Raw genomic sequence first — 47,070 nt, forward strand, 5'->3', positions numbered from 1 at the left:
GTCCCCGGCGGTGGCGTGGCCCTGCTGCAGGCCGGCGCCAAGGCGTTCGACAAGCTGGAGCTCTCCGGCGACGAGGCCACCGGTGCCGCGATCGTCAAGAAGGCCCTTGAGGAGCCGCTGAAGCAGATCGCCGTCAACGCCGGCCTCGAGGGCGGCGTCGTGGTGGAGAAGGTGCGCAACCTTCCCCCGGGTGAGGGCCTCAACGCCGCCACCGGCGAGTACGTCAACCTGTTCGAGACGGGCATCATCGACCCGGCCAAGGTGACGCGTTCCGCTCTGCAGAACGCGGCGTCCATCGCGGCGCTGTTCCTCACCACCGAGGCCGTCATCGCCGAGAAGCCCGAGAAGGCCGGAGCCGCCCCCGCCATGCCCGGCGGCGGCGACATGGACTTCTAAGTCCAACCGCTTTCAGGTAAAAGAGGCGACCCCGAGATGTCGGGGGCGCCTCTTTTACGTGTTCCCCGAGGCATCGTCTGTCACCTGTCGTCGTGCGTCCTCGAATGGGCCGCCCCGATGGGCGCCGCCGGAGAGGCCACGAGCCGCGAAGTTCGATCCGGCGCCGGCCGGTACGGAGTCGCGGGCGAGAAGAGGGATCTCGAAAAGCCGGGGTCGCTCTGGACCGGCCGAGCAGGGCCGAGGAGGCGCGGTCACATCCAAGCTGGTCGGCTGACTTCGGTGCTATCAAGCAATAAATGGACAAGGCGGACGGAACAAGAGTTCAAGCCGGTGTGTCGTTTCCGGGGCGCGCTGCCGTGCGGCCATAGAACAAAGTCCTTGCTGTAGTGACGGGGTTCTTGGTGGTACAGCGGTAGGTGAGGGGAACGATGGATCATAACCACTGGAAACCACCTGGTCGGTTACCGGGGGGTGGGTGGCGGTCACGTGTCCTTCCAGCCATGGCGGTGCTGGTCATCGTGGCCGGACTGGCGGCGCCGACAGCCACGGCTGTGGCGACCACGCCGCCGGAGAATGTCGTTTACGTGGCCAACTCACAGTCGAACACCGTGTCGGTGATCGACACGACGACCAACACGGTCACCGCCACCATCACCGTCGGTGAGAACCCCATCGGGGTGGCGGTCGCTCCCGACAACGCACATGTCTACGTGACCAACGCGCAGTCGGACAACGTGTCGGTGATCGACACAAGGAGCAACAAGGTCACTGCCACCATCCCCATCGACGGCCACCCCGTCGGGGTCGACGTCTCCTACGGCGGCACCCGCGTCTACGTGACCGATGTGCAGGCGAACGTCGTGTCGGTGATCGACACGAGGAGCAACAGGGTCATCGCCATCATCCCGGTCGGCCACAGCCCCTTCAGACTCGCCGCCGCTCCCTATCGCCGTGTCTATGTGGCCAATCAGGACTCCGACACCGTGTCGGTGATCGACATGGTGACCAACAGGGTCATCGCCACCATCCCGGTCGGCCACAGTCCGTTCGGGATCAGGTTCTCTCCCACTCGTCCCCGTGTCTATGTGGCCAATCAGGACTCCGACACCGTGTCGGTGATCAACGTGAGGACCAACAAGGTCATCGCCGAGATTCCCGCGGGTAACCATCCTTTCAGGATCGCGGTCTCCGATGACGGCGCCTACGTCTACGTGACCAACCTGATTCCGAACGTCGTGACGGTGATCGACGCCAAGACCAACAAGGTCACCGCCACCATCCCGGTCGAGGGCTCTCCCTTCGGAATCACGATCTCCCCTGACGGTGCCCAGATCTATGTGGCCAACCTGGACACGGACAGCGTGACTGTGATCAACCCCAAGACCAACGGGGTCATCAGGGTCATCCCGGTCGGTATAAATCCTTTCGGGATCAGAGCGGCGCATCACATTCGCCGGAGTACCGCCCCGGTCAGAGCGCGCGAGCCGGGGAGCGGGCCGTAGCCCGATCAGGCGGTCACCCGGCGAGCTGGGCGGGAAGCTCCCGGGCGTGCAGGACGGCCAGTGAGGTGACGGCCCGGGTCAGGACCACATACAGGCGGGCCAGGCCGCGAGGTTCGGCGTCGACGATGTCCGCGGGTTCGGCCACGATCACGTGGTCGTACTCCAGGCCCTTGGCCAGGGTCGCCGGGATGACCAGGAGGCGGTGGTCCTCGACGGTGTCGGGGCTCAGCACCCGGTGATCCAGGTCGGACAGGGCCTCGGACGCGGCGCCCACCAGGGCGTCGGGGACGATGACGCCGATCGAGCCCTCGCGGGCGAGTGCCTCCCGCGCGGCACGGGCCAGCGCCGCGGCCAGGTCGGGGGCCGGCCGCACCGACAGGGAGCCCGCGCCGGGGCGCAGTGACCGGGGGGCGGCCAGGTCCGGGGCGACGGAGGGCAGCAGCCTGGCCGCGTAGTCGAGGACCTCGCGGGGCACGCGGAAGCCGAGGGTCAGCTCGGTGACGGCGCCGTCCTCGAAGCCCAGATGACCCAGGACCTCGGTCCAGGACCGGGCGGACCAGGGCGTGGTGCCCTGGGCGAGGTCGCCCAGGACGGTGGCGGAGCCGGTGCGGCAGCGCCGGCCGAGGGCGCGCAACTGCATCGCCGACAGGTCCTGGGCCTCGTCCACGACCAGGTGGCCCAGCGGGACGGTCCGCTCGATCATGTCGCCCAGCTCGTCCATCAGCGCGCCGTCGGCCGCCGACCACTTCGCCGAGCGGAAGGACTTGGGAGGCTTGGGCCAGAGCAGCAGCGACTGCTCGGCGGCGGTGAGATCGTCCTTGGCGGCGGCGGCGAGGAAGGCGGGGTCGCTGAACAGCCGATGGAGCACCTGCTGCGGGGTCAGCTTGGGCCAGACCGCGTCCACGAGCTGCCTGACCGGCTTGGACCTGGCGACCGCGTCCTGCACCCGGTCGTCGGGAGACTCACCGCGCTGCTCCATCCGGACGAGCACCAGGTGGGCGAGCCGCTGGGCGAGTGTCGCGCGCCCCGGGCCGTAGCGGGTGGTGCCGCGGAGCGAGGCGACGATCTCGCGGACCTCGTGGTCCGCCACCCGGTAGCGGTTGATCCCCTTGGTGAACAGCACGCCCTCGGTGGGCTTGACCACGTGCGCCCACAGGGCGCGTCGCAGCACACCGACGATCCTCGCGTCGCCCTTGAGCGCGCCGACCGCGGGGTCCTCGGGCGTGGAGTGGTCGCCGAGGATCCCGGCGATCGTGGTCTGGTCGACCTTGACCTCGCCCAGCGCGGGCAGGACCGAGGAGATGTAGGAGAGGAACGCCCGGTTCGGGCCGACGATCATCACGCCCGACCTGGCGAGCCGCTCACGGTGGGTGAAGAGCAGGTAGGCGGCCCGGTGCAGGCCGACGGCGGTCTTCCCGGTGCCGGGGGCACCCTGGACGCACACCGTCCGGCCGAGTTCGGAGCGGACGATCTCGTCCTGGTCGGGCTGGATCGTCGCGACGATGTCGCGCATCGGCCCCGAGCGGGGACGCTCGATCTCCTCGGTGAGGATCCTGCTCTGGGCGAGGGCGGCGCCGCCCTGGTCGAGGCGCTCGTCCTCGTAGGCGGTCAGGTCGCCGCCCTGGTAGCCGAACCGGCGGCGCAACACGACGCGCATCGGGTCGGACGGGCTGGCCTGGTAGAAGGCCCGCGAGACCGGGGCGCGCCAGTCGATCACCAGGGGGCGGCTGCGCTCGTCGTGGACGTGCCTGCGCCCGACGTAGACCGTGCCGGGAAGGTCGTCGTCCGCCTGGCGGTCGAGGCGGCCGAAGAACAGGGGCGTGCCCGAGTGGTCGGCGAGCGCCGCCACCCGCTGGTCCAGCAGCGCCTGCAGGATCTGCTGGGAGACCCAGTCTCCGGCGGCGTCGGAGGAGAGGGACTGGGCGTGCTCGCGCATCGCGCGCAGCGCCGTTCTGGAGGTGGCCAGGTGCTCGCGTTCGGCGGCGAGGGTCCGGGCGGGATCGTCGGTTATGTCAGGGGCCAATTGATGTGCGGGCACGCTGAAGCGCCTCCCATTCGATAAACGGAGGTGGTGGTCATCGGGTAGCGAATGGGCCAGCTTAGCGGTGGCGCCGGTGTGTCTCAAAAGGATTAACGTCGGACTGGGGTGCGCTGGGCGCGGGTATCCCGATGGGCGTGCGGATCTCCCCTGTCATACCGACGGTCGCCAATCTTCTCCTGGCCGCGCTCTGGGGGCTTTCGGTGTTCGCGGGCTGGGGGCCGGAGGCGTTCTGCTCCGACCCGGGCTGCGTGGCTCGGCTGGACGGGGTGGCCGGGGCATCGGCCCTGTTCGCGGTCATCGCGGCCGGTTGCACGGCGGGTGCCTGGCTGGTGCCCCGGATTCGCGGTGACGAAAATCGTTTTATCACTCTGATGATCGCTGCGGTGATCATGTGGATGATCGCGGAAAGCGTTTTCTTTGTCGGCGGACTGATCGTTCGGTAATCATCCTGGCACCCTCCGTCATTCTCCTGTGAAATGGCGAAAAAGCCAGGCGAACATGGTGACTCCCGCAGATCATGGGGGTATGTCGCCAGTGGCCGCGAGGCCTAGCGAGGGGGTGGTTTGTTTGTCGAAAGCCCGCGGGATTTCGTGGACCTGACACAAATTGACGACGTGTTCGCCATGTGGGGCTATTCTCCGGCGAGCACGTCGTCCGCGTCGATGATCTGATATGCGTACCCCTGCTCGGCCAGGAACCGCTGCCGGTGGGCGGCGAAATCCTGATCGACCGTGTCGCGGCTGACCACCGAGTAGAACCGGGCCCCGCCTCCGTTCGCCTTCGGCCGGAGCACCCGGCCGAGCCGCTGCGCCTCCTCCTGCCGCGACCCGAAGGTGCCCGAGACCTGGATGGCCACCGCCGCCTCCGGCAGGTCGATCGAGAAGTTGGCGACCTTGGAGACGACCAGGACCTGGATCTCCCTGTCGCGGAACGCCTGGAAGAGCCGCTCCCGCTCCTTGACCTTCGTCTCCCCCTTGATCACCGGCGCGTTCAGGTGCTCGCCCAGCTCGTCGAGCTGGTCGATGTACTGCCCGATGACCAGCACCTGCTCGCCCGGGTGCTGCCGGACCAGCGCCTCGGTCACCCGGGTCTTGGACGGTGTGGTCGCGCAGAACCGGTAGCGCTCCTCGGACTCGGCCATCGCGTAGGCCAGCCGCTCGGCGTCGGTCAGCGTCACCCGCACCTCGACGCAGTCGGCCGGGGCGATCCAGCCCTGGTTCTCCATCTCCCGCCACGGCGCGTCGTACCGCTTGGGGCCGATCAGGGAGAACACATCGCCCTCGCGGCCGTCCTCGCGTACGAGTGTCGCGGTCAGGCCCACCCGCCGCCTGGCCTGCAGGTCGGCGGTCATCCGGAAGATCGGCGCGGGCAGCAGGTGCACCTCGTCGTAGACGACCAGGCCCCAGTCGCGGGCGTCGAACAGCTCCAGGTGCCGGTAGACGCCCTGCCTGCGGGTCGTCATCACCTGGTACGTGGCGATGGTGACGGGCCGGATCTCCTTCTTCGTACCGGTGTACTCGCCGATCTCGTCCTCGGTCAGCGAGGTCCGCTTGAGCAGCTCCTGCTTCCACTGGTGCGCCGAGACCGTGTTGGTCACCAGGATCAGCGTCGTCGCCTTGGCCTGCGCCATCGCCGCCGCGCCCACGATCGTCTTGCCCGCGCCGCAGGGGAGCACGACGACGCCGGAGCCGCCGTGCCAGAACGCCTCGGCGGCCTCCCGCTGGTAGGTGCGCAGCTCCCAGCCGTCCTCGGTGAGCGCGATCGGGTGGTGCTCGCCGTCGACGTACCCGGCCATGTCCTCGGCGGGCCAGCCCAGCTTGAGCAGATGCTGCTTGATGTTGCCGCGCTCGCTCGGGTGCACGGCCACGCCGTCGTCGCCCAGCCGCTCGCCCAGCAGCGGCTGGATCTTCTTGGAGCGCAGCACCTCCTCCAGCACCGCCCTGTCGGTGCTGGTCAGGACGAGCCCGTGGGCGGGGTGCTTCTCCAGGCGAAGCCTGCCGTACCGCGACATCGTCTCGGCGACGTCGACCAGTAGCGCGTGCGGCACGGGGTAGCGGCTGTGGGCGATCAGCGCGTCGATCACCTGCTCGGCGTCGTGCCCGGCGGCCCGCGCGTTCCACAGTGCCAGGGGGGTGACGCGGTAGGTGTGCACGTGCTCGGGCGCGCGCTCCAGCTCCGCGAACGGGGCGATCGCCTTGCGGCACTCCCCGGCCTTCTCGTGATCGACCTCAAGGAGCAGGGTCTTGTCCGATTGGACGATCAGTGGTCCGTCAGTCACAGACTTCTCCCTATGGTCGCTGCGGGCTACGGCGGATCAGCTCATGGTCGCACTCGCGGGTGCGCCCCGCTCCATGTCTCCTGTGTGCAACGGGCGGGAACGCCCGGGCAGTCCCGCCTCCCGTCCGGCGTGATGGAACTCACCACCCGGCGATTCCTCGCCTGCCCGGTCTACGGCACCCGTGCGCGACCGCAGGCCGCGGATGGCGGTCCCCGGGGATGTTCAGTCGAAGGCGCCGTTGATGCCGGCGATGATGAAGGCGGCCGCACCCAGGATGATCAGCCCGATGTTGATGCCGATGCTGATCCAGGTCCACTTGAGCAGGTTCCTGGCGCCCGGGGGGTCGGTGTCCACCCTCCCCAGGGCGACACTCGACAGGATGACGCCGGCCAGGCCGCCGAGGGTCACGTAGCAGCTCAGCGTGAGCACGATGCTGATGACCATGGCGACGATCGCGTGGGTCCTGACACCCTCGGTGTTGCGGTACGGGGGTGCGCCGTAGCCCTTTCCGTAGCCGGGCTGTCCGTAGCCGGGCTCGCCGTAACCCTGCCCGTAGGGCTGCTCGCCGTAGCCGACCTGCCCGTAACCCTGACCGTAGCCGGGTTCGCCGTAGCCGGGCTGTCCGTAGCCGGGGGCCTGGCCGTAGCCGGACGGCTGGAAGTGCTCGGAGTGGTGACCCTGCTGGGGTTGACCGTAGCCGGAGGTCTGGCCGGGCCCCGTGTTATAGGGGCTCTTCCAGTCGTCCGGGTTGGTGCTCGGGCCTTCGGAGTGACCGCTGCTCACTGTGGATCTCTCGCTTCTGTGGAGCTCGGAACATCAACAGATATCACGATATGGGTCGTGAGCCGTGCGCCTTTGGCGAATGGACTCGGTCGCATTCCGGCAGCTAGGCCCTACCCTCCTGGAACTTTTGCCCATCGCGGTCGCTCAGGCGACGTCCCGCCGCGTCGTCGGCCACCGCGGCTCCCTCCCTCCGCCTCGCGAGGCAGCACCCGACCGATCCTCGCGGTGGCAAGATCCGCGGGACAGAGCCCAAGGCCGGGATGAGACTGAAAAGGGGCCCTCGCGTCCCGGCGAGTGACGCGGTCCCGCAGGACCGGTGACCGAGCTCGCGGCGGCCCCATCCCGAGATCGAGACTACCCCGTGGCCTTTCCCCGGCACGCCGGGGCCGTCCCCGATCCCGGCCGGACCCGCCGAGGATATCTCAGGCGATGTCGGCGATGCCGGTGATGCGGTGCAGGGCGAAGCGGTGCACCGCCGCCCGCGTCTCGTCGTAGGCGGTGAGATAGCCGCCCTCCATCCGGGCCGGTTCGAGGATCCGGCTGGTGGCGTTGCCCTGGGAGTCGAGGTAACCGATCCAGACCTGCGACCCCTGCCGGATGGCCTCGCGCAGGGCGACGATCGTGGCGGTGGCGGGGGAGCGCGGCACCTGGCCGCCGGGGGCGGCCACCGGGGCCCTGCGGGCCTGGTGGGCGGCGTCACCCGCGCGCACGGCGCGGACGGCGGCCGCCACCACGTCGGCCTCGGGGCCGCCGAACGTGACCGGGGCGCGGACCGCCAGGGTGCTCTCGGTCCTGCGGACGTCGAGCTGGGTGATGATCACGTCGCCGTCGAGGGACTCCGCGGCCGGGGCGTAACCCATCGCGCGCAGCGAGTCGACCAGCGTCGGCCGGGAGGACTGGGCAGCGATCACCGTGGGGGCGAGCCGCCGCAGCCGTAACGGGATCGCCCGCTTGTCGGCCATCACCTCGTCCAGCAGCGAGGAGTCGTCGCACCGCACGTACGCGCTCGCCGTGCCGACGCGCATCCGGCCGTGGCGCCGGGCCACGTCGGTGACCAGGTAGCTGAGCGGTTGCGGCACCGGCGTGGTCGAGTGGCGCTCCAGCATGGCCAGCATCTCCTCGGCGCCCTGCCCGGAGTCCAGCGCCCGCCGGATCGACCGTTCGTCGAAGCGGTAGACCGTCGCACCGCCGGTCGACTCCACCTCGGCCGCCAGTGCCAGCCACCGTCTCAGGTCGCCGGTGAGCGGCCCGGGGGCGACGGCGGTCAGGTCGGCCTGGAGGAGCACGTGGTCGAGCGGCTCGGGCAGCAACGGGAGCAGCAGGCGGGCGGCGGAGGCGGCACGGCCACCGCCGGGGAGGCCGGGGTCACCGGAGACGCCGGGGCCGTCGAGGGCCTCGGGAAGCAGGGCGCGGCCGTGGCCGGAGAGCAGTCCGAGGCCGGTGACACCGATCTGCTCGGCCTCGCGCAGCGTGAACTCCACCAGCTGGTCGCGCTGGCCGCCGCGACGGCGGGGCTGCTCCCAGGCCAGACGCATCCGCACCGCGTCGAGAGTGGGGGCCACCCCCGGCGTCGCGGCGAGCATGGCCAGGGTGGTGGCGCGCACCTCGGCGGCGGCGGCGCGGCGCAGGTCGGGATGGAGGGCGTTGAGCAGCCGGTCACGCTCGTCGCGCTCGCCGATGACCCCCGGCACCCGGTCCATGGTGAGCCAGGCGCCTGCCAGCAGGGCCCAGCGGTCCTCGGTGGCCTTCACCCGCCAGCCGTCGTAGCCGGGGGTGGGCATCCACTCCCCGTCGACCGCGCCGCTCGCCGCGACCAGCCCCGCCGCGTAGCACACCTCGATGATCATCCCCGCCACCCACTCGGGCAGGTCGAGCAGGGTCGCGACCCGTCTGAGATCGCGCACGGCCAGGCCGCCGCTGCGGAGCACGCCGGGCGGGTCGACGCTCCAGCGTTCGCACAGCTCCTCCGCCGCGCGGGTGAAGGTGAACGCCTGTCCGGCCGCCGTACGGTCGGCGAGCCTCTGGTCGCGCTCGGTGCCCCCGGACGCGGGAGGGAGGGGGGACAGGTCCCGGTGGATCCGGCCGTCGCGCAGGAACAGCGCGACCTCGCGGGGCAGCACCACGGTCTCCTCACCGGTGGCGGCCAGCAGCGCGCGGGAGAGGAGCTGCTCGATCGGCGACTGTGCGGTGGCGGCCCGAACCTCGCGGCGGGCGTTGGGCACCCGGCCGCTGGCCGGACCCCAGGCCAGCTCGTTGAGCGCCGACCGGGCCTGCGGCGAGACCTCCTCGACCAGCCGTCCGACGATCTCCGGATCGCCGAGCAGCGCGGCGAGGGCCTCCCTGGTGTCGCCGCCCTCGCCTCCGGCGTCCTGGATCAGCTCGGCCAGCCGCTCGGCGGAATGGTGCCGGAACGCCTCCTCGGCGGGCGGGCCGAGCCCGGCGGGAGCGTCCAGCACCCCCCGCACACCGGGGGCCGGGGTCAGGGCCCGGTCGGGCCCGTAGACCAGCGCCATGGTGCGCAGCCGCTCGACCGCCTCTTTGAGGGCGCTCTGGAACGCCGGGCCTGCCGCCCCCGGCAGGGCGCGGGCCAGCTGGGCGCGTAGTGACCTGTAGGGGACAGGGGCGGGGAGCACGACCAGCGTCTCCATGACCGCGAGGGTGAACCGGTCGAGCCGGTCGAGTGCCCTGCCCACCGCCGACGGGCTGCCGGCTCGCCCGGCCAGCCCCTCCAGATGCGCGGGCACGGGGGTGATGAGCTCGGGGCGTACGGAGACGAGTGCTCGCAACCGGTCGTCGCTCTGACTGCGCAGCCACTCGGTGAACTCCGTGCTCATTCCGTCAATGGTAAGAGGCTTGACCGACATCATGCGGCCTGAGCGAATTCCGTGATCACACGAAGGGGGTGAATCGATCACGTGATGGGTGGTGAATGGGGGAAGAAGCTCACGAGCGAGACGATGTCGAGAGAGGATGGCCAGCGTGATCGAGCGTGCCGACCAGCTCGTCCTGGACTACGTCAGCAAGGCGGCCGACGCCGCCCAGAGCGTGCTGCAGCCGAGGCAGCGGATCGACTTCGTCGCGGTGCTGCGCAGGCGGATCGACGCCGAGCGGGCGGGAACGGACGATCCGGCCGCGGTGGAGAGGGTGCTGGCCCGGTTCGGTGACCCCGCCGCGCTGGTCCGCCGCGAGCTGCGCCGCCTGGGCGCCCAGCCGCGCTCCCGGGCCGCGGGTGTCGTCGCTCCGGCCATGCCCCTTGCCGCGCCCACACCGGACGATTCCGCCCCCGGTTCCGATCCGGCGGACTCCGGTGCGGCCGGCCGCGAGGCGCGGGACCCCGGCGAGAGCGCACCGGGCGATCTCGGTGTCCCCGCTCCCCGCCGGCCCGTGCGGGGGCATCCGTACGCCTCGACGGGAGTCCCCCCGGATGCCGCCGAGCCCGCACCGGGCGATCCCGGCCCCTCGGCCGCTCGCGGATCAGGGCGAAAGGACCGGGGGGCGTCACCGGTCACCCCCGACGACGGCCCGGGTGGCGGATCGGGTGGTGGAGAGGACTCCGTGGACGAGTGGGAGGACATCGTGGAGGGCGATTCGCCGACCGAGGAGATACCACTCATACGGGATCCCTCGCCGCAGGAAGCGCAGGGAGCCCCGCCTGAGGCGCGGGAGGCCTCACCGGCGGCACCCGCGGCATCGGGAACGGCTCGGCCGGAGGCGGTGGAAGGGGCGTCGCCGGAAGCGCCGGGTGGGAGGCCGGAGGACACGGGGCCACGGGGCCAGCTGCCGCCCGGTGTGGTCAGGGGCATGCGGGAGGCGGAGGAGCTACTGGCCAGGCGGCGGGTACGCGGTCAGCGGGGGTGGCCGCGCCGGTGGAGCCCGGCTCGGTCGCGGGAGGACGTCGCCCCTGCCGCGCGTGACACCCGGGCGATCCTGCTGAGCCACCGGCGTGAGACGGCCGGCATGGGCCTGCTGGCCCTGGCCGGGCTGCTGATCCCCATCCCCCTCGCCCCGATCGCGATCTTCCGGATCCCGGTGCTGGTCTGGGCCGTCGCGGTGCTCGTCGTGATCGCCTGCCAGAGCTGGCACACCTCTGACAAGGTGCTCGGGTTGGCCGCTCCGATCGTGAGCTACACCCTCGGTGGCGGCCTGGTCGCCCTCGTCCGGGCCAGGAACGACCTCGGCACCGTGGTGGATGAGTTCTTCGGCATCAGCGGGCTCATGTTCCTGCTGGGCGCGGTATGGGGGGTCTTCTGGCTGGCCTGCCGCCTGCTCGATCCCGAGGTCACCGCGGGACGGGGAGGCAGGTGACGCTCCGCGGGCCGTGCCGGGGGCTCTCAGCCGATGGCCTGGACCGCCGCCCGGGGCAGCAGGCCGAGCGCGAGGCACACCCAGGCGGCGACGAAACGGTCGCGCTCCGCGCGGCCCGGGGGTTCGCCCACGGTCTCCTCGAACAGCCGGTAATGGACCACCGCCCCGCCGAGCACGGCACCGATGGCGGGCCAGTCGGCATCGGCCCCGGCGTACTCGGGCTGGGCGCGAAACCAGGTGGTGATCGCGTCGAACATGGGCTGCAGGAGGCCGTCGCGTACGGTCGCGACCAGCTCGGGGAACTGGCTCAGGTCGCGGAAGAACACGCGCGTGAGGTCTCTCTCCTCGCGGACCTTGGCCAGCCCGGACCTGCACAGCTGGGCCAGCCGCTCCTCGATCTCGGTCGAGGTGTCGACGACGCTGAGTTCGGCCAGGGTCTCGGCGATCTGCGCCCGTGTTCTGGCCGCGTGCTCGTTCACCGCCGCGGCCAGCACCTCGTACTTGGACTTGAAGTGCCGGTAGAGACCCCCGGCGCCCGGTGACAGTCCGGAGGCGGCCTCGATCTCGGCCACCGAGGTTGCCGAGTAGCCCCGCTCGGCGAACAGTCGCAGGGCCTCGTCGATGATCCGCTCGCGCGTTGATCTGGTCATTTCTCTGCCGATACCTCCACCATGACCCTATCCAGTGCCGACCATGCCGGGTCGCACCGCGCCGGTCCAAGCCCGTTGCGAGGGCACGCCGGCCGACTCGCCGAGAGGGCGTGCCGACCGTCGGGCGCTCAGGGGGAACCGTCCGGGGAGGGACCGTTTGCCCGCGGATAAGTAAATCCTTCCGGTGCAGGGTTCCACAGTGGGCGGCGTCATGTACAACACTTGGGATTGGCCATATTTAGGGGGATTTGGCATTCTTTGAGGGCTTCTCGAAGAAACCCCTTCGAGTAGCCGACAAGGAGCGGTGAGTGACCCGATGAACTCGGTGGGATTCGACCTCGATCTGACGCTTGCCGACACCCGCGCGGGCATCGCCGCCGTTTACGACGAGGTGGCGTTGCGCACCGGCTTCTTCATCGACAGCGGCGCCGTGCTGGCCAGGCTGGGGCCGCCGCTGGAGTGGGAACTGGCCAACTGGATGCCCGCCGCCGAGGTCCCCGCGGCGGCCGACGTCTACCGGCGGCTTTACCCGTCGATCGCGGTCCCGGTCACCACCCTCATGCCCGGTGCGCGCGAGGCGGTCGACGCGGTACGGCGGGCCGGGGGCAGGGTCACCGTGGTGACGGGGAAGAACGCCCGCGACGCGGCGCACACCGTCGAGTTCCTCGGCCTGGAAGTGGACGAGCTCGTCGGATCGGTCTTCGGGGCGGCCAAGGGGCCCGCGCTCGCGACTTTCGGCGCCGCCGCCTATGTTGGAGATCATGTCGCGGACATCGAGGCGGCGCGAGCGGGAGGAGCCGTCAGCGTGGCGGTGGCAACGGGCGTCTATCCGGCGGTGGAACTGCGTGATCACGGAGCAGATGTGATCCTGAGCGATCTGACCGAGTTCACCGAATGGTTCGACAGCTGGCGAACTCCCACGGCTCTTGTGTAATTCGGGCCCCAATACACGGTCGCTCTCGGCGTCCGCTGGGCATAACCTACATCCATTCCTTTTCACGACAGTCTGAACGAGGTCACCCCTGTGCCGAGTGGCAAGGTCAAGTGGTACGACGCCGACAAGGGTTTCGGTTTCCTCACCCGCGACGACGGCGGTGAGGTCTTCGTGCATTCTTCCGCGCTGCCCTCCGGCGTGGACTCCCTCAAGCCGGGCCAGAAGGTCGAGTTCGGTGTGGCCGAGGGGCGCCGCGGCCAGCAGGCGCTCTCGGTTCGAGTGATCGACCAGCCCCCCACGCTCGCCAAGACCGTCAAGCCCAAGGGCAAGCGCAAGAAGCCCGACGAGATGGTCGTCATCGTGGAAGACCTGATCAAGCTCCTGGACACGGTCTCCACGTCGTACCAGAAGGGCAAACACCCCGAGGCCACGCACGCGAAGAAGATCGCTGCCGTGCTCCGGGCGGTGGCCGACGACCTGGACGACTGACAGCCCGCCGACCGCCCCCCCGTGTGCCCCGGCTCAGCCGTGGGGGGTGGTCAGCGGTCTGGTCCGCTTCTCCGTGGGGGCGTTCTCAGGCCGCACGACCACTGTGGCCGTCCCCGCGGCCCGCGGCCTGACCCACTCGGCGGACACCCCGTCCCGCGCGAACCGCTCTGTACCTTCGGCGGGACGAGGCGTGCCCGGACCCCGGGCGGCCTCGACCCTGGCGTCCACCTCCCGGACCCGCCTGCGGCGACGGACCAGCAGCCAGCCGAGCGAGCCCGCCAGTACCACGGTCATCAGGGCCAGCCCGGCCGATCCGCCGGCGAACAGCGAGAGCAGCAGCCCGATCAGGCCGCCCAGCACCCAGGAGATCTGCAGAAAGGCCTCCACCACGCCGAATGTGGACGAGCGAACCTCCTCGCCGATCTCCCGTTGCACGATCGCGTCCAGCGCGAGCTTGCCCAGGCCCTGGGCGAAGGCGGCCACCAGCGCGACCGCCACCGCGCTCCACAGCTGGAAGACGACCGCGGCCAGTACCGTGATCGTGGTCGTCACCGCGAGCGTGGCCAGCACGATGACCTGCGGGGAGTGGTTGCGCACCCAGGAGGCCACGGCCGTGCCCGCCAGCCCGCCGGCACCGGCGGCCACGGCCAGCACACCGATGGCGACCGTCGGCGGAAGGCCGGGCAGGTTCCTGTCCTGCACGAGGAAGAGCAGGTAGAAGAGGAGGAACCCGGAGTAGAGGCGGATGGCCACGTTGGCCCACATCGCCTCGGCCACCACCGGGCCCACGTTCAGCATCGTGCGCCAGCGGTGCGGCCGCTCCTCGCCGCTCTCGTCCAGCTCCTCCAGGTCGGGGGAGTCGACGTGGCGCGGGAGCCGTACGGCCAGCACGCCCTGGAGCAGGAAGAGCACCGTCGCCCCGCGCAGCACCCACTCGGCGCCGAGCCAGGCGCTGACGCCCGCGCCGATCGGCACCGCGACGCCGGCCGTGACCAGCGCGAACAGGGCGACCCTCGCGTTGGCCGTGACCAGCGCGATGTCGGCGGGCAGCACGCTCGGCATGATCGCCGCGCGGGAGACGTTGTACGCCTTCGACAGCACCAGCACGGCCAGCGCCGCCGGGAAGATCGTGAACACGTCGCCGGGGACGATCGCCGCCGCCATCGCGAAGCAGAGCAGCCCGCGGCCGAAGAGGGTGCCGGCCATCACGAAGCGCCGCCCCGAGCGAAACCGGTCGAGGACCGGGCCGACGAAGGGCGCGACCACCACGAACGGAATCATCGTGATCAGCAGGTAGAGGGCGACCTGGCCGCGGGCCTCGTTCACCGGGAGCTTGAAGAGCGTCCCGGCCAGGGCCGCGGTGACCAGGGCGTCACCCGCGCTGTGCGCGGCGGTCAGCTCGATCAGCTGGCCCAGCCCGGTGCGGCCCGCGCCCTGGGCGTGGGTCAGCCGTCGCGCGGCCCTGCCCACTCGCTGGGTGCCGTTGACCGCGCCCAGGGCCGCCCGCGTCGTCGCCCGGCCCGTGCCCCGGCCGGCGCGCGCGCCCGCTCGGCCCGCGGCCGCGGCCGACCTGCCGACCTGCCGAGAGGCGTCACTCACCGTCTTGCGAACCCGCTCCCACCCAGCTGCCACGTATCCAGTCATACCCGAAGGGTGGGGGAGTTGTCCGGTGCGCCTGGTCACTGCCCGGGCTAACGGGAGTCCGCGGTGCCGTTCGCTCCGGTCATGGGTGAGAATGAACTGTGAGCGCAGTGAGCGAGCGAGCCAGTAGGGACAGCAGCCGTCGTGCTGCGGGGCTGACGGGAGACGACTCGTGAGCCGGACTCGATCCCGCGCCGTGGTCCTTGACCAGGCGTGTGTCGCGGCCGTCGACCTGGCCCGTGCCGCGGTCGAGGAGAACGTCAGGCCGGGCGATGTGGGCGAGCACCTCGGGGTCGAGGGCGAGGGCGACCGTGTCGTCACCCACTACTTCGCATGTCTCGACCGCGCCTACCGCGGCTGGCGCTGGGCCGTCACCGTCGCCCGCGCCTCGCGGGCGCGCAACGTGACGGTCAGCGAGGTCGTGCTCCTGCCGGGGGCGGGCGCGCTGATGCCGCCGCAGTGGGTGCCCTGGAGCGATCGGCTCCGCCCGGGCGACCTCGGCGTGGGCGACCTGCTGCCCACCTCGGAGGACGACGACCGGCTCGCGCCCGGCTTCACCGAGACCGGTGACGACTCCGATCAGCAGATGATCTTCGAGTACGGCCTCGGCCGGGCCCGGGTGCTCTCCCCGATCGGCCGCGATCGAGCCGTGCGGCGCTGGCACTCCGGCGAGTCGGGACCGCACACCCCGCTCGCGCACGCCGCCCCCGCCCAGTGCTCCACCTGCGGTTTCTACTGGCCGCTCGCGGGTGCGCTGCGTACCGGCTTCGGCGTCTGCGCGAACGAGTACGCCCCCGACGACGGGCGGGTGGTCGCCGCCGACCACGGCTGCGGCGCGCACTCCGAGGCCGCGGTGCTGCCGCACCAGGTCGAGCCGACCGCGCCGATCCTCGACGATCTCTCGCTCTCGTACGACACCGCCGAGGACGTCCCGGAACCCGACTTGACCGGGTCGGTGGACGATACGGCCTCCGAGCCGCTCGGTCACTCCTGACCCGGCGCCGCCGGGTCTGTTCCGCCCCGCAGCCGCCCCCGCCGCCCATCCCAGCGGTCCGCCCGGCCGTCGCCGTTCGGGCGCCGCTCCCGTGGTGTCCCGGCCGGGGCGCCTGGCCGCGCGGGCCCCGACCTTTGGAAGATCGCCTTGACTGACATCTTCGGCACCGAACGACTGCGCTCCACCGTCCTGGCCGCCTGGAAGGCGTCGCCCGCGCGTTTCCGCGAGGACGCCAACGCGGAGGAGGACTTCGCGCTCGGCGGCTACCGTGACCGGCTGATCGTCGAGCTCGCCCAGAACGCCGCGGACGCCGCGCTCCGCGCCGGGGTGCCGGGAAGGCTACGTCTCTCGCTGCGCGAGGGGGTGCTGTCGGCGGCCAACATCGGCGCTCCCATCGACGCCCACGGGATCGAGGCGCTGTCCACGCTGCGCGTCTCCGCCAAGCGCGGCGACGCCCATGCGGCCGGCCGGTTCGGCGTCGGGTTCGCGGCCGTGGTGTCGGTCTGCGACGAACCGGTGATCGGCTCGCTCGGCTCAGGGGTCGTCCGCTGGTCCCGCGACCAGACCGCCGCCCTGGTGGCCGCCGAGCCCGAGCTGGCCAAGGAGCTCGCCGAGCGCGGAGGGCACGTCCCACTGCTGCGCCTGCCCTTCCCCGCCGGCCCGGTCGAGATCCCCGCCGGGTTCGACACGCTCGTGCGGCTGCCGCTCCGGGACGGGGCGGCCGAGGACGCGGTCAGAGCGATGTTGCGGGAGACCAGCCCGGCTCTGCTGCTGGGCCTGCCCGCTCTGGAGGTGATCGAGGTCGACCTGGACGGGGAGACGAGGATCGTCACCGCGGAGGGCTGGAAGGTCGTCTCGGCCTCCGGGCGGTTCACCCCCGAGCAGACGGCCGAGCTCTTCGCCGACCGCCCGACGGAGGAGCGCTCCCGGCCGCACTGGCTGGTCCGCTGGGCCGTACCCGTGGGCGAGGCGACCGGGGAGCCCCGGCCGCTGCCCGCGCCGGTGCCGCCCGTGGTGCACGCGCCCACGCCGAGCGACGAGCCGCTTGACCTGCCCGCGCTGTTGATCGCCTCGTTCCCGATGGCCACCGACCGGCGGCACGTCGCACCGGGCCCGCTGGCCGACTTCCTGGTCGAGCGCGCCGCGGACACCTACCTGGAACTGCTCACCGGCCTGCCGCGGACGCCCCGGCTCCTCGACCTCGTCCCCGGCCTGATGGGCAAGGGCGAGCTTGACGCGAGCATCCGCCGGGCGATCCTGCGCAGGCTCCCAGACGCCCCGCTGCTCCCCGCGCTCTCCCTGCCGGCCGACCAGGGTTCCGAGGCCGGAGCCTCGCCCCTGCTTCCCGACGACCTCGCGGAGAGCGCCGGTGCGGCCTGGGCTCCGCCCGCGGTCGGCGCGGACCTGGTCATCTCGGGGCGGCAGGCGTCCGTGGTCACGGCCACGGCCGAGCTGCTGGAGAAGGTCGCTCCGATGATCGGTGGGCTGCTGCCCGCGGGGTGGCCGTCACGGCATCCGGCGATCAACGCGCTCGGCGTCAGGCGGGTGCAGCTCTCCGACATCGTGGACATGCTCTCCGGCGACGCCGTCAAGGACAGGGATCCGGCCTGGTGGCGGTCGCTGTACGAGGTGCTGCCCGCCGACGACCCGGAGGCACTCGGCGCGCTGCCGGTGCCGCTCGCCGACGGCCGCCTGGTCAGGGGGCCGCGCGGCACGCTGCTGCTGACCGACGGCTCCGCGCTGGATCCGGCGGTCCTCGCCCCGCTCGGGCTGCGCGTGGTGCACCCGGACGCGGCCCACCCCCTCCTGCTCAGGCTCGGCGCGGGTGAGGCGACGCCCCGCACGGTCCTGGAGGATCCGCTGACCCGCTCCGCCGTCTCGGAGTCGCTGGAAAGCCCCGACCCGGAACCGGTGGCCCAGGCGGTGCTCGCGCTGGTCGACGCCGCGGGGCTGACCGCGGGCGACGCGCCCTGGCTGGCCGAGCTGGCGTTGCGCGGCGCCGACGGTGAGCTGTACCCGGCGGGCGAGCTGCTCCTCGCCGACGGGGCGCTGGCCGGGCTGCTCGACGCGGAGACGCACTTCGGCACCGCCGCGCCCGAGCTGGTCGAGCGGTACGGCCGGAGGGTACTCGCCGCGGTCGGGGTGCTCGACGGTTTCGCCGTGGTCAACGATCACGACGTCATGATCGACCCGGACGAGTGCGACCACGACCTCGACCGCGAGGACGAGTGGCTGGAGACGGTCCTCGACCTGCTGCCCGAGATGAACGTGCCGCCGGTCGCCCGGGAGTTCTCCGCGGTCCGGGACCTGGAGTACGTCGCCGACTGGCCCGCCGCCCTCGCCCTGCTGTCCCGCCCGCCGCTCCGCTCGGTACTGCACCCGCTGCGGGTCCTGGTGTCGGGGGAGGTCGTGGAGGTTCCGTCCTACACCGCGTGGTGGCTCTCCACGCACCCGGTGCTCGGCGGCAGGCGCCCCACGCAGCTGCGGCTCCCGGCGGGTGACCCGCTGCTGTTCGGCCTGTACGGGGACGCCCCGGCGGATGTCGACGAGGCCGCGCTGGCGATGATCGGCGTCCGGAGCACGCTGGCCGACCTGCTCGCCTCCCACGGAGGTCCGGACGAGCTGCTCGATCTGCTGGGCGACCCCTCCGTGGAGGTCGACCGGGCGCAGCTCCGCTCCCTGTGGGTGGCCCTCGCCGCCGTCGACCCCGCCCGCGTCGCGCCTCCGCGCGCCGTTCGCGCGGTCCTGGGTGACGAGATCGTCGTCGTCGACGCCGCTGACGGCCGGCCGGTGTCCGCCGACGCCGGTTCGGGGAACGAGGGCGCGGGTGAGCCGGTCGTGGTCGAGGCGCCCGACCTGCTGCCGCTCGTCGCGGGACGGCCGTTGATCCTGGCCCCGTTCGACCTGGCGGAGGCGCTCTCCGAGCTGCTCGACCTGCCGCTGGCCGGTGAGGAGGCGGCCGGGGAGGTGACGTCCTCGGGCGAGGTCCGCGACGTCCCGCCCGCTGTACGGTCGCTGCTGCCGACCGCGCCCGCGAGCTACGTGGCGCACGAGCGGCTGCTGGTGGACGGTGTCCCCGCGGCCTGGCGGTTCTTCGAGGGCACGGTGCACGCCTCGGATGTGGAGGGGCTGGCGCGCGGGCTCGCCTGGGCGTCCGGCCAGTGGGGCGACCGGCTCGCGGTGGCGGCGCTGCTGCGCGATCCCGCGGCGGTGCCGCTGCTGCTCGCCGAGGCCGACCTGGACAGCTGGACCGCCTCGACCTAGGGGCTCGACCTGGGCGATTGTCTCGGGCGCGCGCCGGGTGACACGTCCGCCGACCTTCGTCAGGTCACGCTCGCGCCGGTTCCGGGCACGCTGCCGGAATCGGCGCGGGCGTGGCCGGCACGGGGACCGGCCGAGCGGCTCAGAAGATCGCCGTGGTGGGCTCGATCGGACCCTCGGACGGGGGCGGGGGGCGGCGGTCGCGGCGGCGTACGAACCAGAGGCCGAAAAGGCCGCCGCAGATGCCCGACACGCACATCCAGATCCACCAGCGGTGCTCGGGGTCCGGCTGCACGACCAGGAGGACGACCAGGGCGACGGCCCACAGACCCGTACCCGTGAGGATCGTGAGCGTGTCGTTGGTCTTCAACGGCTGCAGATCCGGACGTCGTGGCTGGTTCACGTGCTCCAGACTAGGCGACGGTGTCTCACTGTTCGCAAAACGGATTACGTGAAGGCGCGAATCCATCTCGAAACCATCACCATCGGCAACCGGGTCTTCCCGAAAGAGGCACTCGCTGTCACTCTGCGTGAGTGAAAGATAGTAAAACCTCCCAAATAAGTGGACTTGACCGTTTCTTCCACATCTCCGACCGGGGCTCCTCCGTGAGTCGGGAGGTGCGTGGTGGGTTCGCCACGTTCTTCACGATGGCCTACATCGTCGTGCTCAACCCTCTGATCATCGCTACCGTCCCGGATGTCGAGGGCCAGTTCATCGGCGACGGAAGCGCGCCCAACATCCCGCTCGTCGCGGCCGGTACCGCCTTTGTGGCGGGAGTGCTCAGCATCCTGATGGGGGTCATCGGCAAGGTCCCCTTCGCGATGGCCGCGGGCCTCGGCCTGAACGCCTTCGTCACCTTCGGCATCGCCTCGCAGATGTCCTGGGAGTCGGCGATGGGCCTGGTGTTCCTGGAGGGCGTGATCATCGCGCTCCTGGTGCTGACCGGGTTCCGCACCGCCGTGTTCAACGCCATCCCACCCCAGCTCAAGACCGCGATCAGCGTCGGCATCGGCCTGTTCATCGCCCTGATCGGCTTCGTGGACGCGGGCTTCGTCCGCCGGGTGGCCGCGGGGCCGCCCCTGGAACTCGGCATCGCGGGTTCGCTGGCCAGCTGGCCGATCTTCGTCTTCGTGGTCGGCCTGCTGCTGATGGTGGTGCTGGTGGCGCGTAAGACGAAGGGCGCCATTCTGATCGGCATCGTCGCCACGACGGTCATCGCGATCATCGTCCAGGCCGTCACCAAGGTCGGCGCCGCGACGGTGCCGGGCCAGGACCCCAACCCGGGGGGCTTTCAGCTCGTCGTCCCGGAACTGCCCGAGAAGATCTTCGGGTTCGAGAACCCGCTGGTGCTGTTCACGGAGTTCGACCCGATCGGTGCCTTCGGCTCCGTCTCGGTCCTCGTGGCCCTGCTGCTCATCTTCACCCTGCTGATCACCGACTTCTTCGACACCATGGGCACGATCGTGGGCGTCGGCGGCCAGGCCGGGCTGCTCAAGGAGGACGGCACCCTGCCCAGGACCAAGGAGATCCTCCTTGTCGACTCGATCGGCGCGGCGGCCGGAGGGGCGGCCTCCGTCTCCTCCAACACGACCTACATCGAGTCGGCCGCGGGTGTCGGCGAGGGCGCGCGCACCGGCCTCGCCAGCGTCGTCACCGGTGTCCTGTTCCTGCTGGCGATCTTCTTCTCACCGCTCGTCGCCGTCGTCCCCTACGAGGCCGCCGCCCCCGCCCTGGTCGTGGTCGGCTTCCTGATGATGACCTCGATCCGGGAGATCGACTTCACCGACTACGAGATCGCCATCCCGGCGTTCCTCACGATCGTCCTGATGCCGTTCACCTACTCGATCGCCACCGGTATCGGAGCGGGTTTCGTCACCTTCGTGCTGATCAAGTTGTTCAAGGGCAAGGCCCGCGAACTGCACGCGCTGATGTGGATCGTCGCGGCGCTGTTCGCCGTCTACTTCGCCCTCGGCCCGATCAAGGCCCTGCTCAACCTGGGCTGAGCAGTGGTGCGGAAGCCGTCATGGTGCTCGATTTCGCCGGCCACCATGGCGGCTTTCGCGTGTCAAGGGCGACTGCTTCACGCCAAGATTGGCGAGCCCTGGCCGTCCGGCGCGCCGTCCGGCCCGCGTCGAGAAGTAAACCCCCTGGAGGGAATCACGTGCAGTCGTATATAGTTAGCAAAGGTAATGACTTATGCTAACGAATCACCCCAAGAAGGACCACGTCGCGATCCTGCGAAGCGACGCCGGTCTGGCTTCGGCCCTGCGCGTGTCTCTGGCACGACTGAACAGGCGCCTGCGCAGGCAGGCCGCGGTGCACTCGCTGACGCCCACCCAGCTCGCGACCCTCGCCGCCGTGGAACGGCATTCCGGGATAACCCCCGGAGAATTGGCCGATCTAGAGAAGGTGCAACCGCCCTCGATGACCCGCGTGATCGCCGTGCTGGTCGAGCGGGGGCTGGTGTCGCGTACACCGCACCCGACCGACCGGCGCCAGGTGACCGTGAGCGTGACCGACCAGGGTTCGGCACTGCTGAAGGAGGAGCGCCGTCTCAAGGAGGCGTGGCTGACGCGGCAGCTGAAGGAGCTGACACCCGAGGAGAGGGCGACGCTCAGGCAGGCGGCCCCGATACTGGAGAAGCTCAGCCGGATCTAGCCGACCCCGAGGAACCCGGGGCCCCGGCGGTCCCGCGTGACGCCGGGGCGTCCGCCATGCCAGGCGGAAAGTCCAGGAGAAGGCTCGGACTGCGGGCGCGGATGCGGCGGCGGGCCGCGAGGGCCGCCACCGTGAACGAGCTCCAGGCCACCGAGAGCGGATCGGCCCAGACCGTGCCCGAGACGCGGGACGGGATGTTCCGGTCGCTCCGCGTCTACAACTACCGGCTGTTCGCGGCCGGAGGCGTGGTCTCCAACGTCGGCACCTGGATGCAGCGCACCGCGCAGGACTGGCTGGTGCTCGACCTGACGAAGGGCAGCGCCGCCGCGCTGGGCCTGACCGTCGCGCTGCAGTTCCTGCCGCTGCTGCTGTTCGGCCTCTGGGGCGGCATGCTCGCCGACCGCTATCCCAAGCGGTCGCTGCTGATCGTCTGTCAGTCGCTGATGGGCCTGCTCGCGCTCACCATGGGTGTGCTCACCGTGACCGGCTCGGCCCAGGTCTGGCAGGTCTACGTGATGGCCTTCACGCTCGGCCTCATCGCCTGTGTCGAGGTACCGACCCGGCAGGCGTTCGTCGTCGAGATGGTCGGCCGCAAGGACCTGTCCAACGCGATCGCGCTGAACTCGTCGAGCTTCAACCTGGCCCGGGTGGTCGGCCCGGCCGTCGCCGGTGTCCTGATCCACGCACTGGGCGGTACCGGTCCGATCTTCCTGATCAACGCGGTGTCGTTCGCCGCGGTGCTCAGCGGCCTGTTCCTGATGCGCACCTCCCAGCTGACCACCCCGGAACCGGTGCCCAGGGGGAAGGGCCAGCTCCGCGAGGGCCTGCGCTACGTGATGGCGCGGCCTGAGCTGCTCATGCCGATCCTGCTGATCGCCTTCGTCTCGATGTTCACGCAGTCGTTCTCGATGTCGATAGCGCTGATGGCGCGTGAGATCTTCGGGGCCGGTGCCTCCTCGTTCGGGGTCGCCTCCAGCATGTTCGCGATCGGAGCGCTGGCGGGTGCCCTCGTGGCGGCGCGGCGGGTCAAGCCGAGCAGGCGCCTGCTGGTCGCCGGCGCCGTCGCGTTCGGCCTGTTCCAGATCGCCAGCGGCCTGGCGCCCTGGTATCCGCTCTACCTGATCCTGCTCGTGCCCGCCGGCATCGCGCTGATCTCGGTGAACACCGCGGCCAACGCCAGCGTGCAGCTGGCCACCTCGCCGGAGATGCGCGGCCGGGTGATGGGGATCTACGTGCTCGTGTTCACCGGGGGAGCCCCCCTCGGCGCGCCGCTGCTCGGCTGGATCTCCGAGCTGGGCGGGGTGCGTACCGGAGTCGTGATCGGCGGGGTGCTCACCCTGATCGGCGCCGCTGCGGCGACAATGCTGACAAGGCTGATCAGCAGGAGGTCGCATGCGGCTGTTCGTGGGATTACCGCCGCCGGCGCCGGCGCGTGATGAGCTCGTCCGCGCCCTCGAACCTCACCTGGCGCGATGGCCGGGGCTGCGTTGGCTGGACGCGGAGAACTGGCACGTGACGCTGTCGTTCCTGGGGGAGGTGCCCGACCGGGTGCTGCCCGAGCTGCGGACGCGCCTCGCCAGGGCGGCCGCGCGGCACGCTCCGATGACGCTGTCCTTCGCCGGCGCCGGCGCGTTTCCCTCGGCGGGCAGGGCTCGGGTCTTCTGGACCGGGCTGTGCGGTGACCTCCTCCGGCTGGGCCGCCTGGCCGATTCCGTGGCGGCCGGGGCGCGCCGCGCCGGAGCCGGACAGGCGGAGCACCGGAGGTTCACACCGCATCTGAGCCTGGCCAGATGCCGCCCCGAGACGGACATCGGTCCCCTGGTCGAGGCGTTCGGGCCGTTCTCCGGCACCGAGTGGGAACTGGAGACGGTGCACCTGATACGGAGCAACCTCGGAGCCAGGGTCCGCTACGAAACGGTTGAGGAATGGGACCTGGCGGCACGGGCACCTCGTGGGCAGGGCTAGGCTCCAGGGCGTGGATCGTCCCCGTCGCTGGCTGCTGCCCACGGTGCTCGTGCTTCTCGTGCTCCTCGTGGTGATCGGCGCACTCGTGTCCTAGGCCCCGTGCCCCTTGGATCTGCTGCCCACTGCGGTCAGGCGGGGCCTCGTCGCGTCGTCGGTCATCGCGGCCCCCTCCTGCGCCTCACGAGAGGCCCGCTGACCGAGCCTGGCCACGGCGAGATACGCGGGACAGGGGCTCTGGCCGCCCACCGGGGCTTGCCCGGCGACCTCGCGGGGGTCACCGTTCGGGCACCGCCTACCAGGCGTACTCCTCCGGCGCCGTCTTGAAGCCGGGGAAGATCTCGTCCAGGCGGGTCAGGGCCTTCTCGTCCAGCGCGATCTCCAGCGCCTTGGTGGTGCCGTCGAGCTGGTCGAGCGTGCGCGGCCCGATGATCGGCGCGGTGACGACCTGCTGGTGGAGCAGCCAGGCCAGCGCGAGGTTGGCCGGGTCCACACCGAGCTCGTCCGCGAACGCCTCGTAGCGCTCGATCTTGTCGCGGTGCTTCTCCAACTGGGCGGTGATCTGCTCCGAGGCCGACCGGCCCTTGTCGATCTTCTTGAGGATGCCGCCGAGCAGGCCGCCCGCGAGCGGGCTCCACGGGATCAGACCCAGGCCATAGTCCTCGGCCGCCGGGATGACCTCAAGCTCGGGGGCGCGGACGATCAGGTTGTAGTGGGACTGCTCGGAGACCAGGCCGAGAGTGTTGCGCCGCCGCGCGCTCTCCTGGGCCTTGGCGATGTGCCAGCCCGCGAAGTTGGACGACCCCACGTACAGGATCTTGCCCTGCTGCTTGAGGATGTCCATGGCCTCCCAGAACTCCTCGAACGGGGTGTTCCGGTCGATGTGGTGTGCCTGGTAGAGATCGATGTAGTCGGTCTGCATCCGCTTCAGCGACGCGTCGGCGGCGCGCCGGATGTTGAGCGCGGACAGGCGACCCTCATTGGGCCAGTCGCCCATGTCACCGTAGAGCTTCGTGGCGATCACCGTCTTCTCGCGGCGCTCGCCTCCCTTGGCGAACCATCGGCCGATGATCTTCTCGGTGATGCCCTCGCCCTTCTTCCAGCCGTACACGTTGGCTGTGTCGAAGAAGTTGATCCCCAGCTCATGGGCGTGGTCCATGATCGCGAAGGAGTCTTCCTCCGAGGTCAAGGGGCCGAAGTTCATCGTGCCCAGGCAGAGGCGGCTGACCTTCAGGCCGGTACGGCCAAGCTGCGTGTATTCCATGCGCCCCACACTAAATACCTGGAGTGCACTCCAGGCGAGAGGATCAGCGGGGAAATCCGTGTCGGCCGGCCCCGTCGCGTCTGTGCTGCCCGCCGGTCCCGCCGGGGCATGATGGCTGGATGCTGAGTAAGCCGGGGGAAGTCTTGGTTCGCGCGTTCGCGGTGGTCGGCCTGACCGCGGCCATGGCCTTCACGGGGCAGAGCGCATCGGTGGGCGACGGGCGGGCGGCATGGGCCGACGCGGGTCAGCGCACGGGGCAGGGGGTGCGGGCGGACGGTGAGGAGCGGCTCCTCTTTCGCTTCAAGGACAGCCGGATCAGCGAGTCGAGCGGGCTGGCGGTCTCGCCGACCCACGAGGACGTCTACTACACGCACAACGACAGCGGCGCCGGGCCGGTCTTCTACGCGGTCGGTCCCAACGGTCAGACCCGCGCGACCTTCACCCTGCGGGGGGCGGAGGCCCGCGACTGGGAGGGCATGGCCGCCTCCATCGACCAGAAGACCGGCCGGGGGGTGCTCTGGTTCGCGGACATCGGCGATAACTTCGACGGGGCCTGGCCTGATGTCTCGGTATACAAGGTCGCGGAGCCCACGGTGCTGAGCGACGCCGTCGTCCCCGCCGTGCGCTACCGCTTCCGCTACGAGGACGGCGGGCACAACGCGGAGGGCATCATGGTGAACCCCCGGACCGGGCGCCTCTACATCGTGACCAAGCAGTTCGCCGGCGCCGTCTACGAGGCACCGAAACGGCTGCGCACCGACAGGGTCAACGTGCTCCGCAAGGTCGGCCCGGCGCCCATCATGGCCACCGACGCCGCCTACGCCCCCGACGGGTCGAGCTTCGTGATCCGGACCTACTTCTCCGCCACGGTCTACCGTGCTCCCGGCGAACAGATCACCCGGGTGACGATGCCGCAGCTGGAGCAGGCCGAGTCGATCACCTACACGCGTGACGGCAGGTACCTGCTGACCGGTAGCGAGGGGAAGCGCAGCCCGGTCTACCAGGTGCCGCTGCCCGAGGAGGTTCTCCGTGAGGCGGCTCCGGAACCCACGACCGCCCTGCGGCGGGCGGCCCCCACACCGGCTCCCACGCCGGATCCTAAACTGGCCCCCACGCCGGGCGCCGGGGCGAAGGCCGAACAGGACGACACCGGCGAGGACGCGGGGGTGCCGACCTCGGCGGTGCTTCTCTGGCTGGCCATCGCCGCGGGCGCCACGGGCACCATCACCCTGATCGCCCGTAACACCCGCTGAGAGGTGATCGGGGCGTCTCGGCTGGTTCAGTCGGGAAGTTGCGGGTGGTGGGGGGAGGTGTGGGACAGGGCGGCCGCCACGTCGGCGTCGATGGGAAACCAGGCGTACAGCCCGGTTATCTGCAGAAGACGTTCCAGGACGTCCGACACCTCCGCCAGCCGCAACCAGCCGCCCGCCTCCGAGGTCATGCGCACGCCGCTGAGAAGCACCCGCAGCCCGGTGGAGTCGCAGAAAGTGATCTTCTGGGCGTCGATGACGATCCGGGGGCGATATTCGGAGACCAGTCGCTCGATGGTCTCCCTGAGTAGTTCGCTGGAGTTGCGGTCGATATCGCCCGCGACGCTGATCACGGTGCAGCCGGCACGCTCGTGGTGGTCGACGCCGATGGAGAGTTCTCTGCTCATCGCCTCGCATTTCCACCCGGTGAAGCTGTCGGTTTCGGCTGTCGTCCGACCTGATCAAGGTATACCCCGCCGGAGCGCCGGGGTGGGCGACGGGCGGGAGACATGTGCGTAACGGCTACGAGGACCAGCGCTCGTCTCCCGTGCCGCCGACCGGTCCGGAACGTGACCCCATGCCGAAGATGAATGACCGCATCCAGATTTATTGCCCCGACATATTCGGGTATTCCTCAACCGTCCCGGATGGATTTCCGGCAATAGGCAATGATGGTTAAGAACCAGAGGGGTTATCCCTTCTCTTCCAGTGAGGATTGCCGCTAACTTTCGAAGATGCGCGTTCTGGTAACCGGGGCATCAGGTTTCGTCGGCTCGCATGCGGTCGCCGCGCTTCTCGCCGACGGACACGAGCCGCTTCTTCTCATACGCAATCCAGAGAAAACGCGCGAAGTGCTGGCCGGTGTCGGGGTGACGGATCCGGTTCCCCTGCACAGGGCCGATATCCGCGACACGGCGGCCGTGCGGGACGGGCTCGAACAGTGCGACGCGGTCATTCACGCCGCCGCGGAAATCGGGGTCATCGGCCGTGTCGGCGACCTGGCCGGTACGAATGTGACCGGAGCGAAGAACGTCCTCGGGCAGGCCGTCGAACTCGGTCTCGACCCGGTCGTGCACATCTCGAGCATCGGCGTCTTCGTGCCCCCGACCGGCCCGGTGATCACGACCGAGAGTCCGCTTTCCACGCCGAGGAACGAGTACGGCAGGAGCAAGATCTCCGCCGAGCACTACGCCAGGCGGCTCCAGGAACAGGGGATGCCGGTCACGATCGTCTACCCGGCGGCGGTCGCCGGACCGTGCCAGCCCGCGCTGGACGCGCTGATGGACGGGCTGCGCGCGGGGCTGGAACAGGGATGGCCGATCACCGCCGGCGGCGTCGGCGTCGTCGACGTACGGGATCTGGCTCTCATACTCGCCCGCTGCCTCGAACCGGGGCGGGGACCTCGCCGGTTCATGCTGGGCGGGCACTACCTCACCTGGGCGCAGCTCGCCGACGTCTGCGACGAGGTGACCGGGAACCGCTGCCGGAGGTTCCGGGTCCACCGCTCGGTGCTGCGCGGCGCGGCGGCCGTGGTCGACGCGATGAAACTGATCAAGGAGATCGACTACCCGCTGACCAGGGACGCCGTCGAGATGATGGTCACGATGGTCCGCGCGTACGACACCCCGACCCTTGAGGCGCTCGGCGTGGGGCTGCGGCCGGTCCAGGAGACCGTCACCGACTCGCTGCGCTGGCTGGCGCAGGAAGGGCACCTCGGTCTGGACAAGGTCGGCAGGCTGGCGGGTAGTGTCACGCGGTAACGCGATCCCTCCAGCGCGACAGGGGTGGCGGCGGTGACCACCTCACAGTCAGGAGTCGACGATGGACGTCGGGTTGGCCGTGGCCGGTTTGCGGGTGGGCGGGGAGCGGCGATGAACGTCGGGGTCGTGGGTGCGGGGATCGTCGGGTTGGCCGTGGCCGATTTGCGGGTGGGCGTCGGCGATGGGTGCCGGGGTCGAGGTGTGGGTGGGGGGTGGCGATGAACGTCGGGGTCGTCGGTGCGGGGATCGTCGGGTTGGCCGTGGCCAGGGAGGCGGCGCTGACCCGCGGGGCCAGGGTGACGGTGCTGGACAAGGAGGACCGCGTCGGAGCCCACCAGACCGGGCACAACAGCGGCGTCGTCCACGCCGGGATCTACTACCGGCCCGGCTCGCTCAAGGCCACGCTCTGCCGTGAGGGTGTGGCACTGCTGCGGCAGTACTGCGCCGAGCACCGCATCCCCTACGACGAGGTCGGCAAGCTCGTCGTCGCCTCGACCTCGGCCGAGCGGCCCGAGCTGCGGCGGATCGCCGAGCGGGCCCGTGCGAACGGGGTTCCCGGCATCGCTGAGCTGGACGCGCTGGCCCTGCGGGAGGTCGAGCCGCACACCGTCGGCACGGGTGCCGTGCACTCCCCGCGCACCGCGATCGCCGACTTCCCCGCCGTCGCCAGGCGTCTGGCCGCGGATGTGGAGGAGAACGGCGGATCGGTGCTGCTCTCACATCCGGTGCGCGCGATACGGGAGACCGCGAGCGGGGTGAAGGTCCTGGCGGGGGAGCGGACGCTGAGCTTCGACCGGCTGATCGTCTGTGCCGGGCTCGGTACCGACACCGTCGCACGGATGGTCAAGGCCGCCGGGGACGTGCGGATCGTCCCTTTCCGCGGTGAGTACTACGCGCTGGCCGGCGCGGCGAAGGACCTGGTCCGAGGGCTCGTCTACCCGGTTCCCGACCCCCGCTACCCGTTCCTCGGCGTGCACCTGACCCGCAGGATCGACGGTGAGGTGCTGGTCGGCCCCAACGCGGTCATGGCGTTGGCGCTGGAGGGCTACTCCTGGCGGGACGTCGACCTGGCGGAGCTGGGCCGGATTCTGGCCTGGCGTGGCACCCGGCGGCTGGCCGCCCGGCACTGGCGGACCGGGATCAGGGAGGTGACCGGTTCGGTGGGCAGGAGGTCGTTTCTGAAGGCCGCGCGCCGCTATGTCCCGGCCCTGACCGCCGCCGACCTTGTCAGGACCACCGGCGGCGTTCGCGCACAGGCCGTGGACGCCTCCGGCGGCATGCTGGACGACTTCGCGATCGACGTGCACGGCCGTGTCGCCCTCGTGCGCAACGCCCCCTCACCGGCGGCAACCTCCAGCCTGGCCATTGCCAGACATATTGTGGGGTTAGCCTCTGTGTTGACCAGTTAACTGCTTTCTCATGTGGGCCGGTGAAAATAGACCAGTGACCGACTCACCCGAGGCACGTCTGCTGATCGTCGAGGACGAGCCGAACATCCTTGAGCTTCTGGCCGCGAGCCTGAGGTTCGCCGGGTTCGGCGTCAACACGGCGGGCAACGGCACGGACGCCGTCGCCGCCGTCCAGCGGCACCGGCCCGATCTCATCGTGCTTGACGTGATGCTCCCGGACATGGACGGCTTCGACGTCGTACGGCGTCTGCGCGGTGGTGGCAGCGACACCCCCGTGGTCTTCCTCACCGCGCGCGACGCCACCGAGGACAAGATCCGGGGGCTGACCCTGGGCGGGGACGACTACGTGACCAAGCCGTTCAGCCTGGAGGAGGTCGTGGCCCGGATCAGGGCGGTGCTACGCCGTACCGGCTCCGGCGACCTCGCCCCCCGCCAGCCCCGGCTCAACTTCGCGGACATCGAGCTCGACGAGGAGAGCCACGAGGTGTGGCGCAAGGGCAAGGCGGTGGCACTGTCACCCACGGAGTTCAAACTGCTCCGCTACTTCATGGCGAACGCGGGGCGGGTGCTGTCCAAGGCCCAGATTCTCGACCACGTGTGGGACTACGACTTCCGGGGCGATGTCGGCATCGTGGAGTCCTACGTCTCCGTGCTCCGTCGCAAGATCGACAACACGGACCCGCGGCTGATCCACACGCTGCGCGGCGTCGGATACGTGTTGCGCCTGCCGCCGACGCCGTGATGCTCAACGCGACCCCGCTGCGGGTGAAGCTGATCGCCGTCATCCTGGCCCTGCTGACGATCGCGCTCACCCTCATCGGGATCGGCAGTGTCTCGATCATGCGTGGTTACCTGATCGACCGCGTCGACACCCAGATCGACATGATGGTCGACACCGCGCTGCGCCGGATGAACCGGGGAGTCATACCGATCGGCAAGCCGCTGTCGCCCGACGCGAGGTTGGAGCTCCGCGGCTCCAGCGGCAGGACCTTCGACGCCTACAGCGGCGCCGACGTGGAGGGCAAGCCGGGGCCGTCGGTGCCTCAGGGCCAGGACAACCGGCCGTTCGACAGCGGCGACTGGCGAGCTCGCGCGGTCCCGTTGAACGGCGGCGGAAATCTCGTCGTCGCCGTTGACATGGCCGAGGTCCGGCAGATCGTCGGCCAGCTGGCGCTGGTGGAACTCCTCGGCGGTGGCGGTCTGATGCTGATGCTCGCCGGGGCCGGGATTTTGATCATCCGCAGGAGCCTGCGCCCACTGGAGGAGATCGAGCGCACCGCCGAGGCCATCGCCGCCGGAGACCTGAGCCGCCGGGTCCCCGATGCCGACCCGCGCACCGAGGTGGGCCGCCTCGGCCGGTCGCTCAACGGCATGCTCGCCCAGATCGAGACCGCCTTTCGGGCCCGTTCGGAGTCGGAGTCCTCGGCTCGCAGGTCGGAGGAGCGCATGCGAAGGTTCGTGGCGGACGCCTCGCACGAGCTCCGCACGCCGCTGACCTCGATCCGGGGGTTCGCCGAGTTCTACCGGCAGGGGCCGGGAATCGACGCCGCGCCGCTGATGCGCCGGGTCGAGTCCGAGGCGGTCAGGATGGGCCTGCTCGTCGACGACCTGCTGATGCTCGCCCGGATGGACCAGCAACGGCCGCTGGTCATGCGCCCGGTCGACCTGCTCGCCATCGCCGCCGACGCCGTCCACGACGCCCGCATCCTCGCCCCTGAGCGCGAGGTCACGCTCTCGGTGGACGGTTCCGCGCTCATCGTCTCCGGCGACGAGGTACGGCTCCGCCAGGTCGTGGGCAACCTCATGACCAACGCGCTCACCCACACTCCCGAGCGGACTCCCGTGCGGGTGACGCTCTCCGCCGATGACGGGATGGCCGTCATCGAGGTCGCGGACGAGGGACCCGGCCTCACCTCCGAGCAGTGCGAACGCGTCTTCGAGCGGTTCTACCGGGTCGACTCCGCCCGGGGCCGCCGCGCCCCCGAGGACGGCGGGAGCGGGCTCGGCCTGGCCATCGTGGCCGCGATGGTCGAGGCCCACGGCGGCAGCGTCGCCGTGGACTCGGAATTCGGCAAGGGCGCGACGTTCCGGGTGCTTCTTCCCCTCGCCCCCGAGTCCGACTGACCTCCCGTCCGGTACGACGCCGCCTGTTCGAGGGTGTCCTGCCTGGTGTCGCCTGTCCGTTCGGGGTGGGGCCGGGGTGTGGCGGCCCCACCCCGGCTCTCGTGCCGGCGGTGGTCGTCCGGGCTCAGCGGGCGCCGGTGCCGGCCTCCGGCCAGCTGCTGTCGGGGAACTCCCCGCCGGCCGCGCCGCCGGGCAGTACCACCCGGTCGTTCTCGGCCAGCCCTGAGGTGATCTCGACGTACTGGTCGCCCCGGACGCCCGTCTCCACGACCCGCTCGACGCCGCCCTGCACGGTGACCCGGGAGACCCCCGCACTGGTCCTCACCGCCTGGGCCGGGACGTAGAGAGCCTCCGCCGACTTGGCGACGGTCACGGTGACCGAGGCGGTCTGGCCCACCATGAGGTCCGCCGGGGGCTCGTCGAATGCGATCGTGACGCCGTACCTCACCAGGCGGTCCGTGGTGGTCGCGGTGGGGGCGATGCCGGTCACGGTGCCCGTGTACCGCTTCCCCTGCCGGGTGGCCAGGGTGATCGCCGCCTGCTGGCCCAGCTCCAGGCTGCCGATGTCCGACTCGGTGAACAGCGCCTCCACCTGAAGCTCGTCCAGGTCTCCCAGGGTGAGGAACGTCCCGGTGTCCGCGCTGTCGCCGACCGCGCCGGCCACGGACATGACGGTGCCGTCGGCGGGAGCGACGATCCGCACGCCCGCCAGTTCCTCCTTGGCGTCGGTCAGCTCCGCCTGGGCCTGCTTCACGCGGGCCTCGGCCTGCTCCACGCTGAGCGTCCCCCGCCCGGCCCCGCCGGCGGAGGCGCCGGCGCCTCCGCTCTGCCCGGTGTTCGGGGCGGTGCCCTGCTTGGCGGCCTGCCCGGAGTTCCGGCCCGCGCCCGCGCCCGCGCCTGCGTTCGCACCGGTACCGGTACCGGTACCGGCACCGGCACCCGCGCCGGTGTTCGCGCCCGGCTTCGGGGTGGAGCATCCGGTGGGCCCGGGGGTCGGCGTCCTGACGGTGGTGGGCCTGGCGGTCGCCGTCGGCTTGGCCGCGCCGGTGGGGGCGGCTGTCGGGCCGGGGTGGGCCGTCGGTCCTGCGGGCCCACCCGGGCCGGTCGTCGGACCGGAGGGCTGGGCCGTGGGCACCGGCTCCGAGGTCGCGGGCGGCCCGCCACCGTCCGGCCTCGCGGTCACGGTGACCGTCGCGGTGGCCGTCACCGTCACCGTCGGAGCGGCCGTCACGGTGACGGTGACCGTCGGGGCGGGCTGGGGAGAGTCGCCCCCCGGCCGTCCCGCCGATGACGGGGTGGGGGTGGCCGTGGGCGTCACGAGTGAGGTCCGCGTGAGCGCGGCGGCCGTAGTGGAGGAGCGCGCCGGGTCGGGTACGGGCGTCGGGGTGACCGGTGCCGTCATGAGGCGGTATCCGACGGGTGCGATACCAGCGGCCGGGACGACCCGTACCTCCCGCTCCGCTCCGGTCGGCTCGGGCGCCGGGGCCGGGGCGCTCGTCCCGGTCGGTGCGGGGGTGGCGCCCGCCCCCGGAGGCCGCGTCGCGGTGGGCTCGCATCCGGTCTGCCCGGCGGGATCGGACCGGCCGGTCCCGGTCTGGCCCGGTGTCGACTGCTGCTGCTGGGGAGCTCCGCCTGCCGCGTCCCCCGCTGTGCTTCCGGTCGTGCTTCCCGCCTCCTCCAGCGCCTCCTCGGCCGCCGCGAGCTGCGCCTTCGCGGCGGTGTAACGCTCGCGTGCGGGTGCGGAGCCGATCCTGGCGAGCACATCCCCCTTGCTGACCTTTTCCCCGGCCTTGACATAGACCTTCGTGACCGTTCCCGATCCGCCGAAGGCCAGGTTCCGGGTGCCGTCGTCCACGGTGTTGCCCGCGGCCGACACCGCGGCGGTCACCGTCCCGCGCCTGGCGGAGGCCAACTCCACCCGGGGAGCCTGGTCGGAGCCGCCGTCGAGCACGACGATCGCGCCCGCGCCCACCAGGACGAGGGCGGCGAGGGCAAGCCCTCCCACGCGCAGGTTCTTCGACAGATGGGTCGGTCTCATGGCGGACAATCCTGGACCGTCTGATTCACAGCATGCTCACAGGTGCCTGAAGGTTTGCTGTGCATCCTGAGCGGTACGACACGGTCTACAGGAAATCTTCAGCCTTTGTCGGGGTAGGCCCAAGCCTGGTACGCCAGGGTCGAGCGCTGTGAAGCTGTCGACCAAGCGCGGAGCGCTGATCGTGAACGGGACCCTCGGGGTCCTGTTGCTGGGCGGAGCGGTGATCGCCTACTCCTCCCTCGGCGGCGAGGCCTCATCCGCCGACGCCGCGGTGCGGACCGTGCAGGTGACCCGGGCCTCCGTCACCGCCTCCGTCTCCGCCTCGGGGACCGTGGCCAGCGCCCGCGCGCGAGCGCTGGATTTCGCATCGAGCGGCACCGTCGAGAAGATCTACGTCAAGGTGGGGGACAAGGTCACCAAGGGCCAGATCCTCGCCAGGCTGGACGACGACTCGGCGCAGGAGAGCCTGGACGCGGCCGCCGCCGCCCTCGACACCGCGGACGACGACACCTCGACCGCCGCGGCCTACGCCCAGTACATCACGGCCAGGAACACCTACCGGGCCGCGAAGCGCGCTGTGGACGGCACGGTCATCAAGGCGCCGTTCTCCGGTACGGTCACCGCGGTCAACGGCACGGTCGGGGGCTCCTCGGGCGCCTCCGCCAAGGCCACCGGAAACACCGGAAACACCGGCGGCGCGGGCAACTCGGGCAACGCGGCCGGTGCGGGTTCCTCCGGCGGTGCGGCGAGCGGCTCGGGCGGTTTCATCGACATCGCGGACACCGGCAGGCTCCAACTCGTCGGCACCTTCACGGAGTCCGACGTCACCCGGCTCAAGGTCGGCCAGGCGGCCTCCATCGGGTTCGACGCGCTCAACGGCGTCACCGCGGCCGGGAAGGTCACCCAGATCCAGCCGACCGCCACCACCAGCAACAACGTGGTCCAGTACCCGGTGACGATCTCCTTCACCGAGGTGCCGGACGAGGTCAGGCTGGGCCAGACCGCCACGGTCGGGGTCGTCGTCGAGAGCGTGCAGAACGTGCTCGCGCTCTCCTCCACGGTGATCTCCACCACGGGCTCCCGCAGCACGGTGACGGTTCTGCGCGACGGGCAGCAGGTGCCCGTCCAGGTGGAGGCCGGGGTCAAGGGCGACACGCTCACCGAGATCAAATCCGGGCTGAACGAGGGCGACCAGGTGGTCCGCCCGGCGGCCACCGGGACCACCCAGCAGGGCGGCGGCTTCCCCGGCTTCGGGGGCGGGGGCGGCGGTCGCGGTATCGGCGGCGGTGGCGGCCTCGGCGGCGGGGGAGGGGCCGGCAGATGACCGTCCCCGTCCTCTCCCTGAAGGACATCACCAAGGTGTACGGCCGAGGAGACGCCGAGGTCCGGGCGTTGCGCGGTGTCTCGCTCAACGTCGAACGGGGCGACTACGTCGCCATCATGGGCGCCTCCGGGTCCGGCAAGTCCACGCTCATGAACATCCTGGGTTGCCTGGACGTGCCCACTTCGGGCGATTACCACATCGATGGCACCGATGTCGGCTCGCTGGACGAGCGCCGGCTCGCCGTGCTCCGCAACCGGAAGATCGGCTTCGTCTTCCAGTCGTTCAACCTCATCCCCCGGATGAGCGCGCTCGCCAACGTCGAGCTGCCCATGGCGTACGGCGGGGTCGGCGCCGCGGACCGGCGGGCCCGCGCCCTGGCGGCCCTGGAGCAGGTCGGTCTCTCCGACCGGGTCCGCCACGAGCCGAACGAGCTCTCCGGTGGCCAGCAGCAGCGGGTGGCCGTGGCCAGGGCGCTGGTCACCGCGCCCGCCCTCCTCCTCGCCGACGAGCCGACCGGCAACCTCGACACCGCCTCCACCGAGGACGTGCTGGGCATCCTCGACGGGCTCAGCGTCTCAGGCAGGACGATCGTGATCATCACCCATGAGGATGACGTGGCCGCTCACGCCAAGCGGGTCATCCGTCTGGTGGACGGCCGGATCATCGAGGACCGCCGCCAGGCCCCCGTCGACGGGCTCCCGCCCCGCATGCCGGAGGTCATCGCGTGAGCCAACTGGAGATCCTGCGGTTCGCACTTCGCGGGCTGGCCGCGAACAAGCTGCGCAGCTTCCTGACCACGCTCGGCATCCTGATCGGGGTGGCGGCCGTGATCCTGCTGGTCGCCTTCGGCGAGGGAGCCTCACAGAGCATCCAGCAGTCCATCCAGCGGCTCGGCGCCAACACCCTCACCATCTCGGCGTCCTTCGCCGGGGGCGGTGGAGGCGGTGGCGGTTTCGGCGGCGCCGGGGGAGGCCGGGTGAGCGCGGGACAGAACGCCGGCCCGCGTACCCAGGCCAGGCCGCTCACCCTGGAGGACGCCAGAGCGCTGACCGACCGCGAGCAGGTGCCCTCGGTACGGAGCGTGTCGCCCGTGGTGACCGCGAACTCGGCCGCCGCGGTCCACGAGGGCGCCAGCCATACGATCGCGCAGCTCGTGGGCACCTACCCCAGCTACTTCGAGGCGACGAACAAGCCCGTGGAGAGCGGTACCTACTTCGTCAACGACGACGTGATCGCCGCCAGGAAGGTCATGGTGATCGGGCGGACCGTGGCCGAGGGGCTGTTCGGCACCGCCGATCCGGTCGGCAAGCCGGTCAGCGTCTCAGGCGTGCCGTTCACCGTGATCGGGGTGCTCAAGGAGTCGGGCTCCACGGGCATGCAGGACGCCGATGACGTGGCCATCGTGCCGTTGCCCGCCGTGCAGCAGAGCCTGACCGGGTTCGGCGCGCTCGGTTCCATCATCGTGCAGGCGACCGGCGCGGACGCCACCGACTCGGCGCAGGCCGAGGTCACCGCCATACTCAACCAGCGGCACGGCATCACCCCGACGGGCACCGCGGACTACCGGATCCTGAACCAGGCCACCCTGCAGGAGACGGTCAGCTCGACCATCGGGATCTTCACCGCCCTGCTCGGTGCGGTCGCCGCCATCTCCCTGCTGGTCGGCGGCATCGGCATCACCAACATCATGCTGGTCACCGTCACCGAGCGGACCAGGGAGATCGGCATCAGAAAGGCCATCGGCGCGCCCAGGAGCGCCATTCTCGGCCAGTTCCTGCTGGAGGCGACGGTGCTGAGCCTGGTGGGCGGCCTGCTGGGCGTCGCGATCGCGTTCGCCGGCACCCGCTTCACGATCGCCGGGATCTCACCGGTGCTCGTACCGTCCTCGATCGCACTGGCCCTCGGCGTCTCGGTGGGCATCGGGCTGTTCTTCGGCGGCTACCCGGCCAACCGGGCGGCCAAGCTCCGGCCCATCGAGGCCCTGCGCCACGAGTGACCCGTACGGCTTAGGCAAGGAGAGAGACATGGGCGGCAACGCCGACGAGACGGTCCCGGCGGGGAGATCCCTGGAGGGCTCCCCGTTCCGGGGGGACCTGGACAGCGAGCTGGCGGCCCGGCCGCCGCGCCGGCTGTCCACGCTCACCCTCGTGCTGGGCGCCGGGGTGATGCTCGTGGCAGGGGTGATCGTGGGTATCCAGGTGCAGAAGGCGACGGGTGTCACGTCCGGTCCCACCGGTGCCCCGGGAGCCGCGATGCGCCAGGGCGCGGGTCCCGGCGGTTTCAGTGGATACGGCGGTTTTGGAAACGGGCAGCAGGGTGGTCAGGGCGCGGGCCAGGGGCCGGGGCAGGGCGGTGGCGGCCGGGGCGGCATGACCGTCGGCACCGTGCAACGGGTGGAGGGCGAGAAGGTCTACCTCCAGACGACCGACGGATCCGTCGTGACGGTGAACACCACGGACGAGACGTCGGTGCGCCTCACCAAGGAGGGCAAGGTCGCGGATCTCAAGCCCGGTGGCACGGTGGTCGTACAGGGAGCCAGGGCCGAGGACGGCTCGGTCAGCGCGACCGCGATCAACGAGGGGGGCGGCCGACGGTGAGCCGGTTCCCAGGAAACGTTCAGCTTCGGCTGAGCTTCGTTCCAGAGAGGTGAGCGAGCCTCAGGGGGTGCTGGACAGAGTGGAAGCCCGATTACTGGTCGTGGACGACGAACCGAATATCAGGGAGCTGCTCTCGGCCAGCCTGCGACTGTCCGGGTTCGAGGTGGTGACCGCGGTGGACGGTCGGGAGGCCGTGCAGTTCGCCGAGCGCATCCGCCCCGACCTCGTCGTGCTGGACGTGATGCTGCCCGACATGGATGGCTTCGCCGTGGCCGGGCGGCTGCGGGAGATGAGCGGTCAGATGCCGGTGCTCTTCCTCACCGCGCGGGACGGCACCGACGACAAGGTCGCCGGGCTGCGCTTGGCCGACGACTACGTGACCAAGCCGTTCAGCCTGGAGGAGGTGCTCGCCCGCATCCGGGCGGTGCTCCGGCGTACCAGGGGAGACCTCGACCTGCCGGCCCGCCTGCAGGTCGGTGACCTGGAGCTGGACGAGGAGGCGCACCAGGTCTGGCGTTCCGGCGTTCCGGTGCGGCTGTCGCCCACCGAGTTCAAGCTCCTGCACTACTTCATGGTCAACAGCGGCAGGGTGCTGTCCAAGGCACAGATCCTCGACCACGTCTGGAACTACGACTTCGGCGGCGACGCCGGGGTGGTCGAGTCCTACGTCTCCTACCTGCGCCGGAAGGTCGACACGGCCGAGCCGAGGCTCATCCACACCCTCCGCGGGGTGGGGTACGTGCTGCGCCCCCCGCACAGTGATTGAATTTTCAGCCGATATTCAGCGCTACCTGACCTGATTCTGAGTTTTGTGTGTTCAAATAGACACTGCACGACCCCCGATCGCCTCGGAGCCATCCGATGGACTCGGGCTCGCCTCCAGCTGCGGGGGAGACGAGTCCGGCACGGTCCGCGGCTGGGATCCGAGGGCTGGGCCCCACCGCTTTACCGAGTTCGCCCCCGTAACCCGGTCAGGCGGTGGGGCCAATTTCGTTGGAGGGGGTCCCGTCGGCAGGGTTCGCCGCCGTGACCCGGGCGAGCGGTGGCGCCGATCGCGTCTAGAGGGGCATCCTGTCGGGCAGGATCGACCGTATGGGCGACAACGACGGTCTACTGGAGACGTTGCGAGAGTTGCGGCGACATCTCGACCGTGACCTGTTCCCCCTCGCGATCGGCGACGTGACGGCTGACCGCCGGGCACTGCGCGAGCTGACCGGCCAGCTCGACGACTACCTCATCCCCAGGCTGAACGCCATCGACGCCCCGCTGCTCGCCGTCGTCGGCGGCTCCACCGGGGCCGGCAAGTCCACGCTGGTGAACTCCCTGGTCGATGCGGACGTCTCCGAGCCCGGGGTGCTGCGGCCCACGACGATGGCCCCCACCCTGGTCACCAGTCCCGCCGACCGCGACTGGTTCACCGCCCAGAACATCCTGCCCGGCCTGCCCCGGGTCACCGGGAACGGCAGGGGCGAGCCCGGCACGCTCAGGGTCGTCACCACCGAGGCACTCCCGCCGGGACTGGCCCTGCTGGACGCCCCCGACATCGACTCGGTCGTCACCGCCAACCGCGAGCTGGCCGCCCAGCTGCTCGCCGCCGCCGACCTGTGGCTGTTCACCACCACCGCGGCCCGGTACGCCGACGAGGTCCCCTGGAGTTTCCTGCGCTCGGCCAGTGAGCGGAGCACGGCCTTGGCCGTCATCCTCTCCCGGGTGCCGCCGGAGGCACTGGGCGTGGTGCGCAAGGACCTGGCCCGGCTGCTGGAGGCCAACGGTCTGGGCGGAACTCAGCTTTTCGAGGTGCCCGAGCTGGTGCTGCCCGAGGAGAACGCCCGGCTGCCGCGCCAGGCGGTCCGGCCGATCGCCGACTGGCTCACCGCCATCGCCGCCGACTCCCGTTCCCGCGCCGACGTGGTGCGCCACACCCTGTCCGGTGCGCTGGAGAGCCTCTCCACCCGCGTTCCCGCGCTCGCCGGAGCGGTCGAGCGCCAGCACGCCGGGGCCGCCGAACTGCGCTCGATGGCGGACGCCGCCTACGCCGTGGGCCTCGCCTCCTTCGACGAGGGCATGCGAGACGGGTCGCTGCTGAGGGGGGAGGTCCTGGCCCGCTGGCAGGACTTCATCGGGACCGGTGACCTGATGCGCTCCCTGGAGAACCGGGTCGGCCGGCTCAGGGACCGGGTCGTGGCGTTCGTCACCGGGCGGCCCGCGCCGGAGAGCGAGCTGCGGGTCGCGCTGGAGAGCGGGGTGGAGGCACTGATCAGGGCCTCGGCCGACGGTGCCGCCGAGCGCCTGATGGAGTCGTGGTCGTCGCACCCGGCGGGGCGCGCCCTGCTGGAGCGCGAAGGGGTCGCCACCGCGGGGCGTCTCGGCCGGGCCTCCGCCGACCTGCCCGCCAGGGCGCAGGAGGCGGTCAGGGGCTGGCAGTCGTACGTGCTCGACCTGGTCAGAAAGGAGGGGGCGGACAAGCGGACCACCGCCCGCATCACCTCGTTCGGACTCAACGGCGCCGGGCTGCTGCTGATGCTCGCGGTGTTCGCCTCGACCGGTGGCCTGACCGGCATCGAGGTCGGCATCGCCGGAGGCACCAGCGTGCTCAGCCAGAAGGTCCTGGAGGCCGTCTTCGGCGACCAGGCCGTCCGCACCCTCACCGTCAAGGCCCGCTCCGACCTGCGCGCCCGGGTGGCGATCCTGCTCGGTGAGGACGCCGACCGCTTCATCGCCCTCCTGGACGCCGTCCAGCCCCCCGAGAGCACCGCCCCCGCCCTCCGCGCCACCGCGGACGCGGTACGCGAGCACCTGCGCGAACTGCCCGTCGCGAACCGCCGGGCCGCCCTTTCGCCGGGCACAGCCCCAGAAGGCGCGGGTTCCGCCGCTTCCGCCACAACGGCGCCTGAAGAAGGCTCGGAGACCGTACGCGATTCCCGGCGACGGTCCGACGGCGTCCAGCATCCGGCAGAAAGGCCGGATTTCCCGCACGCGACCGGTGGACCCGGTCATTCGCGCTCGCCGGGCGGATCCGGCGGTGCTCCACGGGCGGACGGTGACCCTGATTCTCCGCGTCCGCCGGGCGGACCTGATGGTGTTCCGCGCGTGAGCGGACCTGATGACGGGGGCCGGCGGGCTCCCGGCGCGGGAGAGGCGGGCGAGGAGTGAAGCTGCTGCGACGGGAGAAGGCGATCTCGCTGGACGACCGGCTGGCGGCGCTGGCGCGGGCCGCCGACCTGGCCGACGGGCGGCTGGACGCCGAGGCGGTCGCCGCGGCGCGTTCGGTGGTCTCCCGCGCCGGAGTACGGGCAAGCCTGTCGGTCGACCACACCGCGGTCGCGCTGGCCGGAGCCACCGGCAGCGGTAAGTCCTCGCTGTTCAACCTGCTGTCCGGTACCTCGCTCGCCACGGTCGGGGTCACCCGGCCGACCACCTCGACCGCCCAGGCCGCCCTCTGGGAGGGCGGCGGGGCGGGACCGCTGCTCGACTGGCTGGGTGTCCCCCGCCGCCACGAGCTTCTCGACACCTCAGGCCCGGCCGGTGTCACCCCCGAGAGGGATCGCGAGATCCGCTCCGCCGACGTCGCCCGGGAGGAGTTCGACTCTGGGAAGCACGAGCTTCTCGACGTTCCCGGCTCCGGCGTTTCCGAGGGTGGTCGCGAGATCCGTTCCGCCGGCCCCGTCCCCGATGCTCCCGTGCCCGTCGGTCAGCTGTCCGGGATGGGCGGGGAGGCCGCGGGACTGATCCTGCTCGACCTGCCCGACCACGACTCGATCGAGCCTTCGCACCGGCTGGAGGTCGACCGGCTCGTCGAGCTGGTGGACCTGCTGGTCTGGGTGCTCGATCCGCAGAAGTACGCCGACGCGGCGGTCCACGACCGCTACCTCAGGCCGCTGGCCCGGCACCGGGAGGTCATGGTCGTCGTCCTCAACCAGATCGACCGGCTCTCCCCGGCCGCCGCCGAGCGGTGCCTGAAAGACCTCCGGCGACTCCTCGACACCGACGGGCTGGCCGGGGTGCCGGTGATCGGGGTCTCCGCCCGCACCGGCGCGGGCATCCCCGAGCTGCGCTCCCTGCTCGCCTCCCGGGTCGCCGACCGGCGGTCCTGGGCCGCACGTCTCGCCGCCGACACCGGCATGGCCGCCGACGCGCTTGGAGAGGCGTCCAGCGCCACCACTCCGGGGGAGAACCCCTCGATGGACAATCTGGTGAAGCCGCTGAGGGACGCGCTGTCGGAGGCCGCCGGGGTGCCGGCCGTCGTCGAGGCCGTGGCCAGGTCCTACCGGCACCGCTCGGTCGCCGCCACGGGATGGCCGCCCACCCGGTGGATCCGCCGCCTGCGGCCCGACCCGCTCCGCCGCCTCCGCCTGGACGCCACCAGCCGCGTCTCCGGGGAGTCGGGGGAGCAGGGGGACATCGTCGGGAGGACCTCGATCCCGGTGGCGACGGTCGTCCAGCGCTCCCGGATGGACAACGCGATCAGGGAGGCCGCGAGAAGCGCCTCGGCCGGGCTGCCCGCGCCGTGGACGGCGGCCGTGCGGCAGGCGGCGAGGTCACACGGGGACGAGCTGGAGGACGGCCTGGACCGAGCGGTCGCCACCACCTCTCTCGGTGCCGCCCGGCGGCCCCTGTGGTGGCGGCTGGCCGGGCTGGCACAGTGGCTGGCGCTGGCGACGGTGCTCGCCGGAGGGGCCTGGCTGCTCGCCCTGGTCGCCATCGACTACCTACGACTTCCGCAGCTCTACCTGCCGACCGCGGGAGAGCTGCCCTGGCCGACCACGCTGCTGATCGGGGGTGTCCTGCTCGGCCTGCTGATCGCGCTGCTCTCCCGGGTGGCCTCCTGGCTCGGCGGCCGGCGCCGCGCCCGCAGGGCGGCGAGGGCGCTGCGGGCGAGTGTCGACCGGGTCGCCCGTGAGCTGGTGCTCGACCCCATGGAGGAGGAGCTGTCCCGATATCACCGCTTCGCCGAAGCGGTCACGCTGGCCCGGAACGGGACTCGCAGGTGAGGTGATCTCTCAGGAGAGAAGGTGCGCTCTGGGGGCGAGCGCCTCCCGGTAGAAGGGGACGGACCCGGAGAAGGGAGATCGGTGTCCGTCACGCAGGAGGCGCTCAGTTGGGTCCTCACCGCGGGCGCCGGGCCGGTCGGTGCCGGTCGGGGCGTCAGGTGAGGGGCGGATCAGGCGACGAGGTTGACGTAGTACGTGGAGTAGCCGTTCATGTCGATCAGACGGGTGCCCACGCGCCTGGCTGCGGTGCTGCCGATGTTGATGCAGGAGTCGAAGGCGTTCTGATAGACGTACATCGGGCCGTAGGCACCGGTCCAGACGGCCCCGTTGGCGGCCTCGGCGTAGTAGGCGGCGTAGCGGTTGTTGGTGTTGAGGACGAACGCCTCGCCGCCCGGGTCGATGGCCCACCAGCCCCGGGTGCCCCACTGACCGTAGTCGCGGCAGCCGTCGGGGCTGTAGAACATGATCGCGACCCAAACCTTGGAGCCGTAGCGGTTACGGAAACGCAGCTGCATGTCTACTCCTCCGCTTCCGTGAACCGCAGGGCGAGGGGCCTGTCGTCAAGCGCCTCGCCGGCCACCGGGGGAAGGTGGTCGTCGCTCTTCGCGACGACCGCGACGCGGTCGGCCGCTCCCGGCCGCTCGCTCGTCTCTCCCGTGCTGGCCGCCGTGGCGTCCGCGAACGCCACCCGGGGGTCCGGGGGATGTTCGGTGCCGTTGTCCGGCATGGTTGCTCACCTACATTCGTTTGAGTGCGTAGGGTGATCGGGCAACAACATACAGTCATACCCAAGGTCATGTAAAGAATCGTTTTCATTTCCACGGCGGGTATGGCGGGGGAACGGGTTCGACGAGACGGCGGATCTCGGAGCGGGGCCGGGAGGGCGCCGTCGACTTCTCCTTGATCCGGGTGTTTCCGCACGCCCCGGTGTGCGGAAACACCCGGATCATCAAGGAAAGAGCGTCTGGTCGCCTGCCTGCTGTCCGCGAATCAGGAAAACGCGACCGGCTCAGCCGATGTCGATGACCGCCTTGCCGTGCAGTCTGCGGCCACGGAGGGCCTCGACCGCCTCGGCTGTCTTGTCCCAGCCGCCCCGCCAGGAGATCTGCGGGTCCAGGCGGCCGGCCGCGACCTGCCCGGCCAGCCAGGTCAGGTCCGGTGCCAGGCCCGAGCAGGCGAGCAGGAAGAAGGTGACGATCGAGCGGTCGTGGCGGCCCTGGTCGCCGAACAGCGCCCCGAACGGGAAGTGCTCGCCCTCGCTGGTCGCGTGCCCGACGGACACGAGTGTGCCGCCCTCGACAAGCTTGTCGAAGCCGTCCACGAGTTGGCGTCCGCCGACCAGTTCGACGATGCCGTTCACCGGGGCGTCGATCTCGGATGGGCCGGCCACCACCTCGTGCGCGCCCAGTGCCCGCAGGCTGTTCTCGTGCGCTCCCGGGTCACCGGTGGACGCCACCACGTGCGCGCCGCCGAGCCGGGCGAGCTGCACGGCGTACCGTCCGACCCCGCCGGTGGCGCCGGTGATCAGCACCCGCTTTCCGACGATCGGGCCAGGCCGACGCAGGGCGCGCAGTGCGCTGGCGCCCGCCACCGGGACGGTGCCGACCGCGCCGAGGTCGGCACCTTGCGGCACCGTGCCGATCAGCTCCGTGTCGACGGCGCGCAACTCGGCCCACGCGCCGTCGGCGGCGAGCGTCACCACCGGGGTGCCCGCGGCCGGGCCGGAGCCGTCGGCGGCGGCTCGCTCCACCACCCCGGCCGCGTCCCAGCCCGGCACGCTGCCCTCGGGCGCGTTGTCCAGGCCGAACTTGACCTCGCCGTAGTTGAGGGAGGTCGCCGTCACCCTGATCAGCGCCTGGCCGGGGGAGGGAGCGGGGTCGGGGGCCTCGCCGGATCGCAGCCCGCCGGACAGGGAACGGTCGACAAGCAGAGCACGCATGGGTCATGAACCTTTCGCGAGGACGTTGGTGATCACCATAATGCCACTGAGTGGCATAAGCCTATAAGGGGCATTTATATCTCGCTAGACTGGCCGCGATGACCACCTCGCCCTCACCGACCACCCCGGCCGACCGGCTGCCGCTGCGCGAGCGCAAGAAGCTCCGCACCCGCCAGGCGCTGATCGACACCGCTCTGGAACTGTTCACCGAGCGAGGTTTCGACGGCACGACACTCGACGAGCTCTGCGCGGCGGTCGAGATCTCCAAGCGCACCTTCTTCCGTACCTTCAGCAGTAAGGAAGACGTGGCGATGGCGCCCGTCCACGACCTGTGGACCGTCTTCCTCGACGACCTCGAATCCCGTGAACCCGGTGGCCGCCCCGTCCTGGAGATGCTTCAGGACGCCCTGCTCGCCGCCCTCGACCGGATGACCGCCGAGGGCTGGGAGAACCGTGTTCGGCTCAGTCGCCGACTCGCGGAGAAAACCCCCTCGATGGACGCGCACGGCCTGCACTTCTGCGACCGCACCAGCCGCGCCGCACTCGCGGTCCTGCACCGCAGGTTCAACCTGGCCGACCCGCACGACCTGCGCCCCAGGCTCGCCCTCGACATGCTCGTCGCCGCGTTCCACTGCGCCCTGGAGACATGGATATCCCGGCCCGGTGCCCCCACCCGCGCCGAACTGGCCGCCCACACCCGCGACGCCTTCACCGCGATCCCGGGCAGCCTCACGCTGACCCTCGGCCTACGGGAGGAAGCTCAGACACCCTCGTAGAGACGGGTCAGGTCAACGAGTTGTACGTCCGCGCGGGTCTGCGCGGTTTCCTGCTTCCCTGTCAAGTAGGTGTGTTGAAGTTCAAAGCCTTCGTGTCTTCGTCATCTGCGGGGTTGAGGAACAGCGGGACAGTCATTGGCGGTAAACCGCTGCGTCGCAGGTCGCGGAAGACTGTGCAGGGCGTCGGGGCGGTGTCTTCCGGAGCCGCGCCCTCACTTCAGCGGGCTCTGACCGCCTGGCCCTTCCGCATTCGACCAGCTCACCGCCACAACGAGAAACAAGATCTTTCTCACCGCCAACGACTGCCCCGCTGTTCCTCGACTCCGACGCCCCCGGGGGCCGCGCTAAGCAAGTTGGTAGATAAACCGGAGTTACCGATCCGAGGGCGGATCGGCCCCCTCGCCGCCGGCCTCGGGGCGCCGGGGCCAAGGAGGATCGGGCCGGATTTTGGCGGTAAGGCTGAAGCGGTGATGATCTACTGGGTCAGCGGGTCGGCCACAACTTCACGCTGTTGTCGCTGCTGCTGGTGGCGAGGGTTTCGCCGTCCGGGCTGAAGGCCACCGAGGTGACCCAGTCGGTGTGGTCGGTGAGGGTGGCAATGGCGTGGCGGCCGGCCACGTCCCACAACCGCACCGTGCCGTTGAAGCTGCCATTGGCGAGGGTTGTGCCGTCCGGGCTGAAGGCCACCGAGAAGACCATGTCGGTGTGGCCGGTGAGGGCGGCAACGGTTTCGCGGCCGGCCACGTCCCACAACCGCACCGTGCCGCCGGCGCTGCTGGTGGCGAGGGTTTCGCCGTCCGGGCTGAAGGCCACCGACCAGACATCGCCGGTGTGGCCGGTGAGGGTGGCAATGATTTCGCGGCCGGCCACTTCCCACAACTTCGCGCTCTTGTCGGCGCTGCTGGTGGCGAGGGTTGTGCCGTCCGGGCTGAAGGCCACCGACTCGATGATGCTGGTGTGGCCGGTGAGGGTGGCAATGGTTTTGCGGCCGGCTACGTCCCACAACCTCACGCTGTTGTCGCGGCTGCCGGTGGCGAGGGTTTCGCCGTCCGGGCTGAAGGCCACCGAGGTGACAGCGCTGGTGTGGCCGGTGAGGGTGGCAATGCTGTGGCGGCCGGCCACGTCCCACAACCGCACCGTGTCGTCGCGGCTGCCGGTGGCGAGGGTTGTGCCGTCCGGGCTGAAGGCCACCGAGAAGACCATGTCGGTGTGGCCGGTGAGGGTGGCAATGCTGTGGCGGCCGGCCACGCCCCACAACCGCACCGTGTTGTCGTGGCTGCCGGTGGCGAGGGTTGTGCCGTCTGGGCTGAAGGCCACCGAGTAGACCGGGTCGGTGTGGCCGGTGAGGGTGGCGCTCGGTGATCGGCGCTGCTGCGGAGGGGTCGTATTCACCCCCGTAGGTGTAGAAGATTACGCTTGAGATTGACTTGTATACCTCTGCATCACCTTCTGCCCGCCCAGGCCGAGCAGCTCGCCGGAGGCAAACAGCTTCGGAGCGCGGCCGTGTCGGGCGGGCCCGGCATTACTGCCCAGACCTCGATGTGCGCCCCGGAAAACCAGGCCTTACCCCGGGGTTGAGGAACAGCGGGACAGTCATTGGCGGTAAACCGCTGCGTCGCAGGTCGCGGAAGACTGTGCAGGGCGTCGGGGCGGTGCCTTCCGGAGCCGCGCCCTCACTTCAGCGGGCTCTGACCGCCTGACCC

The 47,070-nt window shown here is 70.9% G+C and carries 39 protein-coding genes; 25 read left to right on the forward strand and 14 right to left on the reverse strand.

Annotated features, from left to right (window positions below; all coding sequences use genetic code 11):
- Together ABZU75_RS23050 and ABZU75_RS23055 are read left to right on the forward strand one after the other, a co-directional pair.
- Positions 1-396 (forward strand): TCP-1/cpn60 chaperonin family protein (locus tag ABZU75_RS23050; protein WP_355557648.1); only part of this gene is annotated, 396 nt, incomplete at its 5' end.
- Between the two features lie 500 nt (positions 397-896).
- Positions 897-1,898: a YncE family protein gene (locus ABZU75_RS23055; protein WP_355557651.1), complete on the forward strand. Its 1,002-nt coding sequence runs from the start codon at positions 897-899 to the stop codon at positions 1,896-1,898.
- A gap of 13 nt (positions 1,899-1,911) precedes the next feature.
- Here ABZU75_RS23055 and ABZU75_RS23060 read toward each other — a convergent pair whose 3' ends face one another.
- Positions 1,912-3,936: an AAA family ATPase gene (locus ABZU75_RS23060; RefSeq protein WP_355557654.1), complete on the reverse strand. Its 2,025-nt coding sequence runs from the start codon at positions 3,934-3,936 to the stop codon at positions 1,912-1,914.
- 131 nt (positions 3,937-4,067) lie between these two features.
- Between ABZU75_RS23060 and ABZU75_RS23065 the strand changes: the two genes are divergently transcribed.
- A complete protein-coding gene (locus tag ABZU75_RS23065) occupies positions 4,068-4,382 on the forward strand; it encodes a hypothetical protein (protein WP_355557657.1) in 315 nt (104 codons plus the stop codon).
- Positions 4,383-4,570: 188 nt separating this feature from the next.
- On the opposite strand, the gene ABZU75_RS23070 is transcribed toward ABZU75_RS23065, so the two are convergent.
- The 3 genes from ABZU75_RS23070 to ABZU75_RS23080 form a co-directional block, all read right to left on the reverse strand.
- Positions 4,571-6,217, reverse strand: a complete 1,647-nt coding sequence (locus ABZU75_RS23070; RefSeq protein ID WP_355557660.1) for a DNA repair helicase XPB — start codon at positions 6,215-6,217, stop codon at positions 4,571-4,573.
- A 222-nt stretch (positions 6,218-6,439) separates the two neighbouring features.
- Entirely contained in the window at positions 6,440-7,000 is a 561-nt protein-coding gene (locus tag ABZU75_RS23075; protein ID WP_355557663.1) for a hypothetical protein, read from the reverse strand.
- Positions 7,001-7,422: 422 nt separating this feature from the next.
- Positions 7,423-9,834: a helicase-associated domain-containing protein gene (locus ABZU75_RS23080; protein ID WP_355557666.1), complete on the reverse strand. Its 2,412-nt coding sequence runs from the start codon at positions 9,832-9,834 to the stop codon at positions 7,423-7,425.
- A 145-nt stretch (positions 9,835-9,979) separates the two neighbouring features.
- On the opposite strand from ABZU75_RS23080, the gene ABZU75_RS23085 reads away from it, so the two are divergent.
- Positions 9,980-11,305 carry a hypothetical protein gene (locus ABZU75_RS23085; RefSeq protein ID WP_355557669.1) on the forward strand — a complete coding sequence of 442 codons (1,326 nt, stop codon included), beginning with the start codon at positions 9,980-9,982 and terminating at the stop codon, positions 11,303-11,305.
- Positions 11,306-11,331: 26 nt separating this feature from the next.
- Here the strand turns inward: ABZU75_RS23085 and ABZU75_RS23090 are convergent, their stop codons facing one another.
- Positions 11,332-11,955 carry a helix-turn-helix domain-containing protein gene (locus ABZU75_RS23090; RefSeq protein WP_355557672.1) on the reverse strand — a complete coding sequence of 208 codons (624 nt, stop codon included), beginning with the start codon at positions 11,953-11,955 and terminating at the stop codon, positions 11,332-11,334.
- Positions 11,956-12,259: 304 nt separating this feature from the next.
- Here ABZU75_RS23090 and ABZU75_RS23095 point away from each other — a divergent pair, with 304 nt between their 5' ends.
- A complete protein-coding gene (locus tag ABZU75_RS23095) occupies positions 12,260-12,889 on the forward strand; it encodes an HAD family hydrolase (protein ID WP_355557674.1) in 630 nt (209 codons plus the stop codon).
- Between the two features lie 90 nt (positions 12,890-12,979).
- Positions 12,980-13,378: a cold-shock protein gene (locus ABZU75_RS23100; RefSeq protein ID WP_355557677.1), complete on the forward strand. Its 399-nt coding sequence runs from the start codon at positions 12,980-12,982 to the stop codon at positions 13,376-13,378.
- 33 nt (positions 13,379-13,411) lie between these two features.
- On the opposite strand, the gene ABZU75_RS23105 is transcribed toward ABZU75_RS23100, so the two are convergent.
- A complete protein-coding gene (locus ABZU75_RS23105; protein ID WP_355557679.1) occupies positions 13,412-15,022 on the reverse strand; it encodes an MFS transporter in 1,611 nt (536 codons plus the stop codon).
- Between the two features lie 169 nt (positions 15,023-15,191).
- Here ABZU75_RS23105 and ABZU75_RS23110 point away from each other — a divergent pair, with 169 nt between their 5' ends.
- Complete coding sequence (locus tag ABZU75_RS23110) at positions 15,192-16,013, forward strand: DUF3027 domain-containing protein (RefSeq protein ID WP_343980863.1); 822 nt, start codon at positions 15,192-15,194, stop codon at positions 16,011-16,013.
- A gap of 147 nt (positions 16,014-16,160) precedes the next feature.
- Positions 16,161-19,277 (forward strand): hypothetical protein, encoded by a 3,117-nt coding sequence (locus ABZU75_RS23115; protein WP_355557683.1) that lies wholly within the window; start codon positions 16,161-16,163, stop codon positions 19,275-19,277.
- Positions 19,278-19,416: 139 nt separating this feature from the next.
- On the opposite strand, the gene ABZU75_RS23120 is transcribed toward ABZU75_RS23115, so the two are convergent.
- Positions 19,417-19,677 (reverse strand): DUF2530 domain-containing protein, encoded by a 261-nt coding sequence (locus ABZU75_RS23120; RefSeq protein ID WP_355557686.1) that lies wholly within the window; start codon positions 19,675-19,677, stop codon positions 19,417-19,419.
- A 131-nt stretch (positions 19,678-19,808) separates the two neighbouring features.
- Between ABZU75_RS23120 and ABZU75_RS23125 the strand changes: the two genes are divergently transcribed.
- The 4 genes from ABZU75_RS23125 to thpR all read left to right on the forward strand — a co-directional run bounded on the left by ABZU75_RS23125 (position 19,809) and on the right by thpR (position 23,898).
- The gene (locus ABZU75_RS23125; RefSeq protein ID WP_355557689.1) at positions 19,809-21,278 is read left to right on the forward strand and encodes an NCS2 family permease; all 1,470 of its coding nucleotides are present in this window, start codon (positions 19,809-19,811) and stop codon (positions 21,276-21,278) included.
- Between the two features lie 193 nt (positions 21,279-21,471).
- Positions 21,472-21,933, forward strand: coding sequence for a MarR family transcriptional regulator (locus ABZU75_RS23130; RefSeq protein ID WP_355557692.1), 462 nt, complete (start codon positions 21,472-21,474; stop codon positions 21,931-21,933).
- Positions 21,934-21,989: 56 nt separating this feature from the next.
- Entirely contained in the window at positions 21,990-23,369 is a 1,380-nt protein-coding gene (locus ABZU75_RS23135) for an MFS transporter (protein ID WP_355557695.1), read from the forward strand.
- Complete coding sequence (gene thpR / locus ABZU75_RS23140) at positions 23,326-23,898, forward strand: RNA 2',3'-cyclic phosphodiesterase (protein WP_355557698.1); 573 nt, start codon at positions 23,326-23,328, stop codon at positions 23,896-23,898. Before ABZU75_RS23135 ends, thpR begins: the two co-directional genes overlap by 44 nt.
- A gap of 292 nt (positions 23,899-24,190) precedes the next feature.
- Here the strand turns inward: thpR and ABZU75_RS23145 are convergent, their stop codons facing one another.
- The gene (locus ABZU75_RS23145) at positions 24,191-25,159 is read right to left on the reverse strand and encodes an aldo/keto reductase (RefSeq protein ID WP_350915654.1); all 969 of its coding nucleotides are present in this window, start codon (positions 25,157-25,159) and stop codon (positions 24,191-24,193) included.
- A 119-nt stretch (positions 25,160-25,278) separates the two neighbouring features.
- On the opposite strand from ABZU75_RS23145, the gene ABZU75_RS23150 reads away from it, so the two are divergent.
- A complete protein-coding gene (locus ABZU75_RS23150) occupies positions 25,279-26,412 on the forward strand; it encodes a hypothetical protein (RefSeq protein WP_355557701.1) in 1,134 nt (377 codons plus the stop codon).
- 26 nt (positions 26,413-26,438) lie between these two features.
- On the opposite strand, the gene ABZU75_RS23155 is transcribed toward ABZU75_RS23150, so the two are convergent.
- Positions 26,439-26,816 (reverse strand): STAS domain-containing protein, encoded by a 378-nt coding sequence (locus ABZU75_RS23155; protein ID WP_355557704.1) that lies wholly within the window; start codon positions 26,814-26,816, stop codon positions 26,439-26,441.
- Between the two features lie 327 nt (positions 26,817-27,143).
- Here ABZU75_RS23155 and ABZU75_RS23160 point away from each other — a divergent pair, with 327 nt between their 5' ends.
- The 4 genes from ABZU75_RS23160 (at position 27,144) to ABZU75_RS23175 (ending at position 31,702) form a co-directional block, all read left to right on the forward strand.
- Positions 27,144-28,169, forward strand: coding sequence for an NAD-dependent epimerase/dehydratase family protein (locus tag ABZU75_RS23160; RefSeq protein ID WP_355557709.1), 1,026 nt, complete (start codon positions 27,144-27,146; stop codon positions 28,167-28,169).
- Between the two features lie 218 nt (positions 28,170-28,387).
- Entirely contained in the window at positions 28,388-29,578 is a 1,191-nt protein-coding gene (gene lhgO / locus ABZU75_RS23165; RefSeq protein WP_355557712.1) for an L-2-hydroxyglutarate oxidase, read from the forward strand.
- A 10-nt stretch (positions 29,579-29,588) separates the two neighbouring features.
- Positions 29,589-30,320: a response regulator transcription factor gene (locus ABZU75_RS23170; protein WP_355557715.1), complete on the forward strand. Its 732-nt coding sequence runs from the start codon at positions 29,589-29,591 to the stop codon at positions 30,318-30,320.
- Entirely contained in the window at positions 30,320-31,702 is a 1,383-nt protein-coding gene (locus ABZU75_RS23175) for a HAMP domain-containing sensor histidine kinase (RefSeq protein ID WP_355557752.1), read from the forward strand. The genes ABZU75_RS23170 and ABZU75_RS23175 overlap by 1 nt, the downstream gene beginning before the upstream one ends.
- A 124-nt stretch (positions 31,703-31,826) precedes the next feature.
- On the opposite strand, the gene ABZU75_RS23180 is transcribed toward ABZU75_RS23175, so the two are convergent.
- Positions 31,827-33,740, reverse strand: a complete 1,914-nt coding sequence (locus tag ABZU75_RS23180) for an efflux RND transporter periplasmic adaptor subunit (RefSeq protein ID WP_355557717.1) — start codon at positions 33,738-33,740, stop codon at positions 31,827-31,829.
- Positions 33,741-33,888: 148 nt separating this feature from the next.
- On the opposite strand from ABZU75_RS23180, the gene ABZU75_RS23185 reads away from it, so the two are divergent.
- The 7 genes from ABZU75_RS23185 to ABZU75_RS23215 all read left to right on the forward strand — a co-directional run bounded on the left by ABZU75_RS23185 (position 33,889) and on the right by ABZU75_RS23215 (position 42,652).
- Positions 33,889-35,064, forward strand: coding sequence for a biotin/lipoyl-binding protein (locus ABZU75_RS23185; protein ID WP_355557720.1), 1,176 nt, complete (start codon positions 33,889-33,891; stop codon positions 35,062-35,064).
- Positions 35,061-35,792 (forward strand): ABC transporter ATP-binding protein, encoded by a 732-nt coding sequence (locus tag ABZU75_RS23190; protein WP_355557723.1) that lies wholly within the window; start codon positions 35,061-35,063, stop codon positions 35,790-35,792. The genes ABZU75_RS23185 and ABZU75_RS23190 overlap by 4 nt, the downstream gene beginning before the upstream one ends.
- Positions 35,789-37,060 carry an ABC transporter permease gene (locus tag ABZU75_RS23195; RefSeq protein WP_355557726.1) on the forward strand — a complete coding sequence of 424 codons (1,272 nt, stop codon included), beginning with the start codon at positions 35,789-35,791 and terminating at the stop codon, positions 37,058-37,060. The genes ABZU75_RS23190 and ABZU75_RS23195 overlap by 4 nt, the downstream gene beginning before the upstream one ends.
- 28 nt (positions 37,061-37,088) lie before the next feature.
- On the forward strand, positions 37,089-37,661 hold the full coding sequence (locus ABZU75_RS23200) for a hypothetical protein (protein WP_355557729.1): 573 nt from the start codon (positions 37,089-37,091) through the stop codon (positions 37,659-37,661).
- A 49-nt stretch (positions 37,662-37,710) separates the two neighbouring features.
- Complete coding sequence (locus ABZU75_RS23205) at positions 37,711-38,427, forward strand: response regulator transcription factor (protein ID WP_355557732.1); 717 nt, start codon at positions 37,711-37,713, stop codon at positions 38,425-38,427.
- Between the two features lie 326 nt (positions 38,428-38,753).
- Positions 38,754-40,814, forward strand: coding sequence for an ABC transporter (locus ABZU75_RS23210; RefSeq protein WP_355557735.1), 2,061 nt, complete (start codon positions 38,754-38,756; stop codon positions 40,812-40,814).
- Entirely contained in the window at positions 40,811-42,652 is a 1,842-nt protein-coding gene (locus ABZU75_RS23215; RefSeq protein ID WP_355557739.1) for a GTPase, read from the forward strand. Before ABZU75_RS23210 ends, ABZU75_RS23215 begins: the two co-directional genes overlap by 4 nt.
- Positions 42,653-42,822: 170 nt before the next feature.
- Here the strand turns inward: ABZU75_RS23215 and ABZU75_RS23220 are convergent, their stop codons facing one another.
- The 3 genes from ABZU75_RS23220 to ABZU75_RS23230 form a co-directional block, all read right to left on the reverse strand.
- Positions 42,823-43,167: a DUF1036 domain-containing protein gene (locus ABZU75_RS23220; protein ID WP_343974979.1), complete on the reverse strand. Its 345-nt coding sequence runs from the start codon at positions 43,165-43,167 to the stop codon at positions 42,823-42,825.
- 2 nt (positions 43,168-43,169) lie between these two features.
- The gene (locus ABZU75_RS23225; RefSeq protein ID WP_343974976.1) at positions 43,170-43,379 is read right to left on the reverse strand and encodes a hypothetical protein; all 210 of its coding nucleotides are present in this window, start codon (positions 43,377-43,379) and stop codon (positions 43,170-43,172) included.
- A 282-nt stretch (positions 43,380-43,661) separates the two neighbouring features.
- A complete protein-coding gene (locus tag ABZU75_RS23230) occupies positions 43,662-44,591 on the reverse strand; it encodes a zinc-binding dehydrogenase (protein ID WP_355557743.1) in 930 nt (309 codons plus the stop codon).
- Positions 44,592-44,689: 98 nt separating this feature from the next.
- On the opposite strand from ABZU75_RS23230, the gene ABZU75_RS23235 reads away from it, so the two are divergent.
- Entirely contained in the window at positions 44,690-45,367 is a 678-nt protein-coding gene (locus tag ABZU75_RS23235; protein WP_355557746.1) for a TetR family transcriptional regulator, read from the forward strand.
- 483 nt (positions 45,368-45,850) lie between these two features.
- On the opposite strand, the gene ABZU75_RS23240 is transcribed toward ABZU75_RS23235, so the two are convergent.
- A complete protein-coding gene (locus ABZU75_RS23240) occupies positions 45,851-46,759 on the reverse strand; it encodes a WD40 repeat domain-containing protein (RefSeq protein ID WP_355557749.1) in 909 nt (302 codons plus the stop codon).
- Positions 46,760-47,070: the final 311 nt, after the last annotated feature.

The sequence above is a fragment of the Streptosporangium sp. NPDC005286 genome, from assembly GCF_040607515.1.
Classification (GTDB): domain Bacteria; phylum Actinomycetota; class Actinomycetes; order Streptosporangiales; family Streptosporangiaceae; genus Streptosporangium.

Excerpts from the sequence above, each read along its gene's own strand:
- ABZU75_RS23180 (WP_355557717.1), bottom strand. The coding sequence starts at position 33,740 with ATGAGACCGACCCATCTGTCGAAGAACCTGCGCGTGGGAGGGCTTGCC.
- thpR (WP_355557698.1), top strand. The coding sequence starts at position 23,326 with ATGCGGCTGTTCGTGGGATTACCGCCGCCGGCGCCGGCGCGTGATGAG.
- ABZU75_RS23220 (WP_343974979.1), bottom strand. The coding sequence starts at position 43,167 with ATGCAGCTGCGTTTCCGTAACCGCTACGGCTCCAAGGTTTGGGTCGCG.
- ABZU75_RS23235 (WP_355557746.1), top strand. The coding sequence starts at position 44,690 with ATGACCACCTCGCCCTCACCGACCACCCCGGCCGACCGGCTGCCGCTG.
- ABZU75_RS23080 (WP_355557666.1), bottom strand. The coding sequence starts at position 9,834 with ATGAGCACGGAGTTCACCGAGTGGCTGCGCAGTCAGAGCGACGACCGG.
- ABZU75_RS23155 (WP_355557704.1), bottom strand. The coding sequence starts at position 26,816 with ATGAGCAGAGAACTCTCCATCGGCGTCGACCACCACGAGCGTGCCGGC.
- ABZU75_RS23190 (WP_355557723.1), top strand. The coding sequence starts at position 35,061 with ATGACCGTCCCCGTCCTCTCCCTGAAGGACATCACCAAGGTGTACGGC.
- ABZU75_RS23225 (WP_343974976.1), bottom strand. The coding sequence starts at position 43,379 with ATGCCGGACAACGGCACCGAACATCCCCCGGACCCCCGGGTGGCGTTC.
- ABZU75_RS23090 (WP_355557672.1), bottom strand. The coding sequence starts at position 11,955 with ATGACCAGATCAACGCGCGAGCGGATCATCGACGAGGCCCTGCGACTG.
- ABZU75_RS23150 (WP_355557701.1), top strand. The coding sequence starts at position 25,279 with ATGCTGAGTAAGCCGGGGGAAGTCTTGGTTCGCGCGTTCGCGGTGGTC.
- ABZU75_RS23200 (WP_355557729.1), top strand. The coding sequence starts at position 37,089 with ATGGGCGGCAACGCCGACGAGACGGTCCCGGCGGGGAGATCCCTGGAG.
- ABZU75_RS23055 (WP_355557651.1), top strand. The coding sequence starts at position 897 with ATGGCGGTGCTGGTCATCGTGGCCGGACTGGCGGCGCCGACAGCCACG.
- lhgO (WP_355557712.1), top strand. The coding sequence starts at position 28,388 with ATGAACGTCGGGGTCGTCGGTGCGGGGATCGTCGGGTTGGCCGTGGCC.
- ABZU75_RS23160 (WP_355557709.1), top strand. The coding sequence starts at position 27,144 with ATGCGCGTTCTGGTAACCGGGGCATCAGGTTTCGTCGGCTCGCATGCG.
- ABZU75_RS23130 (WP_355557692.1), top strand. The coding sequence starts at position 21,472 with ATGCTAACGAATCACCCCAAGAAGGACCACGTCGCGATCCTGCGAAGC.
- ABZU75_RS23135 (WP_355557695.1), top strand. The coding sequence starts at position 21,990 with ATGCCAGGCGGAAAGTCCAGGAGAAGGCTCGGACTGCGGGCGCGGATG.
- ABZU75_RS23210 (WP_355557735.1), top strand. The coding sequence starts at position 38,754 with ATGGGCGACAACGACGGTCTACTGGAGACGTTGCGAGAGTTGCGGCGA.
- ABZU75_RS23175 (WP_355557752.1), top strand. The coding sequence starts at position 30,320 with ATGCTCAACGCGACCCCGCTGCGGGTGAAGCTGATCGCCGTCATCCTG.
- ABZU75_RS23230 (WP_355557743.1), bottom strand. The coding sequence starts at position 44,591 with ATGCGTGCTCTGCTTGTCGACCGTTCCCTGTCCGGCGGGCTGCGATCC.
- ABZU75_RS23170 (WP_355557715.1), top strand. The coding sequence starts at position 29,589 with ATGTGGGCCGGTGAAAATAGACCAGTGACCGACTCACCCGAGGCACGT.
- ABZU75_RS23105 (WP_355557679.1), bottom strand. The coding sequence starts at position 15,022 with ATGACTGGATACGTGGCAGCTGGGTGGGAGCGGGTTCGCAAGACGGTG.
- ABZU75_RS23145 (WP_350915654.1), bottom strand. The coding sequence starts at position 25,159 with ATGGAATACACGCAGCTTGGCCGTACCGGCCTGAAGGTCAGCCGCCTC.
- ABZU75_RS23065 (WP_355557657.1), top strand. The coding sequence starts at position 4,068 with ATGGGCGTGCGGATCTCCCCTGTCATACCGACGGTCGCCAATCTTCTC.